The 56,196-nt window shown below is 60.5% G+C and carries 53 protein-coding genes and 1 pseudogene (1 of these 54 only partly in view); 39 read left to right on the forward strand and 15 right to left on the reverse strand.

Going from position 1 to position 56,196, the window contains the following annotated elements; translation table 11 throughout:
* The first annotated feature begins 340 nt into the window (after window positions 1–340).
* The 6 genes from ssuE (at window position 341) to ACWKV5_RS24275 (ending at window position 5,007) form a co-directional block, all read left to right on the forward strand.
* Entirely contained in the window at window positions 341–934 is a 594-nt protein-coding gene (ssuE, locus tag ACWKV5_RS24250) for an NADPH-dependent FMN reductase (RefSeq protein WP_483843322.1), read from the forward strand.
* An 89-nt stretch (window positions 935–1,023) separates the two neighbouring features.
* Entirely contained in the window at window positions 1,024–1,989 is a 966-nt protein-coding gene (locus ACWKV5_RS24255; protein ID WP_483843323.1) for a sulfonate ABC transporter substrate-binding protein, read from the forward strand.
* 26 nt (window positions 1,990–2,015) lie between these two features.
* The gene (gene ssuD / locus ACWKV5_RS24260; RefSeq protein ID WP_483843324.1) at window positions 2,016–3,164 is read left to right on the forward strand and encodes an FMNH2-dependent alkanesulfonate monooxygenase; all 1,149 of its coding nucleotides are present in this window, start codon (window positions 2,016–2,018) and stop codon (window positions 3,162–3,164) included.
* A gap of 8 nt (window positions 3,165–3,172) precedes the next feature.
* The gene (ssuC, locus tag ACWKV5_RS24265; protein WP_140664429.1) at window positions 3,173–3,955 is read left to right on the forward strand and encodes an aliphatic sulfonate ABC transporter permease SsuC; all 783 of its coding nucleotides are present in this window, start codon (window positions 3,173–3,175) and stop codon (window positions 3,953–3,955) included.
* Window positions 3,952–4,758, forward strand: a complete 807-nt coding sequence (gene ssuB / locus ACWKV5_RS24270) for an aliphatic sulfonates ABC transporter ATP-binding protein (RefSeq protein WP_483843325.1) — start codon at window positions 3,952–3,954, stop codon at window positions 4,756–4,758. Before ssuC ends, ssuB begins: the two co-directional genes overlap by 4 nt.
* 33 nt (window positions 4,759–4,791) lie before the next feature.
* A complete protein-coding gene (locus tag ACWKV5_RS24275; protein WP_003229256.1) occupies window positions 4,792–5,007 on the forward strand; it encodes a TOBE domain-containing protein in 216 nt (71 codons plus the stop codon).
* Window positions 5,008–5,134: 127 nt separating this feature from the next.
* Here ACWKV5_RS24275 and ACWKV5_RS24280 read toward each other — a convergent pair whose 3' ends face one another.
* Window positions 5,135–5,773: a TetR/AcrR family transcriptional regulator gene (locus ACWKV5_RS24280; RefSeq protein ID WP_483843326.1), complete on the reverse strand. Its 639-nt coding sequence runs from the start codon at window positions 5,771–5,773 to the stop codon at window positions 5,135–5,137.
* Window positions 5,774–5,997: 224 nt separating this feature from the next.
* Entirely contained in the window at window positions 5,998–7,374 is a 1,377-nt protein-coding gene (locus tag ACWKV5_RS24285; RefSeq protein ID WP_090178366.1) for a glutamine synthetase family protein, read from the reverse strand.
* A 278-nt stretch (window positions 7,375–7,652) separates the two neighbouring features.
* Between ACWKV5_RS24285 and ACWKV5_RS24290 the strand changes: the two are divergent.
* The 8 genes and pseudogenes from ACWKV5_RS24290 to ACWKV5_RS24325 form a co-directional block, all read left to right on the forward strand.
* Window positions 7,653–7,943 (forward strand): annotated as a pseudogene (locus ACWKV5_RS24290) (gamma-glutamyl-gamma-aminobutyrate hydrolase family protein); the annotation flags it as partial.
* 111 nt (window positions 7,944–8,054) lie between these two features.
* Complete coding sequence (locus tag ACWKV5_RS24295) at window positions 8,055–9,413, forward strand: glutamine synthetase family protein (RefSeq protein ID WP_483843327.1); 1,359 nt, start codon at window positions 8,055–8,057, stop codon at window positions 9,411–9,413.
* Between the two features lie 59 nt (window positions 9,414–9,472).
* Entirely contained in the window at window positions 9,473–10,837 is a 1,365-nt protein-coding gene (locus tag ACWKV5_RS24300) for an aspartate aminotransferase family protein (protein ID WP_483843328.1), read from the forward strand.
* Between the two features lie 183 nt (window positions 10,838–11,020).
* Entirely contained in the window at window positions 11,021–12,118 is a 1,098-nt protein-coding gene (locus ACWKV5_RS24305) for a polyamine ABC transporter substrate-binding protein (protein ID WP_123434798.1), read from the forward strand.
* Between the two features lie 187 nt (window positions 12,119–12,305).
* The gene (locus ACWKV5_RS24310) at window positions 12,306–13,403 is read left to right on the forward strand and encodes a polyamine ABC transporter substrate-binding protein (protein ID WP_483843329.1); all 1,098 of its coding nucleotides are present in this window, start codon (window positions 12,306–12,308) and stop codon (window positions 13,401–13,403) included.
* Between the two features lie 73 nt (window positions 13,404–13,476).
* Window positions 13,477–14,619, forward strand: coding sequence for an ABC transporter ATP-binding protein (locus ACWKV5_RS24315; protein WP_027926489.1), 1,143 nt, complete (start codon window positions 13,477–13,479; stop codon window positions 14,617–14,619).
* 35 nt (window positions 14,620–14,654) lie between these two features.
* Window positions 14,655–15,536, forward strand: coding sequence for an ABC transporter permease subunit (locus ACWKV5_RS24320; RefSeq protein WP_483843425.1), 882 nt, complete (start codon window positions 14,655–14,657; stop codon window positions 15,534–15,536).
* Entirely contained in the window at window positions 15,533–16,423 is an 891-nt protein-coding gene (locus tag ACWKV5_RS24325; protein WP_483843330.1) for an ABC transporter permease subunit, read from the forward strand. Before ACWKV5_RS24320 ends, ACWKV5_RS24325 begins: the two co-directional genes overlap by 4 nt.
* Window positions 16,424–16,555: 132 nt before the next feature.
* Here ACWKV5_RS24325 and ACWKV5_RS24330 read toward each other — a convergent pair whose 3' ends face one another.
* Window positions 16,556–17,197: an HD domain-containing protein gene (locus tag ACWKV5_RS24330; RefSeq protein WP_483843331.1), complete on the reverse strand. Its 642-nt coding sequence runs from the start codon at window positions 17,195–17,197 to the stop codon at window positions 16,556–16,558.
* A 255-nt stretch (window positions 17,198–17,452) separates the two neighbouring features.
* On the opposite strand from ACWKV5_RS24330, the gene ACWKV5_RS24335 reads away from it, so the two are divergent.
* Window positions 17,453–18,418 (forward strand): GlxA family transcriptional regulator, encoded by a 966-nt coding sequence (locus tag ACWKV5_RS24335; RefSeq protein WP_483843332.1) that lies wholly within the window; start codon window positions 17,453–17,455, stop codon window positions 18,416–18,418.
* Window positions 18,419–18,511: 93 nt separating this feature from the next.
* Here ACWKV5_RS24335 and ACWKV5_RS24340 read toward each other — a convergent pair whose 3' ends face one another.
* Together ACWKV5_RS24340 and ACWKV5_RS24345 are read right to left on the reverse strand one after the other, a co-directional pair.
* Entirely contained in the window at window positions 18,512–20,923 is a 2,412-nt protein-coding gene (locus tag ACWKV5_RS24340; RefSeq protein ID WP_483843333.1) for a penicillin acylase family protein, read from the reverse strand.
* A gap of 103 nt (window positions 20,924–21,026) precedes the next feature.
* On the reverse strand, window positions 21,027–21,605 hold the full coding sequence (locus ACWKV5_RS24345) for a DUF6436 domain-containing protein (RefSeq protein WP_483843334.1): 579 nt from the start codon (window positions 21,603–21,605) through the stop codon (window positions 21,027–21,029).
* 96 nt (window positions 21,606–21,701) lie between these two features.
* On the opposite strand from ACWKV5_RS24345, the gene bipL reads away from it, so the two are divergent.
* Window positions 21,702–22,649: a phospholipase BipL gene (bipL, locus tag ACWKV5_RS24350; RefSeq protein ID WP_483843335.1), complete on the forward strand. Its 948-nt coding sequence runs from the start codon at window positions 21,702–21,704 to the stop codon at window positions 22,647–22,649.
* A 96-nt stretch (window positions 22,650–22,745) separates the two neighbouring features.
* Here the strand turns inward: bipL and ACWKV5_RS24355 are convergent, their stop codons facing one another.
* Window positions 22,746–23,498, reverse strand: coding sequence for a DUF2059 domain-containing protein (locus tag ACWKV5_RS24355; RefSeq protein ID WP_483843336.1), 753 nt, complete (start codon window positions 23,496–23,498; stop codon window positions 22,746–22,748).
* A 108-nt stretch (window positions 23,499–23,606) separates the two neighbouring features.
* On the opposite strand from ACWKV5_RS24355, the gene ACWKV5_RS24360 reads away from it, so the two are divergent.
* Both ACWKV5_RS24360 and ACWKV5_RS24365 read left to right on the forward strand, forming a co-directional pair.
* Complete coding sequence (locus ACWKV5_RS24360) at window positions 23,607–24,239, forward strand: 2OG-Fe(II) oxygenase (protein ID WP_483843337.1); 633 nt, start codon at window positions 23,607–23,609, stop codon at window positions 24,237–24,239.
* Between the two features lie 2 nt (window positions 24,240–24,241).
* The gene (locus ACWKV5_RS24365; protein WP_483843338.1) at window positions 24,242–24,727 is read left to right on the forward strand and encodes a 2-thiouracil desulfurase family protein; all 486 of its coding nucleotides are present in this window, start codon (window positions 24,242–24,244) and stop codon (window positions 24,725–24,727) included.
* 68 nt (window positions 24,728–24,795) lie between these two features.
* Here ACWKV5_RS24365 and ACWKV5_RS24370 read toward each other — a convergent pair whose 3' ends face one another.
* Complete coding sequence (locus tag ACWKV5_RS24370) at window positions 24,796–25,380, reverse strand: transporter substrate-binding domain-containing protein (RefSeq protein ID WP_483843339.1); 585 nt, start codon at window positions 25,378–25,380, stop codon at window positions 24,796–24,798.
* A 135-nt stretch (window positions 25,381–25,515) separates the two neighbouring features.
* Between ACWKV5_RS24370 and ACWKV5_RS24375 the strand changes: the two genes are divergently transcribed.
* Window positions 25,516–25,941: a DUF4399 domain-containing protein gene (locus ACWKV5_RS24375; RefSeq protein WP_483843340.1), complete on the forward strand. Its 426-nt coding sequence runs from the start codon at window positions 25,516–25,518 to the stop codon at window positions 25,939–25,941.
* Window positions 25,942–26,016: 75 nt separating this feature from the next.
* Here the strand turns inward: ACWKV5_RS24375 and serA are convergent, their stop codons facing one another.
* Window positions 26,017–27,246, reverse strand: coding sequence for a phosphoglycerate dehydrogenase (serA, locus tag ACWKV5_RS24380; protein WP_157714314.1), 1,230 nt, complete (start codon window positions 27,244–27,246; stop codon window positions 26,017–26,019).
* A 204-nt stretch (window positions 27,247–27,450) separates the two neighbouring features.
* On the opposite strand from serA, the gene ACWKV5_RS24385 reads away from it, so the two are divergent.
* From ACWKV5_RS24385 to ACWKV5_RS24400, 4 genes are all read left to right on the forward strand, one after another.
* Entirely contained in the window at window positions 27,451–28,845 is a 1,395-nt protein-coding gene (locus ACWKV5_RS24385; RefSeq protein WP_483843341.1) for an FAD-binding oxidoreductase, read from the forward strand.
* A gap of 36 nt (window positions 28,846–28,881) precedes the next feature.
* Window positions 28,882–29,547 carry a fumarylacetoacetate hydrolase family protein gene (locus ACWKV5_RS24390; protein ID WP_059182000.1) on the forward strand — a complete coding sequence of 222 codons (666 nt, stop codon included), beginning with the start codon at window positions 28,882–28,884 and terminating at the stop codon, window positions 29,545–29,547.
* 194 nt (window positions 29,548–29,741) lie between these two features.
* Window positions 29,742–30,668 (forward strand): SdiA-regulated domain-containing protein, encoded by a 927-nt coding sequence (locus ACWKV5_RS24395; RefSeq protein ID WP_483843342.1) that lies wholly within the window; start codon window positions 29,742–29,744, stop codon window positions 30,666–30,668.
* Window positions 30,669–30,771: 103 nt separating this feature from the next.
* On the forward strand, window positions 30,772–31,689 hold the full coding sequence (locus tag ACWKV5_RS24400; RefSeq protein WP_483843343.1) for an SdiA-regulated domain-containing protein: 918 nt from the start codon (window positions 30,772–30,774) through the stop codon (window positions 31,687–31,689).
* 118 nt (window positions 31,690–31,807) lie between these two features.
* Here ACWKV5_RS24400 and rpiA read toward each other — a convergent pair whose 3' ends face one another.
* On the reverse strand, window positions 31,808–32,482 hold the full coding sequence (gene rpiA / locus ACWKV5_RS24405; protein ID WP_027926507.1) for a ribose-5-phosphate isomerase RpiA: 675 nt from the start codon (window positions 32,480–32,482) through the stop codon (window positions 31,808–31,810).
* Window positions 32,483–32,629: 147 nt separating this feature from the next.
* On the opposite strand from rpiA, the gene ilvA reads away from it, so the two are divergent.
* The gene (gene ilvA, locus ACWKV5_RS24410) at window positions 32,630–34,144 is read left to right on the forward strand and encodes a threonine ammonia-lyase, biosynthetic (RefSeq protein ID WP_483843344.1); all 1,515 of its coding nucleotides are present in this window, start codon (window positions 32,630–32,632) and stop codon (window positions 34,142–34,144) included.
* A 39-nt stretch (window positions 34,145–34,183) separates the two neighbouring features.
* Window positions 34,184–34,609, forward strand: a complete 426-nt coding sequence (locus ACWKV5_RS24415) for a DUF2269 domain-containing protein (RefSeq protein WP_483843345.1) — start codon at window positions 34,184–34,186, stop codon at window positions 34,607–34,609.
* A 93-nt stretch (window positions 34,610–34,702) separates the two neighbouring features.
* On the opposite strand, the gene ACWKV5_RS24420 is transcribed toward ACWKV5_RS24415, so the two are convergent.
* The gene (locus tag ACWKV5_RS24420) at window positions 34,703–35,359 is read right to left on the reverse strand and encodes a histidinol-phosphatase (RefSeq protein WP_483843346.1); all 657 of its coding nucleotides are present in this window, start codon (window positions 35,357–35,359) and stop codon (window positions 34,703–34,705) included.
* A 143-nt stretch (window positions 35,360–35,502) separates the two neighbouring features.
* On the opposite strand from ACWKV5_RS24420, the gene ACWKV5_RS24425 reads away from it, so the two are divergent.
* Both ACWKV5_RS24425 and ptsP read left to right on the forward strand, forming a co-directional pair.
* On the forward strand, window positions 35,503–35,982 hold the full coding sequence (locus ACWKV5_RS24425; RefSeq protein ID WP_007945562.1) for an RNA pyrophosphohydrolase: 480 nt from the start codon (window positions 35,503–35,505) through the stop codon (window positions 35,980–35,982).
* 22 nt (window positions 35,983–36,004) lie between these two features.
* Complete coding sequence (gene ptsP / locus ACWKV5_RS24430) at window positions 36,005–38,284, forward strand: phosphoenolpyruvate--protein phosphotransferase (protein WP_483843347.1); 2,280 nt, start codon at window positions 36,005–36,007, stop codon at window positions 38,282–38,284.
* 114 nt (window positions 38,285–38,398) lie between these two features.
* Here ptsP and ACWKV5_RS24435 read toward each other — a convergent pair whose 3' ends face one another.
* Window positions 38,399–39,145, reverse strand: coding sequence for an NRDE family protein (locus ACWKV5_RS24435; RefSeq protein ID WP_483843348.1), 747 nt, complete (start codon window positions 39,143–39,145; stop codon window positions 38,399–38,401).
* Between the two features lie 124 nt (window positions 39,146–39,269).
* On the opposite strand from ACWKV5_RS24435, the gene ACWKV5_RS24440 reads away from it, so the two are divergent.
* From ACWKV5_RS24440 to ACWKV5_RS24450, 3 genes are all read left to right on the forward strand, one after another.
* Window positions 39,270–40,052, forward strand: coding sequence for a sulfite exporter TauE/SafE family protein (locus tag ACWKV5_RS24440; protein WP_483843349.1), 783 nt, complete (start codon window positions 39,270–39,272; stop codon window positions 40,050–40,052).
* 80 nt (window positions 40,053–40,132) lie between these two features.
* Window positions 40,133–40,945, forward strand: coding sequence for a prolipoprotein diacylglyceryl transferase (lgt, locus tag ACWKV5_RS24445; protein ID WP_310262072.1), 813 nt, complete (start codon window positions 40,133–40,135; stop codon window positions 40,943–40,945).
* Between the two features lie 50 nt (window positions 40,946–40,995).
* A complete protein-coding gene (locus ACWKV5_RS24450; RefSeq protein ID WP_483843350.1) occupies window positions 40,996–41,967 on the forward strand; it encodes a thymidylate synthase in 972 nt (323 codons plus the stop codon).
* Between the two features lie 126 nt (window positions 41,968–42,093).
* On the opposite strand, the gene cadR is transcribed toward ACWKV5_RS24450, so the two are convergent.
* On the reverse strand, window positions 42,094–42,543 hold the full coding sequence (gene cadR, locus ACWKV5_RS24455) for a Cd(II)/Pb(II)-responsive transcriptional regulator (protein WP_027926516.1): 450 nt from the start codon (window positions 42,541–42,543) through the stop codon (window positions 42,094–42,096).
* Window positions 42,544–42,628: 85 nt separating this feature from the next.
* Between cadR and ACWKV5_RS24460 the strand changes: the two genes are divergently transcribed.
* From ACWKV5_RS24460 to ACWKV5_RS24495, 8 genes are all read left to right on the forward strand, one after another.
* Complete coding sequence (locus tag ACWKV5_RS24460; protein WP_483843351.1) at window positions 42,629–44,890, forward strand: heavy metal translocating P-type ATPase; 2,262 nt, start codon at window positions 42,629–42,631, stop codon at window positions 44,888–44,890.
* A 16-nt stretch (window positions 44,891–44,906) separates the two neighbouring features.
* On the forward strand, window positions 44,907–45,770 hold the full coding sequence (locus tag ACWKV5_RS24465) for a LysR family transcriptional regulator (RefSeq protein WP_483843352.1): 864 nt from the start codon (window positions 44,907–44,909) through the stop codon (window positions 45,768–45,770).
* A 209-nt stretch (window positions 45,771–45,979) separates the two neighbouring features.
* Complete coding sequence (locus tag ACWKV5_RS24470; protein ID WP_194940457.1) at window positions 45,980–47,056, forward strand: putative 2-aminoethylphosphonate ABC transporter ATP-binding protein; 1,077 nt, start codon at window positions 45,980–45,982, stop codon at window positions 47,054–47,056.
* Complete coding sequence (locus tag ACWKV5_RS24475; RefSeq protein WP_483843353.1) at window positions 47,056–48,780, forward strand: putative 2-aminoethylphosphonate ABC transporter permease subunit; 1,725 nt, start codon at window positions 47,056–47,058, stop codon at window positions 48,778–48,780. The genes ACWKV5_RS24470 and ACWKV5_RS24475 overlap by 1 nt, the downstream gene beginning before the upstream one ends.
* Window positions 48,781–48,825: 45 nt before the next feature.
* A complete protein-coding gene (locus ACWKV5_RS24480; RefSeq protein ID WP_483843354.1) occupies window positions 48,826–49,851 on the forward strand; it encodes a putative 2-aminoethylphosphonate ABC transporter substrate-binding protein in 1,026 nt (341 codons plus the stop codon).
* A gap of 146 nt (window positions 49,852–49,997) precedes the next feature.
* Window positions 49,998–51,131 (forward strand): TIGR03364 family FAD-dependent oxidoreductase, encoded by a 1,134-nt coding sequence (locus tag ACWKV5_RS24485; protein WP_483843355.1) that lies wholly within the window; start codon window positions 49,998–50,000, stop codon window positions 51,129–51,131.
* Window positions 51,131–51,697: a phosphonate degradation HD-domain oxygenase gene (locus tag ACWKV5_RS24490; protein WP_483843356.1), complete on the forward strand. Its 567-nt coding sequence runs from the start codon at window positions 51,131–51,133 to the stop codon at window positions 51,695–51,697. The genes ACWKV5_RS24485 and ACWKV5_RS24490 overlap by 1 nt, the downstream gene beginning before the upstream one ends.
* An 84-nt stretch (window positions 51,698–51,781) precedes the next feature.
* On the forward strand, window positions 51,782–52,207 hold the full coding sequence (locus tag ACWKV5_RS24495; protein WP_483843357.1) for a hypothetical protein: 426 nt from the start codon (window positions 51,782–51,784) through the stop codon (window positions 52,205–52,207).
* Window positions 52,208–52,329: 122 nt separating this feature from the next.
* On the opposite strand, the gene ACWKV5_RS24500 is transcribed toward ACWKV5_RS24495, so the two are convergent.
* Window positions 52,330–53,706 (reverse strand): GTPase/DUF3482 domain-containing protein, encoded by a 1,377-nt coding sequence (locus ACWKV5_RS24500; protein WP_483843358.1) that lies wholly within the window; start codon window positions 53,704–53,706, stop codon window positions 52,330–52,332.
* Window positions 53,699–55,078, reverse strand: a complete 1,380-nt coding sequence (locus ACWKV5_RS24505; RefSeq protein WP_483843359.1) for a DUF2868 domain-containing protein — start codon at window positions 55,076–55,078, stop codon at window positions 53,699–53,701. Before ACWKV5_RS24505 ends, ACWKV5_RS24500 begins: the two co-directional genes overlap by 8 nt.
* 85 nt (window positions 55,079–55,163) lie before the next feature.
* Between ACWKV5_RS24505 and ACWKV5_RS24510 the strand changes: the two genes are divergently transcribed.
* A complete protein-coding gene (locus tag ACWKV5_RS24510; RefSeq protein WP_483843360.1) occupies window positions 55,164–55,676 on the forward strand; it encodes a dihydrofolate reductase in 513 nt (170 codons plus the stop codon).
* 116 nt (window positions 55,677–55,792) lie between these two features.
* Here ACWKV5_RS24510 and ACWKV5_RS24515 read toward each other — a convergent pair whose 3' ends face one another.
* On the reverse strand, window positions 55,793–56,196 hold the 3' end of the coding sequence (locus tag ACWKV5_RS24515) for an L-cystine transporter (RefSeq protein WP_483843361.1). The gene runs 988 nt beyond the window's last position; only the last 404 of its 1,392 coding nucleotides appear in the window; its start codon lies beyond the right edge, outside the window; the stop codon is at window positions 55,793–55,795.

Raw genomic sequence — 56,196 nt, forward strand, 5'->3', positions numbered from 1 at the left:
CTGCTGAACGGGCAGAGCGAATACCAATCGAAAACCAGTTGAGGGCTTCCCCTCAACCATAGAATCTCCCACATTGGATCGCGATTTACCTGTGGGAGCGAGCCTGCTCGCGAAGACGGTGTGATAAGCGCTACCGAATGCAGATTCATACAGCAGGGGATTTCAGGCCGTTTCGACGGCCTTTTTTTGTGCCTGGAAATCGCTGATTTGCATATCTCCATAACGCATAACCAAATGAATAAATATGATTTATGGATATAAAAAACACCTGTTAAGGTCACTCCCATCACAGCGAGATCGCAAACCGCGAATCGCCAACACCGTTCAAGGAATCCTCTGAATGCTGGTTGTCTCACTCGGTGGCAGTCCCAGCCAACGCTCCCGATCCGGGGTGCTGCTGGAACGCTCCCAGCGCTGGTTGCAGGAGCAAGGGGTGGAAGTGGTGAGTTACCAGATTCGGGATTTCCCGGCGGAAGACTTGCTGCATGCACGCTTTGACAGCCCCAAGGTCATCGACCTGCTGCAACAGATTGAAAACGCCGACGGCTTGCTGATCGCCACGCCGGTTTACAAAGCGTCGTTCTCGGGCGCACTGAAAACCGTGCTGGACCTGCTGCCCGAGCGCGCCCTGGCCCACAAGGTCGTATTGCCGATGGCCACCGGCGGCAGCATCGCCCACATGCTGGCGGTGGATTACGCGCTCAAGCCCGTGCTGTCGGCGCTAAAAGCCCAGGAAATGCTTCACGGAATTTTTGCTGTAGACAGCCAGATCGCTTACGGCGAAGGCAGCGCCCAGGCGCAATTGGCGCCGGAGCTGGAGCAACGATTGAGCGAGTCGCTGGAACTGTTTTTCAGCGCCATGGCGCGGCGGCCCAAGCCGCTCGATCCAAACCTGTTAAATGAACGTTTGTTGAGTGCTCGCTGGAGCATTTGAGCCTCACCCGAAATTGATCCACTCACCTTACTCAGCCGCCAACGGCCAAGCAGGTGCAGCCAAAACCTCACTGCAAAAAGGAGAGCGCTATGCGCACTGTCATTTTGCGTCGTGGTCTGGTCGCTCTGTTTGTTGCGGCTGTGTCCTTCGGCGCCATTACTCAAGCTCAAGCCGAGACGTTGCGAATCGGTTATCAAAAGTACGGCACGCTGGTGCTGCTCAAAGCTAAAGGCACCCTGGAAAAACGCCTCGCCGCCCAAGGCGTGGACGTGCAATGGACTGAATTCCCTGGTGGCCCGCAACTGCTCGAAGGCCTGAACGTCGGCTCCATCGATTTCGGTGTGACCGGTGAAACCCCGCCTGTATTCGCCCAGGCTGCCGGCGCCGATCTGCTCTACGTCGCCTACGAACCACCGGCACCGCACAGCGAAGCGATCCTGGTGCCGAAGGACTCGCCGATTAAATCGGTGAAGGACCTCAAGGGCAAGAAAGTCGTGCTCAACAAAGGCTCCAACGTCCACTACCTGTTGGTGCGTGCGCTGGAAGACGCCGGCCTCAAGTACACCGACATCCAGACCGTGTTCCTGCCACCAGCCGATGCCCGCGCAGCCTTTGAGCGTGGCAGCGTCGACGCCTGGGTCATCTGGGACCCGTACCAGGCCGCCGCCGAAAAACAACTGCAAGCGCACACCCTGCGCGATGGCCAGGGCATCGTCGACAACCATCAGTTCTACCTCGCGACCAAACCCTACGCGCAGAAAAATCCTGAGGTGATCAAGACCCTCGTCGAAGAAGTGCGCGCGGTCGGTGAGTGGTCCAAGGCCAATCCCGAAGACGTGACCCAACAGGTTTCGCCACTGCTCGGTCTGCCGGCAGACATCACCCTGACCTCGGTGAAACGCCAGGGCTATGGCGCGCTGTTCCTCACGCCTGAAGTGGTCGCGGCGCAACAGAAAATCGCCGACAGCTTCTACCAGCTCAAGCTGATTCCGAAGCCGTTGAGCATCAAAGACGTGATCTGGACGCCACCGGCAGCTGTTGCCAAAGCGCAGTAATTCGATTCTTTTAAGGAGACCACTCCATGAGCCTCAATATCTTCTGGTTCCTGCCTACCCACGGCGACGGCCATTACCTTGGCACCGCCGAAGGCGCTCGCGCCGTAGACCACGGTTACTTGCAACAAGTCGCGCAAGCGGCGGATCGACTGGGCTTCGGCGGCGTGCTGATTCCAACCGGGCGCTCCTGTGAAGACTCGTGGCTGGTGGCCGCGTCGCTGATCCCGGTGACCCAGCGTTTGAAATTCCTTGTCGCCCTGCGCCCCGGGATCATTTCCCCGACGGTGGCCGCGCGGCAGGCGGCGACCCTGGATCGTCTGTCCGGCGGTCGTGCGTTGTTCAATCTGGTGACGGGCGGTGATCCGGACGAATTGGCCGGCGACGGTTTGTTCCTCAGTCACGAAGAACGCTATCAAGCCTCGGTGGAGTTCACACGTATCTGGCGTCGTGTACTTGAAGGCGAAACCGTCGATTACGACGGTCAGCACATCAGCGTGAAAGGGGCGAAATTGCTCTATCCGCCGATCCAGCAACCGCGTCCGCCGCTGTACTTCGGTGGCTCGTCGGAAGCGGCGCAAGACCTCGCGGCAGAGCAAGTGGAAATGGTCCTGACCTGGGGAGAACCGCCAGCCGCCGTGGCCGAAAAGATCGAGCAAGTGCGCGCCAAAGCGGCGAAGCTTGGTCGCACGGTGCGCTTCGGTATTCGTCTGCATGTGATCGTTCGCGAAACCAACGCCGAAGCCTGGCAAGCTGCCGATAAATTGATCTCGCATCTGGACGACGAAACCATTTCCCGCGCCCAGGCTTCTCTGGCGCGTTTCGATTCCGTCGGCCAGCAGCGCATGGCCGCACTGCATGGTGGCAGCCGCGACAACCTCGAAGTCAGCCCGAACCTGTGGGCCGGTGTCGGTCTGGTGCGTGGCGGCGCTGGTACGGCATTGGTCGGCGACGGCCCGACCGTGGCCGCCCGCGTGAAGGAGTACGCGGACCTGGGCATCGACACCTTTATCTTCTCCGGTTATCCACACCTTGAAGAGTCTTACCGCGTGGCCGAATTGCTCTTCCCGCATCTGGACATTCAACGTCCGGAGTTGCCGAAGGGCGCCAACTACGTCAGCCCGTTCGGCGAGATGGTCGCCAACGACATCCTTCCCAAAGCCGCGTCCCAGAGCTGAGGCGTGCCATGAAGAAAATCATCCACAACCTCGCACCGTGGGCGTTGCCGGTGTTGCTGCTGGCGGTGTGGCAGTTGTCGGTGTCGGCGGGCTGGTTGTCGACGCGGATCCTGCCTGCACCGATCGCAGTGATCGAAGCCGGCGTCAGCCTGGTGCGCAGCGGTGAAATCTGGACGCACCTGGCGATCAGCGGCTGGCGCGCCGCGCTGGGCTTCACCATCGGCGGCAGCATCGGCCTGGTGCTGGGCTTTATCACCGGCCTGTCGAAATGGGGCGAACGCCTGCTCGACAGTTCGGTGCAGATGATCCGCAACGTGCCGCACCTGGCGCTGATTCCGCTGGTGATTCTGTGGTTTGGCATCGACGAGTCGGCGAAGATTTTTCTGGTGGCGCTGGGCACGTTGTTCCCGATCTACCTCAACACTTATCACGGCATCCGCAACGTCGACCCGGCACTGGTGGAGATGGCGCGCAGTTATGGCTTGTCCGGTTTCAGCCTGTTTCGCCAGGTGATTCTGCCGGGTGCACTGCCTTCGATTCTGGTCGGCGTGAGGTTTGCGTTGGGCTTCATGTGGCTGACGCTGATCGTCGCGGAAACCATTTCCGCCAGCTCCGGCATCGGTTATCTGGCGATGAATGCCCGGGAGTTTTTGCAGACCGACGTGGTGGTGCTGGCGATTCTTTTGTACGCGGTGCTCGGCAAACTGGCTGACCTCGCGGCCCGTGGGCTTGAACGCGTGTGGTTGCGGTGGCACCCGGCCTATCAGGTTGTCAAAGGAGGTGCAGCATGACCGCTCAACAACCTCCACGCCTGCTGCGCGGGATTCCGCTGGTGGTGCGCAAGCTGCAAAAAACCTTTGGCTCGCGGCAGGTATTACGCGAGATCGATCTGCACATTCCGGCGGGCCAATTCGTTGCAGTGGTTGGTCGCAGCGGCTGCGGCAAAAGTACTTTGCTGCGTTTGCTGGCGGGGCTCGACCAGCCTACGGGCGGTGACTTGCTCGCCGGCGCCGCGCCGTTGAGTGATGCGCGGGAAGACACCCGATTGATGTTCCAGGAAGCGCGTTTGCTGCCCTGGAAAAAGGTCATCGACAACGTCGGCCTAGGCCTTAAAGGCGACTGGCGTGCGCAAGCCCTTGAAGCGCTGGAGTCGGTCGGCCTGGCGGATCGCGCCAATGAATGGCCGGCGGCCTTGTCCGGTGGACAGAAACAACGTGTGGCGCTGGCCCGTGCGTTGATCCATCAACCGCGCTTGCTGTTGCTCGACGAACCGCTGGGCGCGCTGGATGCCCTGACCCGAATTGAAATGCAGCAACTGATCGAGCGGCTCTGGCGCAAGCATGGTTTCACCGTGTTGCTGGTGACCCACGACGTCAGCGAAGCGGTGGCGATTGCCGATCGGGTGATCCTGATCGAAGAGGGCGAAGTCGGCCTCGACCTGATGGTGGAACTGCCACGCCCTCGGGTGCGTGGCTCGCATCGGCTGGCGGCGCTGGAAACCGAAGTGCTCAATCGCGTCCTCGCACTGCCCGGCGAACCGCCGGAACCGGAACCCGTTTCACCCTTGCCTACGCAATTGCGTTGGGCTCATTAACTCAAGCCTTATCCAACGACAGGAATCAACATCATGACTATCAAAGCCATCAACGTTCGTAACCAGTTCAAAGGCTCGATCAAGGAAATCGTACTGGGTGACGTACTTTCGGAAATCGACGTGCAAACCGCGTCCGGCATCGTCACGTCGGTGATCACCACTCGCTCGGTGAAAGAGCTGGAGCTGGTGGTCGGCAGCGAAGTGATCGCGTTTGTGAAATCCACTGAAGTGTCGATTGCCAAGTTGTAACTCTGTCAGTGGTATCGGCGGCGCGGCCTTCGCGAGCAGGCTCGCTCCTACATTGAATCTGTGGCATTCACAGACCCCTGTGGGAGCGAGCCTGCTCGCGAAGAGGCCAATGAGGCCACTGCTGGAATTAGGCTGAAATGGTGCGCTTGGGCAGATACGGCGGCAAGTACAACCCCAGATAAGCATCAAACACCCGCATCCCTTCCTCTGCCATGCGCGGCGTGATCTGCCCATGCTGCTGCACCGAGCGCGCATAAACGCGGTCACCCAGTTCCATGGCCAGTGCAAACACATCGACGTCCGTCGGCAGCTTCGGCAATTCGAAATGGTGATCGAAGAGTTTGTGCATCAGGTCGCCCAGTTCGATGTCGTGCTGGCGGTCGGCCTGGGTGACTTCGGTCAGGCCATGCTGGGCGAGGATCAATTGGCGGGCGGCGGCGTCTTCGCTGTAGATCGCGAGCATGCGTTGTTCCACCAGCCGTGACAGGTCACGCCAGCCGCTGAGGGCGCCATGATTGATGGGCGCTTGCAGGCAGGCGCGGAACGCTGCATGAACGTCGGCCGTCAGTGCTTCAAGCAGCGCCGGGACGCTGGCGAAGAAGTGGTAGACGGAGGAGGGCGGGATCTCCGCGCGCTCGGCGACGCTGTAGATCGACAGACTCGCCACGCCCTCGGCGGCCAGCAGCGTGCGGGCGGCATCGAGTATCGAATCGATCCGTGCCTGGCTGCGGGCGCGGGGTTTGCGTGGGGTGGCGAGTCGGGTCATTGAAGTCTCCTGCGGGGGCAGCGGGCATTGTACGAGTCGAGTTGTGTGTTGTCTTCTCGGCCGCCTTCGCGAGCAGGCTCCCACAGTTGATCTCCAGAGAACATACATTCTGCATACGCAGACGGTCCCTGTGGGAGCGAGCCTGCTCGCGAACCGCCGCAGGCGGCCATAAAAAAACGCCGTCGGCCTTATCAGCCAACGGCGTTCTTTTTTACTGCAACCACTTACACGGTATGCAGGTACCAGTTGTACTCAAGGTCGGAGATGGAGTGTTCAAACTCCTCCAGCTCGCTTTCCTTACAGGCCACGAAGATATCGATGTATTTAGGATCGATGTACTTGGCCATGACTTCGCTGTCGTCCAGCTCACGCAATGCATCGCGCAGGTTGTTCGGCAGGCTTTGCTCGTTTTGCTCGTAGGAGTTGCCTTCCACGGGCGCGCCCGGCTCGATCTTGTTGGTCAGGCCGTGATGCACGCCTGCCAGGACCGAAGCCATCAACAGATACGGGTTGGCGTCGGCACCGGCCACACGGTGTTCGATGCGCACGGCATCGGCGGCACCGGTTGGAACGCGGATCGCTACGGTACGGTTGTCCAGGCCCCAGCACGGCGAGTTCGGCACGTAGAACTGTGCGCCGAAACGACGGTAGGAGTTGACGTTCGGGCAGAGGAAAGCCATCTGCGCCGGTAGGGTCTCGAGCACACCGCCGATCGCGTGACGCAGTGCGGCGTTCTGCTCGGGATCCTCGCTGGCAAAAATATTTTTGCCGTCTTTATCAAGAATCGAGATGTGGACATGCAGACCGTTGCCCGCCTGGCCCGGGTAAGGCTTGGCCATGAACGTGGTGTCCATTTCATGGTCGTAGGCGATGTTTTTGATCAGGCGCTTGAGCAGGACCGCGTAGTCGCAGGCCTTGATCGGGTCGGCCACGTGGTGCAGGTTCACTTCGAACTGCGCCGGGGCACTTTCCTTGACGATTGCGTCGGCCGGGATGCCTTGCTCTTTCGCACCTTCCAGAATGTCCTGGAGGCAGTCGACGTATTCGTCGAGGTCGTCGATCAGGTAGACCTGTGTCGAATGCGGTCGTTTGCCAGACACCGGCGAGCGTGGCGGTTGCGGACGACCGTTCACGTTCTCCTGGTCGATCAGGTAGAACTCCAGTTCGAATGCGGCGCAGATGGTCAGGCCCATCTCGTCGAACTTGCGCACCACATTGGCCAGCACTTCCCGCGGGTCGGCAAAGAACGGCTGGCCTTCGAGTTCGTGCATGGTCATCAACAGTTGCGCGGTAGGGCGCTTCTGCCAAGGCTCGTTGCACAGGGTGTCAGGGATTGGATAGCAGATTCGGTCAGCATCACCGATGTCCAGGCCCAGGCCGGTGCTTTCCACCGTCGAGCCATTGATATCCAGAGCAAATAGAGAGGCCGGCAGGTTGATGCCTTTCTCGTAAACCTTGTGGAGGCTGGTGCGTTCAATGCGCTTGCCGCGCACCACACCATTCATATCCGCAATCAGAAGGTCAACGTACAGAACCTCAGGATGTTCCTTAAGGAACGCGTTCGCTTCGTTAAGCTGAACGGCACGCGGGGGTACCGACATGATGCAACACCTTTGTTGTTAAAAATATCAATCATTGATCTCTTCGGATTCCAGTCAACCCGAACGGCCTGCCGAAGTCAAGCGAGGCCTTTTTTGCCCTAAAAAAGCGCCCGTAAGGCTTTTTTGGGGCACTTTGGGGCGTTTTTATGCCTTTGAACGCTTTGGCTGCCGCGGGCTTGAGCGGGGCGTGTTGTATTTTTTACGGGGGTGTTGTGTAAAAAAATGAACAAGGCTAAGCTCGATTCAAACCCATAACACCAATAATACCGGGGTGCTTCATGTCTCGCCTGCCGTTAATCGGCGTCACCAACTGCTCTAGGCAGATTGGTCTGCATGCTTATCACATCAGTGGCGACACCTTCGTCCGCGCCGTGGCCTCAGAGGCTCCGGAACTGCTGGTCATTCTGCCGGCCCTGACGGATCGCCTGTCTCCGTCCGATATTCTGGACGCCGGAGATGGCACCCCCATTACGGTTACTTCATTCAATATAGAACCGATTCACAATAGCGCCCCGGCTATCGCTCAGGGCAGCGCTCGTGATTCTGCACGCCCGGCGTTTGCCGCACCGTGCGGAAAAACACGATAGCCTGACGTAGACACCCGTTTCAACGCGACGCCGATGCGTCAAACATTGCCTGACGCAAGCAAGCGTCAGGAAACTCAAAGCCTAGAGGCATTTATGAGTAACAACCTCGACCAGCTCACCGATTGGTTGAAAGACCACAAGATCACAGAAGTCGAATGCATGATCGCCGACTTGACCGGGATCACCCGGGGCAAGATTTCGCCGACCAACAAGTTCATTGCTGAAAAAGGCATGCGCCTGCCCGAAAGCGTTCTGTTGCAGACCGTGACTGGCGACTATGTCGAAGACGACATCTATTACGAACTGCTCGACCCGGCCGACATCGACATGATCTGCCGCCCCGACCAGAACGCCGTATTCCTCGTGCCGTGGGCTATCGAGCCGACTGCCCAGGTAATCCACGATACCTACGACAAGCAAGGCAACCCGATCGAGCTGTCGCCGCGCAACGTGCTCAAGAAGGTCCTCAAACTCTATACCGACCGCGGCTGGCAGCCCATCGTGGCGCCAGAAATGGAGTTCTACCTGACCAAGCGCAGCGACGACCCCGACTACCCGCTGCAACCGCCGATTGGCCGTTCCGGGCGTCCGGAAATCGGTCGTCAGTCGTTCTCGATCGAAGCGGCGAACGAATTCGACCCGCTGTTCGAAGACGTCTACGACTGGTGCGAATTGCAGCAGCTGGACCTCGATACGCTGATCCACGAAGACGGCACGGCGCAGATGGAGATCAACTTCCGTCACGGCAATGCCTTGTCCCTGGCCGACCAGATCCTGGTGTTCAAGCGCACCATGCGTGAAGCCGCGCTCAAGCATGACGTGGCGGCGACGTTCATGGCCAAGCCCATGACCGGCGAGCCGGGCAGCGCGATGCACTTGCACCAGAGCATCATCGACATCGAAACCGGCAAGAACATCTTCTCCAATGAAGACGGGACCATGAGCCAACTGTTCCTGCACCACATCGGTGGCTTGCAGAAACTGATCCCCGAGTTGTTGCCGCTGTTCGCGCCGAACGTCAACTCGTTCCGCCGCTTCCTGCCGGACACCTCGGCGCCGGTGAACGTGGAGTGGGGCGAAGAAAACCGCACCGTGGGCCTGCGGGTTCCGGATGCCGGGCCGCAAAACCGTCGGGTGGAAAACCGCCTGCCGGGCGCTGACGCCAACCCGTACCTGGCGATTGCTGCGAGCCTGCTCTGCGGCTACATCGGCATGGTCGAGGGCCTCAACCCGAGCGCTCCAGTGGTAGGTCGTGGCTATGAACGCCGCAACCTGCGCCTGCCACTGACCATCGAGGACGCGCTGGAACGCATGGAAAACAGCACGACCATCGAGAAATACCTGGGCAAAAACTTCATCACTGGCTACGTCGCGGTCAAGCGGGCCGAGCATGAAAACTTCAAGCGCGTGATCAGTTCGTGGGAGCGGGAATTCCTGCTCTTCGCCGTCTGATACGCCGGGCGCCGTCGTTGTCGGGCGGCGCTTTCACCTGATTTTTTTTGGAGATTGGTATGACCAGCAACAATCCGCAAACCCGTGAATGGCAAACCCTGAGCAACGATCACCACCTGGCCCCGTTCAGCGATTTCAAGCAGCTGAAAGAAAAAGGCCCGCGGATCATCACGAACGCCAAGGGCGTTTATCTGTGGGACAGCGAAGGCAACAAGATCCTCGACGGCATGGCCGGCCTGTGGTGCGTCGCGATCGGTTACGGGCGTGATGAACTGGCTGATGCGGCCAGCAAGCAAATGCGCGAACTGCCTTACTACAACCTGTTCTTCCAGACCGCTCACCCGCCGGTTCTGGAACTGGCCAAGGCCATCGCCAACATCGCGCCAGAAGGCATGAACCACGTTTTCTTCACCGGTTCCGGCTCCGAAGGCAACGACACCATGCTGCGTATGGTTCGTCACTACTGGGCGATCAAGGGCCAGCCGAAAAAGAAAGTCATCATCAGCCGCAAGAACGGTTATCACGGTTCCACCGTGGCCGGCGCGAGCCTGGGTGGCATGACGTACATGCACGAACAAGGCGACTTGCCGATCCCGGGCATCGTCCACATTGCACAGCCGTACTGGTTCACCGAAGGCGGTGACATGACGCCTGAAGAGTTCGGCGTCTGGGCGGCGAATCAGCTGGAAGAGAAGATTCTGGAAATCGGCGTGGACAACATCGGTGCCTTTATTGCCGAGCCGATCCAGGGCGCTGGCGGCGTGATCATTCCGCCAGAGACCTACTGGCCGCGCATCAAGGAAATCCTCGCCAAGTACGACATCCTGTTCGTGGCGGACGAAGTGATCTGTGGTTTCGGCCGCACCGGTGAGTGGTTCGGTACCGATTACTACGACCTCAAGCCCGACATGATGACCATCGCCAAGGGCCTGACCTCCGGCTACATCCCCATGGGTGGCCTGATCGTGCGTGACGAAGTGGTTGCCGTACTGAACGAAGGCGGCGATTTCAACCACGGTTTCACCTACTCCGGTCACCCGGTGGCGGCTGCGGTGGCGCTGGAAAACATCCGCATCCTGCGCGAAGAAAAAATTATCGAGCGCGTTCATGCAGAAACGGCACCCTATTTGCAAAAGCGTCTGCGGGAACTGAACGATCACCCGCTGGTGGGGGAAGTGCGTGGGGTCGGTCTGCTGGGGGCCATTGAACTGGTTCAGGACAAAGCCACCCGTAAACGTTACGAAGGCAAGGGCGTCGGCATGATCTGCCGCCAGTTCTGCTTCGACAACGGCCTGATCATGCGTGCGGTGGGCGACACCATGATCATTGCTCCGCCACTGGTGATTACACCGGCTGAAATCGACGAGTTGGTGGCCAAGGCACGCAAGTGTCTGGACCTGACCCTGAGTGCGTTGCAGGGCTAAGTGCTAGGCTCTGGGCGGGGTGCGAAGCTGGCACTTCGCTCAGGGCAAATTAAGGATGGGTCTTTCCTTGAAAGCCTGCCTCGGAACTTGCCAGACTACCGGTTGTTCGGATGCCCAGTAACAGGCCGCTGAGCACGTGGTTAAAAAGAAAAAATTGGAGCATTACTGATGAAGGCATTAGGTATGAAGATAGCTGGCAAGACCCTTCTCGCCATGTCCCTGTTGGGCGCGATGGCGGGTGCAGTTCAGGCGGACGACAAGGTGTTGCACGTCTATAACTGGTCCGACTACATCGCTCCGGACACGATCGCGAACTTTGAAAAAGAGTCCGGGATCAAGGTGGTGTACGACGTTTTCGACAGCAACGAAACCCTCGAAGCGAAGTTGCTGGCAGGCAAGTCCGGTTACGACATCGTCGTACCGTCGAACAACTTCCTGGCCAAGCAAATCAAGGCTGGCGTTTACCAGAAGCTGGACAAGTCCAAGCTGCCTAACTGGAAAAACCTGAACCCTGAACTGCTCAAAGCGGTATCGGTGAGCGACCCGGGCAACGAACACGCCTTCCCTTACATGTGGGGTTCGATCGGTATCGGCTTCAACGCCGAGAAGGTCAAGGCTGCATTGGGCGCCGACGCACCGACCAATTCCTGGGACCTGATCTTCAAGCCTGAAAATGCTGCCAAGTTGAAGTCCTGCGGTATCAGCCTGCTGGATTCGCCAACCGAGATGATTCCGGCGGCATTGCACTACCTGGGCCTGCCGACCGACAGCCAGAAGAAAGAAGACATCGACAAGGCTGAAGCCCTGTTGCTCAAAGTCCGTCCTTCGATCGCCTACTTCCACTCCTCCAAGTACATCTCCGACCTGGCCAACGGCAACATCTGCGTTGCCGTGGGTTACTCGGGTGACATCTACCAGGCCAAGTCCCGCGCGGCTGAAGCCGGTGACAAGGTGAAAGTCAGCTACAACATTCCGAAAGAAGGTGCCGGCAGCTTCTACGACATGGTCGCCATCCCTAAAGATGCCGAAAACGTCGAAGGCGCCTACAAGTTCATGACCTACCTGCAGAAGCCGGAAGTCATGGCTGCGATCACCAACGCCGTGCGCTTCCCGAACGGTAACGCGGCGGCCACCCCGTTGGTTGATAAAGACATCACCAGCGACCCGGGCATCTACCCGCCAGCGGACGTGATGGCCAAGCTGTACGCGATTGCCGACTTGCCGGCCGCAACCCAGCGTCTGCTGACTCGCAGCTGGACCAAGATCAAGTCGGGTAAATAAGCCGGTTTGAGGCAACCCCTGTTGTCGTCATCCACGTGATGACGGCAACAGGTGTAAATAAATGACAGAAAGTTTTGCTGGAACGGTTTTTCGAGGGTAAGTTGCGCGCCGGTTTCGTTGCCGGGCAGCCATGGCTGTCATGTAACACGGGGCAACTTGGGCCCAACTAATTTTAGAGGACCTCCACTTGCCTATTTTTTCTCTGTTTCGCAATGCCATGCTGGTTGGCGCCGGTCTGACGCTTGCCGTTAGTGTCCAGGCTGCCGGCACTGTGCATATTTATAACTGGTCGGACTACATCGGTTCGACCACCCTGGCAGACTTCCAGAAAGAGACCGGTATCAAGCCGGTTTACGACGTCTTCGATTCCAACGAAACCCTGGAAGGCAAGTTGCTGGCCGGGCGTACCGGTTACGACGTGGTCGTGCCGTCCAACCACTTCCTCGGCAAGCAGATCAAGGCGGGCGCTTTCCAGAAGCTCGACCGCTCCAAACTGACCAACTATGGCAACCTCGACCCGGTGCTGCTCAAGCGCCTGGAGCAGAACGATCCGGGTAACCAGTACGCCGTGCCGTACCTGTGGGGCACCAACGGCATCGGTTATAACGTCGACAAGATCAAGGCCGTTCTGGGCGTCGACAAGATCGATTCCTGGGGCGTGCTGTTCGAGCCGGAAAACATCAAGAAGCTGCACAGCTGCGGCGTGGCGTTCCTCGACTCGGCTGACGAAATGATGCCCACAGTCCTCAACTACATGGGCCTGAACGCCAACAGCACCAACCCGGAAGATTACAAAAAGGCCGAAGCCAAGTTGCTGGCCGTGCGGCCTTACGTGACGTACTTCCACTCCTCCAAATACATCACCGACCTGGCCAATGGCGATATCTGCATCGCGATCGGGTTCTCCGGCGACATGTTCCAGGCTCGCAACCGTGCGAATGAAGCCAAGAAAGGCGTGAAGATCGCCTACACGATTCCCAAAGAAGGCGGCGCGCTCTGGTTCGACATGCTGGCGATTCCGAAGGACTCGGCCAACGTCAAGGAAGCCCACGCCTTCATCAACTATTTGCTGAAACCTGAGGTGATTGCCCAGGTCAGTGATTACGTCGGCTACGCCAACCCTAACCCCGGGTCGGACAAACTGATGGAACAGTCAATTCGCACCGACGAAGCGGTTTATCCACCGCAAGCAGTCCTCGACAAGACCTACGTGTCGGTCGAGTTACCACCAAACATTCAACGTTTGATGACCCGCAGCTGGACCAAGGTCAAGACGGGTAAATAGCTACAAGGTTCAAACTATCCAAGGTTGGCTCACCTTGAGCGAACTGCACTCTTTTTTTCTGGGAGTTTCGTAAATGGCAGTTGCCTCCGGCGCCTATAAGAAAGCCCTCGAGGGCGACCAGTCACCTAAACAGGTGCTGGTCAAAATCGACCGGGTCACGAAGAAGTTCGACGAGACGATTGCCGTGGACGATGTGTCCCTGGAAATCAAGAAAGGCGAGATCTTCGCCCTGCTCGGCGGTTCGGGATCGGGCAAATCCACCTTGCTGCGCATGCTCGCAGGCTTCGAACGGCCCACGGAGGGGCGCATTTACCTCGACGGCGTCGACATCACCGAGATGCCGCCGTACGAGCGACCGATCAACATGATGTTCCAGTCGTACGCCTTGTTCCCGCACATGACCGTGGCGCAGAACATCGCCTTTGGCCTCAAGCAGGACAAACTGCCGGCCGCTGAAGTCGATGCACGCGTGGCCGACATGCTCAAGCTGGTGCAGATGAGCCAGTACGCCAAGCGCAAGCCGCATCAGTTGTCCGGTGGCCAGCGTCAGCGTGTGGCCCTGGCGCGTTCCCTGGCCAAGCGACCGAAGCTGCTGCTGCTCGACGAGCCAATGGGCGCTCTGGACAAGAAGCTGCGTTCGCAAATGCAGCTGGAGCTGGTCGAGATCATCGAGCGCGTCGGCGTAACCTGCGTCATGGTGACCCACGACCAGGAAGAAGCCATGACCATGGCCGAGCGCATCGCGATCATGCACCTGGGCTGGATCGCCCAGATCGGCAGCCCGATCGACATCTACGAAACCCCGACCAGCCGCCTGGTCTGCGAGTTTATCGGCAACGTCAACATCTTCGACGGTGAAGTGATCGACGACGCCGAAGGTCACGCCACCATCACCTGCAAGGACCTGGACCGCCAGATCTATGTGGGCCACGGCATCAGCACCTCGGTGCAGGACAAATCCGTGACCTACGCGATCCGTCCGGAAAAACTGCTGGTGACGCCGACCATGCCGACCTGCGAATACAACTGGTCCAGCGGCAAGGTGCACGACATCGCCTACCTCGGCGGTCACTCGGTGTTCTACGTCGAACTGCCGAGTGGCAAGATCGTCCAGTCGTTCGTCGCCAACGCCGAGCGTCGCGGCCAGCGCCCAACCTGGGGTGACCAGGTTTACGTGTACTGGGAAGACGACAGCGGCGTGGTACTTCGCTCATGAACATGCGCAAATTCAAACGACGCCTCAATCGAATAATTCCCGGTGGCCGTCAGCTGGTCATCGGGGTTCCGTTCATCTGGCTGTTCATGTTCTTCATGTTGCCGTTCTTCATCGTCTTGAAGATCAGCTTCGCCGAAGCCGATGTGGCCATTCCGCCGTACACCGAGATCTACAATTTCGTCGACCAGAAGCTGCAGGTGCTGCTCAACCTCGGCAACTACGCGATGCTCGGCGACGACGAGTTGTACATCGCCGCTTACCTCGGCTCGTTGAAGATGGCGCTGATCAGCACTGTGCTCTGCCTGCTGATCGGTTACCCGATGGCCTACGCCATCGCCAGTGCCCGTAAAGAGCTGCAAACGGTGCTGGTGCTGCTGATCATGATGCCGACCTGGACCGCGATCCTGATCCGCGTGTATGCGTGGATGGGCATCCTCAGCAACAACGGCCTGCTCAACGGTTTCCTGATGAGCATGGGCTGGATCAACGAACCGCTGCAGATCCTGAATACCAACCTCGCGGTGTACATCGGGGTTGTTTATTCGTACCTGCCGTTCATGATCCTGCCGCTCTACGCCAACCTGGTGAAGCACGATAACAGCCTGCTGGAAGCCGCCTCGGACCTCGGTTCGAGCACGTTCAACAGCTTCTGGAAGATCACGATTCCGCTGTCGAAAAACGGCATTGTCGCCGGCTGCATGCTGGTGTTCATCCCGGTGGTGGGTGAGTTCGTGATCCCGGAACTGCTCGGCGGTCCGGAAACCCTGATGATCGGTAAAGTGCTGTGGCAAGAGTTCTTCAACAACCGTGACTGGCCGGTGGCATCTGCCCTGGCGGTGGTGATGCTGGCGATCCTGATTGTGCCGATCATCCTGTTCAACCGCAGTCAGGCCAAAGAAATGGAGGGCAAAGAATGAAGCGCTTCAATTTCTCGACTTTCATGCTGGTGTTCGGCCTGTTGTTCATCTACGCACCGATGCTGATCCTGGTGATCTACTCGTTCAACGCCTCGAAACTGGTGACGGTATGGGGCGGCTGGTCGATCAAGTGGTACGTCGGCCTGCTCGACAACACCCAACTGATGGGCTCGGTGGTGCGCTCGCTGGAAATCGCCTGCTACACGGCGATTGCAGCGGTGGCGCTGGGTACGCTGGCGGCCTTCGTGTTGACCCGTATCACGCACTTCAAGGGTCGTACGCTGTTCGGCGGCCTGGTGACCGCGCCGCTGGTGATGCCCGAAGTGATCACCGGTCTGTCGTTGTTGCTGCTGTTCGTGGCGATGGCGCAGATGATCGGTTGGCCACAGGAACGCGGGATCATCACCATCTGGATTGCGCACACGACGTTCTGTGCCGCGTATGTGGCGGTGGTGGTGTCGGCGCGCTTGCGTGAGCTGGACCTGTCCATCGAAGAAGCGGCCATGGACCTCGGTGCACGGCCGTGGAAGGTGTTCTTCCTGATCACCATCCCGATGATCGCGCCATCGCTGGCGGCGGGCGGCATGATGTCGTTTGCCCTATCGCTGGATGACCTGGTGCTGGCGAGCTTTGTGTCGGGCCCGGGTTCGACGACCCTGCCCATGGAAGTGTTCTCGGCGGTGCGCCTGGGCGTGAAGCCCGAGATCAATGCCGTGGCCAGCCTGATTCTGCTGGCGGTGTCGATCGTGACCTTCCTGGTCTGGTTCTTCAGCCGCCGTGCCGAAGAAAGCCGCAAGCGCGCGATTCAGCAAGCCATCGAAGAAGGCGCTGCCGACTCCTGGAAACAACCGGACGTGCGCCGCGCCCCGGCGCCGGAAGCGGCTTAAAGGTTGGCCACAATTGTGTGGCCAACCCAGATCCAATGTGGGAGCGAGCCTGCTCGCGAAAGCGTTCTGTCATTCAACCCTTATGCTGAATGACAGGGCCTCTTCGCGAGCAGGCTCGCTCCCACAGTTGTTTTAGGCAACCCAAGGGGATTTGCGGATGATCTCGACGAAGTTCATCGGCTTGAACCCCACCTCGCTATCGACCAGCACATCCGCATTCACCGTGCCGAACGTCGTGTCCGGCTTGTGCTTGAAGCCGTTGGCGAACGCACACAGGATGCACTCCTTGAACCCTTCACCGCGTGGATGCGCATGCACCACAGCTTCGCGCTGCACGGTAGAAAACGCCGCGTAGTCGATGCCCAGCACATCCATTTCAACGCCTGCGGTCACTAGCGCCACATTCGGGCGCAAGTGTTGCGGCACGCCCGGTGTTGTGTGCAACGCAATCGACAGCCAGACCTGCTCGATATCGTCGTCACTCAACCCGTAAGGCTTGAGGAACGCCTTGGCGGCATTGGCGCTGTCGACTTCAAAACGTTCGTCATCGCTGCGATGTCCTTCCACCAGACCCAGGTCATGGAACATCGCGCCGACGTACAACAGCTCCGGGTTGTAGGCCAGTTGCTTGCGTTCGCCGCTCAAGGCACCGAACAGGAACACCCGGCGGGAGTGGTGATACAGCAGGTCGGATTCGACGTCGCGGATGTATTCGGTGGTGGCCTTGGCGAGTGCGCTGTCGGGGATTTTGATACCGGCAATGATGCTGCTCATGGTGCTTTCCTCGTGGGGAACGCCGTGGCGGCGCTGATGGGTAAAGTCTGTGCCGACCCCTGAAACCGGACAATCGATCCATGGCTGCGATCCTTGCCAATGAACCTGCATATCGCGCCAACCTCGCTTGTTGCGCGTGGATTGGCTAAGTTTGACCGCAATGAATGAGCTTTTGTGGCGAGGGAGCTTGCTGTGGCGAGGGGGCAAGCCCCCTCGCCACAGGTCCGTGCCAAATTCGAGAGGGCGTTTGTTTCCATGAGTAAAACCATCGCCATCGTGGTCTTCGCCGGCGTTCAGTCCCTGGACGTCACCGGTCCCATGGATGTGTTTTCTGAAGCCAATCGTTTCCTCGAACCTGCAGACCACTATCGATTGGAGGTGATCGGCGTCGAGCGCGGGGTGATGCCGTGTTCCAACGGTCTGTCGCTCAACGCGCACCGGCATTTCAGCGAAGCGCTTGAGGCGTATGACTTGCTGCTGGTGGCCGGTGGACCGCAGTTGCCGTTCATGGAATTCGGCGCGTCATTCGATACTTGGCTGCGAGGTGCCTGCGCACGGGCGCAACGCTTTGGTTCGATCTGCAATGGAGCCTTCATCCTCGCCCGGGCCGGATTGCTCGAGGGGCGAACCGTGACCACCCACTGGGGCGACGCTGCCGCACTGGCTCAGTTGTGCCCGTCGACCCAGGTCGAGTCGGATCGCTTGTACGTGCAGGACGGCGAGCTCTACACCTCGGCCGGGGTCACGGCGGGGATCGATTTATCGTTGTATCTGCTGGCCATGGACCACGGTCCGGAAGTCGCACTGAACGTGGCCAAGCGTCTGGTGGTGTTCACCCAACGCTCAGGCGGGCAATCGCAGTTCAGCCCGTTCCTCACGCCCCACGCCGAGCCGACCTCTGCCGTGGCGCTGGTTCAGCTCTACGTCCTGGCTAACCTCACCGGCGACCTGACCATCGCGGACCTGGCGAATGCGGCCAACATGAGCACCCGCAATTTCTCCCGGGTGTTCGCCAAGGAAGCCAAAATCACCCCGGCGGAATTCGTCGAGCGGGCGAGGGTGGATGCGGCGCGGGTGCTGCTGGAGAGCACGCATTCGCCGCTCAAGACCGTGGCCTACCAATGTGGCTTTCGCGATGCCCAGCACATGCGCAGCGTGTTCAACCGCCGATTGGGGGTAACGCCACAGCAGTTCAGGCTGAACTTTGCGGCGATGGTTTGAGGGCCTCTTCGCGAGCAGGCTCGCCCCCACATGGGTATGCATTTCAAACTGTGCGAGCCTGCTCGCGAAGGCGTCAGTCCAGACGCCGAAGATCTAAGGCACTGCCCGCGCCGGCAAAAACTTCACCGTACTGCGCGTATTAGCCGAGACTTCTTCATCGTTGAAATGCGCTTCGTAATACACCCCTTCGACATACGCTTCGGCCTGGTCGTCGTAATGACTGTCAAATGGTACGCCGCTCTGGCCGACCGGGTTGATCGTCAGGCTGTGAGCCGGGTCGGCAAAGTCCACCAGACGCCGCGTCGACGGGCCATAAGTCACCGGCCAGGGCGCCGGGCCGATTTTGGCCGAGAGATTGTTCGGCACTTCGTGGGTACCGGGTGCGTCGAACGGCCCGACGTTGAAGACCCGATCCAGCGGCTTCTGCACGCCCAGTGGATGACCATGGGTCAGGGTATGCGCCTTGCCCCACTGCCACTGCGCCGAATCCACGCCGAGGGTGGTCTTGAGGTGGGCGATGCTCGCTTGCCAGGCCACCTTGACCGTGTCGGCGCGGGTTTCCTTGCCGAGGGTATTGCGGTTGTCCCACCACGGTGAATCAGGCGTGGCAGCGAGGCGCGGGAGCGCGGCATCGATCACCCGGGTCGAGAGCAAGGTCTCGAAAAAATCATTGCCCAGTTCATCGTGCATCGTCGCGTCAGCGAGGTTGAACAGGAATTGGTTGAACAGCGTGGCGCTGGTCGAATCCAGCGGGTAATCGCCTTTCCACTGCGCCAGTTGCTCCACCAGTTTCAGTTCGGCTGGATCAGTCACCACTTCACGCAGCACCGGCAGCAACGGCGCCAACAGGCGCGGACCGTAGGCGGTGGTGGTGCCCAGTTGCAGCTTCTGGCTGGCGTCGATGTCCCACTTCACGTTCTTGTCGCTGAGCTGGCGGTTGAGCTGTTGACCGCGATCGGCCAGGTTGTAGTAACCGGGAATCTCCATGCCGGTCGGCGACAGCGGCTGGAAGTTGGCCGAGACGATGTAGCCGCGCGCCGGGTTCTCTTCCTGTGGGTTGGCGCTGAACGGGTAGAAACCGTCCTTGTCCGGCTGATTGGTGCTGCCGTCGAGGATGAAACCGGGTTTCACCCCGGCCGCGCGCTTGGGCAGCAGCGCCGAAGCCCACCAGCCGATGTCGCCCTTGGCGTTGGCGTAGACAATGTTCAACCCCGGTGCCTGAACCTTGGCGGCTGCAGCGCGCGCCTTGGCCAGCGTGTCGGCGCGGTTGAGCTGATAGAAGCCGTCGAGAATCGGGTTCGGCGTTTCAAGGAAGGCCCACCACATCGCCACCGGCGTCTTGCCGGCCGCCGTGCCGAGCGCATCGTTGATGATCGGGCCGTGGGGCGACTGACGCAGCGTCAGCTTGACCGCTTCCTGCCCCTTCACGACGATCTGTTGCTCGGTGGTGACCATGTCCACCCACTTGCCGCGATACCAGACCTGGTTCGGATTGTCCGGGTTGGTCTTCTCGGCGATCAGGTCCAGGTCGTCGTTCTGGAACATGGTCAGGCTCCAGCCGAAGTCCAGGTTGTGGCCCAGGAACGCAAACGGCACCAACGCCTGATGATGGCCGTACAACTCAAACCCCGGCGCCGAGAGTTGCGCCTCGTACCAGACTGCCGGCACGGAAAAACGAATATGCGGATCGCCGGCCAGCAGCGGCTTGCCGCTTTTGGTGCGGTTGCCGGAAATCACCCAGGCGTTACTGCCCTCGAATTGCGGCAGGCCATTGTCGGCCAGTGCCTGTTCGCTCAGGCCGGCGAGGGCGTTCAGGTCTTTCCAGTCGCTGGTGGACAGGATTGGCGCAGGCTTGGAATGCCCTTGGGCCAGGACGCCCTTGGGCTGCCAGTCGAGGTCGAAGATGTTCAGGTAGTCGGCGCCCAATTGATCGCGCACGAACGTCAGCAACGGTTCGGTGCGAAACGCCGCGGCAAAGCTGTACGCCATGTAACCGGCGACGCTGATGCTGTCTTGCGCCGTGAACGGGCGCTTGTGGATGCCCAGCACGTCGAACTCGACAGGCGCTGCGTGCGTGTCCTGATATTGATTGATGCCGTCCAGATAGGCTTCCAGGGCCTTCCACGCCGGTGACTGCCGATCCAGCGCGGCGACGTAGCTGTCGGCCCGTTCGCGGATGCGCAAGCTGCGGAACAGTTTGTCAGTGTCGATCAGTTTCGGGCCGAGGATCTCGGCCAGTTCACCACGGGCCAGGCGGCGCATGGCTTCCATCTGGAATAAACGGTCCTGGGCCTGCACGTAGCCGAGGGTGCGGTAGAGGTCGGTCTCGTTTTCCGCGCGGATATGCGGAACGCCGCGCTCGTCGTAGCGCACACTCACCGAACCTTGCAGGTGCTGCAACTCCACTTGGCCCTGGCGCGACGGCTGCTTGCTGTACACATACCCGCCAACCCCGATGGCGAGTGCGACAATCAGCAAGGCAAGTACGGTCAGGACGCGTTTCATGGAGACTCCTTGTTCTTATTGGATTGCCGCCCGTGTGGGCTGCCAACATGTAGCACAGACCTCCTGTGCCGTGCATCGCGGTCCTGCAAAAGTCAGTAATGCCTTATTTCACTTCAACCGGCCACGGGCAGTAACAACCGATGGCCAGCGTATGCGTTGCATTCACTGCGCGACCTTCGCTCAGGGCTTGCAGGATGGGTTCGATAAAGCTGTTGTTCGAATTGCAGGTCAGGCCTTCGCTGTACGGGCCGAAGTAAGCCAGTTTGCCGGCTCGATCCCAGATCGCCACGGCCGGGCTGGCGGGAATCTGTTCGGAGCCGGGCAGTAGCGTGATGGTTTTCAGGCTGCTCAATGTGGTGGGGAGCTGGCCATGGCTGCCGGGTTTTTGCACGGCATAAAACTCGACGCCTTGCGGTACATAACGCTCAACCAGCTCACTCAGGTGTTGCTGATTGCCGACATTGCACGGGCAGGCCGGGTCCCAGAAGTGCACCAGGCGAATGGCGCCGGGGCCGGCGAGGTCGTCGGGAAGGCGCAGTGGGTCGCCGGAAAAGACCGCGGTGTGTTCGCTGAACGCCCGCAAGTAACGCCCTTGAAACCAGTCATACGCGGCCCACAAAACGCCGGCACACACGAGGGCGAGCAGGCTGGCAAGCAGTGTGGTGCGGTGGGCCGGGCGCATGGGTTTGATCCTCGAAGGCCGGCTAGCTTGCCATGCTTGCTGCGACAGATGAATATCGCAGGCCTATAAAGTCCGTTCAACGCTCTGGAATCTGTCATGTCAGCCACGTTTTCCCCCGATCATTTGCGCGCCAGCCTGCGGCCATTGGCCGAAGGGCAGTCGCTGTCGACCGAGGCCAAGGCGTATCAACATTTTTATGGGCTGGATTTTCCCGGTCGTACGTTGCGTAGGGGGTTGGGGCGTTTCGAGATCGATGGCTATCAATTGGTCAGCCAGTTCTGGTGGCCGGAGCGGGCGAAGGCGACGCTGTTCCTGTTCCACGGTTTCTACGACCACACTGGGCTCTACCGCCATGTGATCGAGTGGGCACTGGATCAGGGTTTTGCCGTGATTGCCTGTGACTTGCCGGGGCATGGGCTGTCCAGTGGCGAGCGGGCGAGCATCAAGGAATTCGCCGAGTATCAGGACACGCTGCAAGGGTTGTTCGCCGAGGCGTTGTCCATTGAACTGCCGCAGCCGTGGCACTTGTGCGGGCAGAGCACGGGCGGGGCGATCGTGATTGATCATGTGCTCAACCACGGCGCGAACAGTCCGGCGCAAGGTCAGGTGATCCTGTTGTCACCGCTGGTCCGGCCGCGTGCCTGGGGGTGGTCAAAGCTCAGCTATTACCTGCTCAAACCGTTCGTCAAAGCCATCGCCCGACGCTTCAGCGAGAACTCCAACGACCCTGATTTCCTGCCGTTCCTGCAGGCTGATCCGTTGCAGCCGCTGCGTTTGCCTACGGCGTGGGTCGGGGCACTGGCGCGCTGGATCAAGCGCATCGAAGCCGCACCGAACAGCCCGCGTCGGCCGCTGATCGTGCAGGGGCAGGCGGACATGACGGTGGATTGGGAGCACAACCTTGGGGTGTTGAAGGCCAAGTTCGATCGGCCTCAGGTGTTGATGTTGCCCCAGGCGCGGCATCATCTGGCGAATGAGACGTTGGTGATGCGGGAGGAGTATTTCGGGTTTTTGAGCAAGCGGATCAAGGGCCGGAATCTGTAGTGGATTCACTGACCCCTTCGCGAGCAGGCTCGCTCCCACATTTGAAATGCGTTTCCCCTGTGGGAGCGAGCCTGCTCGCGAAGAATGCGCCGCAAATTATTGGCTGAGGTTCGAAGTGCTTTGCCCCACCGCCAACCCCGCCCGAATCGCCGCCAGCGCCGCCTGGTAATACGCCTGCCCCTCAGTGGACTCGGCAAACGTGGCGAACTCTTCCAGTTCGTTATCCGACAGGTCGCGATACACATATAGCAGCGTGTTGTTCAGGTCGCTGCCGATCTGGTTCATCAAACGCAGGCGCTGACCGTTCAATATCCCTTGCGACTGTCCACTACCGAGCAACCCGGGAATCATCGAACTCAGGCTGTCAGCCGCGACACCGGCAATCGCCAGGCTGACTTCAGCACCCGCCTCGCGAGCGGGCAGGGCCTGGGCCAGGTGGCCGATGATCAGTTGACGGCTGTCGCTGGCTTGCATCTTCGGCAGGCCCTTGGCGTTTTTCGCCAATTGGTCGCGACGGGTGGCCAGCAACTCGGCGGCCACGACTTTTTTGCCCAGGGGCGATTGGAAGAAGGTCAGTGCCGGTTTTGGATCGGCCAGGCTTTTGCGTAATTGAGCTTCGGCGCGTTGATCGACCGACTGCGGAGCGAATCGCTGATTGCTGTTGTTGACCAGTGCCTGAAACACCGCCGGCGGCAGGCTGCTTTCGTAGCGTTGTTGCGCGGCTGTGAGGGCGTCGTTGAAATGTGCGCGTTGGTCTGGCCAGCCGGCGACTTTATACAACTGGTCGTGGCCGTCTGCCCAAGCGGGCAAAACACAGAGCATCAACAGTGAAAAAAGCAACCGGCGCATAGGGACTCCTGTCAGCAGGCGACTATTCTCCGTGTGGCATCCGTACTTGTCGAGAATTCGTATCAACCCGCTGCGTGGCTCTGTCGGATTTTCAGGCACAGGAATACTATGCGCGGCATGCAAATACCCTCTGATCACCCGCTGCTGTTACGTATCGTTGACGACCTGGCTGCAAACGGCTGGTCGCAACAGAACATTTTCCTGCCTGAGGATCTGACCCGGGCGCTGGCGGCTGAGTGCCGTAAACGTGCAGCCGAGGGTGAACTGGCCCCCGCAGCGGTAGGCCGAGGGCCGTCGTCGGAGGTTCGCGAGGGGATTCGCGGCGACCATATCCAGTGGATCGACCCCGGCCAGGCCGAGGCTTGCGACAGCTATCTGGGATTGATGGACAGCCTGCGTGAAGCGATGAATCGCGGTTTGTTTCTGGGTCTGGAGGATTTCGAAAGCCATTTCGCGCTGTATCCGCCAGGCGCGTTGTACCTTCGGCACGTCGACCGTTTTCGCGATGACGACCGGCGCATGGTCTCGGCGGTGGTGTACCTCAATGACGGTTGGCTGCCCGAGCACGGCGGCCAGTTGCGCATGTATCTGGAGCAAGACCGGGCCTACGATGTGGAACCTGTCGGCGGATGCCTGGTGGTGTTTCTGTCGGGCGAAGTCCCCCACGAAGTCCTGCCCGCGACCCGGGATCGCCTGTCATTGACCGGCTGGTTCCGACGCCGGGGCAACGAGCCGTTCTGATCATGCAAAAGATTCTGGTAAGCCGCTGCCTGCTGGGTCACCGCGTACGTTACGACGGCGGGGCGAGCGGGCCATTCGATCAGCTCCAGCAGTGGCTGGATGAGGGCCGGGTCATTGCGTTGTGCCCCGAGGTGGCTGGCGGCTTGCCGACACCCAGGGCCGCAGCGGAAATTCCCGGCGGGCAGGGCGCGCAAGTGCTGGATGGTCACGCCAGCGTGATCACCACCGAGGGCGAGGATGTCAGTGCGCAGTTTCTGTCGGGGGCTTATCAGGCGCTGGAACTGGTGCAAAAGCACGGCATCCGCATTGCCGTGCTTAAAGCCAATAGCCCGTCCTGCGGGAATTTGCTGACCTATGACGGAAGCTTCAGCGGCGTGAAGGTGGCGGGCGAAGGCGTGACGGCGGCGTTGCTCAAGCGTAATGGTGTGCAGGTTTTCAGTGAGTTGGAGTTAGCCGAGGCGGCGCACTCATTGAGTTCACTCGACTAACGCCCCACACATAACCACTGCATTCGCGAGCAGGCTCGCTCCCACAGGGTTGTTCGTTCAACCTGAAATCAGGGTTTCGGCGCCACGCTCGCATCCGTCCCAAACCACTTCTTCTCCAACGCCGCCATCCGGCCATCATCCTTGATCCGCTGCAACGCATTCTCCAGGCTGGCATGAAACGCCGGGTTACCTTTCTGAAACGGAATCGCCAGACCCACCGGCGGATTGGCCTTGGGCTTCTCTTGCGCAAACGACTGCACCAGCAGCATCGAGCGCGGCTCTTCCTTCTGCGCGATCAATTGCGCATCGGTTTGAAGGTAAGGCTCGCTGAAATCGAAACGATCCTTCAGATCCGGGGTCATTGCTATGTGGTTGATGGCGACGTCGTACTTGCCGCTTTCCACGCCGGTCAACAGATCGCCCGAGTCGGTGACGACGAAATCGGGGCGGACATCGAGTTCGTTGGCCAGCAGTTGGCCCAGCTCGACTTCGAACCCGCTGAGTTTGCCTTCATCCTTGAAATTGAAGGGGGGTGTATTAGCCTCAAGAGCAATGCGCAGTTCGCCACGGTCGTTGATGTCGTCAATCAGTTCGGCATGAGCCAAAGGGCTCAAAAGGGGTAGCAGGCAGATCAGGCCAGGCAAAAGACGCATGGTCACTCCTTTGAATTCATTATCGCGATGCTCTGAGTCAGGCTCGCTTTGCTATGGTTGTCGAGTGCCTTCGACAACGATTGACCATGAAGTTGTCATGGTCACGCGGATTTTACGAAAAAACTGGAGAAGAGAATGAAAACGTTTATGTCTCGTGCGGCTATGGCTGGCCTGCTGATGGGTGTTTCGGTGCTGGCCAGTGCTGCCACGCCGGCGCCTAAAGGTGCCGAAGTGTCCATCGTCTCTCCTGAAGACGGTGGGACTGTCCCGCAAACTTTCAAGGTTAAATTCGCTGTCGAGAACGTCTCCCTGGCCCCGGCCGGTGACGAGACCAAGAACACCGGTCACCACCACCTGCTGATCGATGCCAAGGATGTAGTCCCTGCGGGTTCGGTTATTCCGGCGGACGCCAATCATGTGCATTTCGGCAAGGCGCAGACCGAAACCGAGCTCACCCTGACTCCCGGCAAACACACCTTGCAACTGGAGCTGGGTGACAAAAGCCACATGGCTTTCGATCCGCCAATCGTGTCGAAAAAAATCACCGTCAACGTCAAGTGACCTGCTCGGAATAAAAAACCGCGCCCATGAAAAAGGAGCCCCTGAGGGCTCCTTTTTTTGTCGCTCAAGTCGCTATCAGAACAACACGCGGCAACGAATGGTGCCGTTGATGTGCTGCAGTTTCTCTTGGGCGATTTCCGAGTAGTCGGCATCGACGTCGATCACGACGTAGCCGACTTTCTCGTTGGTCTGCAGGAACTGACCGGAGATGTTGATGCCGTTTTCGGCGAACACCTTGTTGATTTCGCTCATCACACCCGGAATGTTCTCGTGGATGTGCAGCAGACGGTGCTTGCCTGGGTGAGCCGGCAGGGCCACTTCCGGGAAGTTCACCGACGATACGGAGGTACCGTTGTCGCTGTACTTGACCAGTTTTTCTGCCACTTCCAGACCGATGTTGGCTTGCGCTTCAGCGGTGGAACCACCGATGTGCGGGGTCAGGATCACGTTGTCCAGGCCACGCAGCGGGCTTTCGAACTCTTCGTCGTTGGAGCGTGGCTCCACCGGGAACACGTCGATGGCCGCGCCGATCAGGTGCTTGTCCTTGATTGCGTCCGCCAGCGCTTGCAGTTCAACTACAGTGCCGCGAGCCGCGTTGATCAGGATGCCGCCCTTCTTGATGGCGCGGATTTCCTTCTCACCGATCATCCACTGGGTCGCAGCGGTTTCCGGGACGTGCAGGGTGACGATGTCGGACATGCCCAGCAGCTCGTGCAGGTTGCCGACCTGGGTGGCGTTGCCCAGTGGCAGTTTGGTCACGGTGTCGTAGAAGTACACCTGCATGCCCAGGCCTTCAGCCAGGACCGACAGTTGAGTACCGATCGAGCCGTAACCGACGATGCCGAGCTTCTTGCCACGGATCTCGAAGGAGTTCGCCGCGCTCTTGATCCAGCCGCCACGGTGGCAGGAAGCGTTCTTCTCAGGGATGCCGCGCAGCAGCAGGATCGCTTCGGCCAGCACCAGCTCGGCGACGGAGCGGGTGTTGGAGTACGGTGCGTTGAACACCGCAATCCCGCGTTCGCGCGCTGCGTTCAGGTCAACCTGGTTGGTGCCGATGCAGAAACAGCCGACCGCGACCAGCTTCTTCGCGTGATCGAAGATCTCTTCGGTCAGTTGAGTGCGGGAGCGAATGCCGATGAAGTGCGCATCAGCGATCTTTTCCTTCAGCTGGGCTTCCGGCAGAGAACCCGTGAGGTACTCGATGCTGGTGTAGCCCGCCGACTTGAGAACGTCGACAGCCGATTGGTGGACGCCTTCGAGAAGAAGGAACTTGATCTTGCTCTTATCGAGAGAAGTCTTGCTCATCTGCGTAAACCTGTATCCCGGAGAAAAATGGCAGGAAATAGCCAGCAGACGCTGACCCGGACGGCAGGAAAGCCGTCGCCGCAGATTGGCCGTTGGGCACTATGCTGCGGGGTCGGTATGCTAGCATACGCACCCCGCTAAACACTCATTCCTGCGACGTGAAGCGTTCTCAGGATGACCATGAATTGTTCGAGAGTTCTGTCGATGACCAATCCTGCCCTGATTGATGAGCTGAAGACCCTGGTTGAGCCTGGCAAGGTGCTGACCGATGCCGACTCCCTGAATGCTTACGGTAAGGATTGGACCAAGCATTTCGCCCCGGCCCCGACCGCCATCGTGTTTCCCAAGACCACCGAACAGGTGCAGGCCATTGTCCGTTGGGCCAATGAACACAAGGTGGCGCTGGTGCCATCCGGCGGTCGTACCGGGCTTTCCGCCGCGGCCGTGGCGGCCAATGGCGAAGTGGTCGTGTCGTTCGACTACATGAACCAGATTCTCGATGTGAACCTCACCGACCGCACTGCCGTTTGTCAGCCAGGCGTCGTTACCGAGCATTTGCAGAACGTCGCTGAAGAAAAAGGCCTGTACTACCCGGTGGACTTCGCTTCGGCAGGTTCGAGCCAGATTGGCGGCAATATCGGCACCAATGCCGGCGGGATCAAGGTCATTCGCTACGGAATGACCCGTAACTGGGTTGCCGGCATGAAAGTCGTGACCGGCAAGGGCGACCTGCTGGAACTGAACCGCGACCTGATCAAGAACGCCACCGGCTACGACCTGCGTCAGCTGTTTATCGGCGCTGAAGGCACCCTCGGCTTTGTGGTTGAAGCGACCATGCGTCTGGACCGTGCACCGAAAAACCTCACCGCGATGGTCCTTGGTACCAGCGATTTCGACTCGATCATGCCGGTATTGCACGCGTTCCAGAGCAAACTCGACCTGACTGCCTTCGAATTCTTCTCCGACAAGGCCCTGGCGAAAGTCATGGGTCGCGGGGATGTCCCGGCGCCTTTCGAAACCGATTGCCCGTTCTACGCATTGCTGGAATTCGAAGCGACCACCGAAGAAGTGGCCAACCACGCGCTGGAAACCTTCGAGCACTGCGTCGAGCAGGGCTGGGTGCTGGACGGCGTGATGAGCCAGAGCGAAACCCAGCTGCAGAACCTCTGGAAGCTGCGCGAATACATCTCCGAAACCATTTCCCACTGGACGCCGTACAAGAACGACATTTCGGTCACCGTGTCGAAAGTCCCGGCGTTCCTCAAGGAAATTGACGCGATCGTCGGCGAACACTACCCGGACTTCGAAATCGTCTGGTTCGGCCACATCGGCGACGGCAACCTGCACCTGAACATCCTCAAACCGGAAAACCTGAGCAAGGACGAGTTCTTCGCCAAGTGCGCCACCGTCAACAAGTGGGTGTTCGAAACCGTCGAGAAGTACAACGGTTCGATTTCCGCCGAGCACGGCGTGGGCATGACCAAGCGTGATTACTTGACCTACAGCCGTTCGCCAGTTGAGATCGAGTACATGAAAGCGGTGAAAGCGGTGTTCGACCCGAACGGCATCATGAACCCGGGCAAGATCTTCGCTGTTTGATTTTCGATTGTTAAAAGCACGAATCAGGAGTCGGTAATGAGCTATCAGCACCAGTATGTCGACGGTACGCGTATTCATTTCCCGCTGGGAAAAGTGGTGTGTATCGGCCGTAACTACGCCGAACACGCCAAGGAACTGGACAACCCGGTGCCTACCGAGCCGCTGCTGTTCATCAAGCCGGGCAGCTGCGTGGTGCCGCTGGAAGGCGGTTTTGCCATTCCAACCGAGCGCGGCTCGGTGCACTACGAAGCGGAAATTGCGGTGTTGATCGGCAAGCCGTTGTCGACCAAGCCGAGCCGCGAAGAAGTGCTGGACGCCATCTCCGGTTTCGCCCCGGCACTCGACCTGACACTGCGCGACAAGCAGGCCGAGCTGAAATCCAAGGGCCTGCCGTGGGAAATCGCCAAGTCGTTCGACGGCGCGGCGGTGATCGCGCCGTTCGTGTCCGGCAGCACCTTTGCTGACCTGACCGACATCGGCATTCGCCTGACCATCAACGGCGAAGTGCGCCAGGATGGCAACAGCAGCGCGATGCTCAACCCGATCGTGCCGATGATCCAGCACATGGCCGGCTGCTTTTCGCTGCAGGCCGGTGACGTGATCCTGACTGGTACGCCGGTGGGCGTTGGTCCGTTGAATGTCGGTGATGAGATTGTGCTGGAATTGCCTGGCGCCAGTAGCTTCACCAGCAGCGTGCGTTAGTCGCTACACCGCTGAACAAGTGTGGGAGCGAGCAAGCCCGCTCCCACATTGGTTTGTGTGGTTGTCAAAAAGGGCAATCCCGCCATTTCCCGTTTTTTTCACATTTCGTCTGGATAATTCCGGGGCTTGCGGCGTCTGAGCCGGCCCCAATTGTGCTATTACCCCTAGCCTGAATTTCTGGAACGCATCCCTCAATGGCCACCCCACCTCTGTCGACTCTCAAAACAACCCGCCGCTCGCGCTTCGCGCTGCCTTGGTATGCCTGGCTGTTGCTGGTGGCGGTCATCGCATACGGCGTTGCCTTTGCGATGCATTGGGACAATCGCGGCGTGCTCTGGGTAAAAGAACAACTCAAGAGCCCGGCCGAGCGTCAGGCCAGTATCTGGCTTCCTGACTATCGGGCAGTGATCGATGCCAAAGAGTTGCCGGGTATGGAAAAGGACGAAGCCTCGGACCTCGCCTACGATCCCCAGACCAAAACGCTGTTCTCGGTCATGGGCAAGAACCCGTTTCTGGTCGAGCTGAATCTACAGGGCGATGTGCTGCGCAAAATGCCGCTGGTGGGCTGGAGTAACCCGGAAGGCGTCACCGTGCTGGGCAACGGCCTGCTGGCGATTGTCGATGAGCGCGAACACCTGATCACCGTCGTCAAGGTCGATGCCAACACCCGTGAATTGAACATCGCCGACTTTACCAAGTATGACCTCGGGCCTTCGAAAGATCAGAACAAGGCCTTTGAAGGGGTGACCTGGGATTCGCAAAACCAGCAGTTGCTGCTGGGCGAAGAGCGCCCGCCGGCATTATTTTCCTGGAAAGGTGACGGCCGGGTCCTGACCGGTGACAAGCTGAAGCTGGCCAGCCATGCGTTGGACATGCGCAACCTGTCGGCCCTGGCCATCGACCCGCGCACGGGCCACATGCTGGTGCTGTCCGCCGATTCCCACTTGTTGATGGAGCTGGACAAAAAGGGTGAGCAAGTCAGCTTCATCGCCCTGTTGCGCGGCTTCAACGGCCTGAAGAACACCATTCCACGCGCCGAAGGCGTGACCATGGACGAAGCGGGTAACTTGTACATGGTCAGTGAGCCAAACCTGTTCTACCGCTTCGAAAAGCAGAAATAGTCGCCGCAAACCCGCGGTTGTGGTCGCAAGCCACTGGCCATTAAGCTTGAATTCATACGGGCGTGATATTTCATCCGCCCGTTTTGTTTTCGAGCTCGCCTGAATGCGCCGACTTGCCCGTCCCAAACCCCTCGTTTTGATCCTGTCAGCGATTGCGCTGATCGCGCTGGTTGCGGTCGGCCAATACATGCGCCTGTTCGAGCGTGCGTGGTTCAACCTGCATACGCTTTGGCAGCCGCAGAGCAGCATCTCCATCGGTCTGGATCAATACCGGGTGGACATCGAAGCACGGGTGATCGACGGGCTGAACGATAACGTCTCGGCGCTGACGTTCGATCCGGTGCGCAAAAGCCTGTTCACGGTCACCAATAAAGATTCCGAGCTGATCGAGTTGTCGCTTGAGGGCAAGATCCTGCGGCGTGTGGCGTTGATTGGTTTTGGCGACCCGGAGGCGGTGGAGTTCATCAGTGCCGACACTTACGTCATCACTGATGAGAGCGAGCAGCGACTGATCAAGATTCACCTGGAGCCGGACACAACCTTCATCGACGGGGCGGACGCCGAGCAGATGGTCCTTGGTGTGCACATGGGCAGCAACAAGGGGTTTGAAGGGCTGGCTTACGATTCGGTGGGCAAACGGTTGTTCGTCGCCAAGGAACGCGACCCGATGCTTATCTACGAAGTGCAGGGCTTCCCGCATTACAACCCGGAGAAATCCTACGCCGTGCACGTGGTGAACAACCCCAAGCGCGATGCCGGGATGTTTGTGCGAGACCTGTCTAGCCTGCAATACGACGAACGCAGCGGCCACTTGCTGGCGCTGTCCGACGAGTCGCGGCTGATTATTGAGCTGGACGTGGACGGTCGACCGTTGAGTACGATGTCACTGAACAAGGGACGGCAAGGCCTGCAAAAGACCGTGCCGCAAGCGGAAGGCATCGCCATGGACGACGACGGCACGATGTACCTCGTCAGCGAGCCGAACCTGTTCTATGTCTTCAAAAAACCGGCACAACCTTAAAAACACCCAAAAACCACTGTGGGAGCGAGCCTGCTCGCGAAAGCGGTGCATCATTCAACATCACTGTCGACGGATACACCGAATTCGCGAGCAGGCTCGCTCCCACACGTTTTGAGGATTACTCGGCGCGCAGGGTTTTCACGCCTTCGCTGGTGCCGAGCAACAGCAAATCCGCCGGACGTGCCGCGAACAAGCCATTGGTGACCACGCCAACAATCGCGTTGATCTGGCGTTCCAGTTCAACCGGGTTGGTGATCTGCATGTTGAACACATCGAGGATGATGTTGCCGTTGTCGGTCAGCACGCCTTCGCGGTAAACCGGGTCGCCGCCCAGTTTCACCAGCTCGCGGGCCACGTGGCTGCGGGCCATCGGGATCACTTCGACCGGCAGTGGGAACTCACCGAGCACCGGCACCAGTTTGCTGGCGTCGGCGATGCAGATGAAGGTCTTGGCCACGGCCGCGACAATCTTCTCGCGGGTCAGGGCTGCGCCGCCGCCCTTGATCAGGTTCAGGTGCGCGTCGCTTTCATCGGCGCCGTCGACGTAGAACTCCAGATCGCTGACGGTGTTCAGTTCGTACACCGGAATGCCGTGGCCCTTGAGGCGGGCGGCGGTGGCTTCGGAGCTGGCGACCGCGCCGTCGAACGCGCCTTTGTGCTTGGCCAGGGCGTCGATGAAGCAGTTGGCGGTGGAGCCGGTGCCGACCCCGACGATGCTCTTGTCGTCGAGTTTCGGGAGGATGAAGTCGACGGCGGCCTGAGCCACTGCCTGTTTGAGTTGATCCTGGGTCATGCGGGCTCCGAAAGCGGGCAAGGGGAAACGGAAAGGCCGGCATTATAGCCCCATGCGGGGCTAAAACCTCTTGATTCGTGTGGTCGCCCGCCCGAAAGCCGGGTTAGACTCCTTGGCCCTGCCCAACCCGCTCAGTGATGCTTTCCGATGCTCGAACAGTACGTCAAAAAGATCCTCACCTCGCGCGTTTATGACGTTGCCGTAGAAACCCCATTGCAGACTGCCCGCCAGCTCTCCGAGCGGCTGGGCAACAATATCTGGCTCAAGCGCGAAGACTTGCAGCCCGTGTTCTCGTTCAAGATTCGTGGCGCTTACAACAAGCTGACCCAGTTGAGCGATGAAGAACGTGCTCGCGGCGTGGTCACGGCCTCGGCGGGCAACCACGCGCAAGGCCTGGCCCTGGCGGCGAAAGTGTTGGGCGTCAAAGCCACCATCGTCATGCCCAAGACCACCCCGGAAATCAAAGTCGAAGGCGTGCGTTCGCGCGGCGGCAAAGTGGTGCTGCACGGGGATTCGTTCCCGGAAGCCCTGGCCTACTCGCTGAAACTGGTCGACGAAAAAGGCTACGTCTACATCCACCCTTACGATGATCCCCACACCATTGCCGGGCAGGGCACCGTGGCGATGGAGATTCTGCGCCAGCACCCTGGCCGTCTCGACGCGATTTTCGTGCCGGTCGGTGGCGGCGGCCTGATCGCCGGCATCGCGGCGTACGTGAAATACCTGCGCCCGGAAATCAAGATCATCGGTGTCGAGCCTGACGACTCCAATTGCCTGCAAGTCGCGATGGCGGCTGGCGAGCGCGTGGTATTGCCGACCGTGGGCATCTTCGCCGACGGTGTGGCGGTGGCGCAGATCGGCCAGCACACGTTCGATATCTGCAAAGACTATGTCGATGACGTGATCACGGTCAGCACCGACGAGATCTGCGCGGCGATCAAGGATATCTACGACGATACCCGCTCGATCACTGAGCCTGCGGGCGCACTGGGCGTGGCCGGGATCAAGAAATACGTCGAGCAGAACGGTGTCACCGGCCACACCTTTGTGGCCATCGACTCCGGCGCCAACGTCAACTTCGACCGTTTGCGCCACGTCGCCGAACGCGCCGAACTGGGCGAGGGCCGTGAAGCGATCATCGCCGTGACCATCCCCGAGAAACCGGGCAGCTTCAAGGCGTTCTGCGAAGCCATCGGCAAGCGCCAGATCACCGAATTCAACTACCGCTACAACACCGGCAGCGAAGCACACATCTTCGTGGGCGTGCAGACGCACCCGGAAACCGATCCGCGCAGTGCGCTGCTGGCGAGCCTGACCGAACAGGGCTTCCCGGTGCTGGACCTGACCGACAACGAACTGGCCAAGCTGCACATCCGCCACATGGTCGGCGGTCGTGCGGCCCACGTGGTCGATGAAGTGATCCTGCGCTTCGAATTCCCGGAACGTCCGGGGGCGCTGTTCAACTTCCTCAACAAATTGGGCGGGCGCTGGAACATCTCGATGTTCCACTACCGCAACCATGGCGCGGCGGACGGTCGAGTGGTCGCGGGCCTGCAAGTGCCGCACGACGAACGTCATCTGGTCCCGGCGGCGCTGGAAGAAATCGGTTACCCGTACTGGGACGAAAGCGACAATCCGGCCTATAAGCTGTTTCTGGGCTGAGCGGCTACGCTGATGGGCAGGTCATAAGGAAATCGGACAATGGAAACGTTAACTGCCCTGAAAGTGGCGCACATGGTTGCAACGGTGGTGTTGCTGATCAGTGCGCTGGGTCTGGGGATCTGGGTTTTTCTCGCGCGACGCAAAGGTGATGCGACGGCGGGAAGCCGTACCCTGCAACGGCCGCGGGTGTTCATCTGGCTGCTGATGGGGCTGGCGCTGCTGAGCATGCCGTTCACCGGCTGGGGGATGGTGCATCTGGTGGGCTGGCCGTTGGGGCAGACGTGGTTGTTGGTGTCGAGCGTGCTTTACACCGTGGCGGCGTTGGCGTGGTTTTGGCTGTTGGTGCGGCTTAACAGATTGCGCAAGGTGCCGGGTGGGGTGGGGAGATTTACCTTTTCCTTGGCGTTGTTCAGTTTTGTCTGCTTTATCGCTATTGCGGGGTTGATGGGTGCCAAGCCTGTTTAAGGCTTGAGACCGGGGTGACCCCTTCGCGAGCAGGCTCGCTCCCACAGGGGGCCGCGTTCTTCTGTAGGAGTGAGCCTGCTCGCGATAGCGGTTTCAATCGCGCAACGATATCACCGGCCAGCCACGCTTCTCGGCTTCAGCACGCAAATTCGGATCCGGATCCACCGCCACCGGATTCGCCACCTGCTCCAGCAACGGCAAATCATTCATCGAGTCGCTATAGAAATAGCTGTCTTCCAACGAATGCCCGGTCTCTTCCAGCCAACGATTCAATCGCGTCACCTTGCCTTCGCGAAAGCACGGTACGTCGGTGCTGCGGCCCGTGTAGCGCCCATCGACCATCTCGCACTCGGTGGCGATCAGGGTTTCAACCCCCAGGCGCTGGGCAATCGGCCCGGTCACGAAGCGGTTGGTCGCGGTGATGATCACCAGTTTGTCGCCGGCATCGCGATGCTTTTTCAGCAGATCGAGGGCCTGCGGCAACACGATCGGTTCGATGCAATCGCGCATGTAATCGAGGTGCCATTGATCCAGCGTGGCCATCTCGGTGCGCCCGAGCACTTCCAGGCAGAAGTTCAGGTAAGCGGCGTTATCCAGCTTGCCGGCCAGGTAATCCTGATAGAACTCGTCGTTGCGTGCCTTGTAGGCGACGGCGTCGAGAAAGCCGCGCTCGCACAGGTAATCGCCCCAGGCGTGGTCACTGTCGCCGCCCAGCAGGGTGTTGTCCAAGTCGAATAAAGCCAGACGCATTGCAGTTACTCGCTGAAAAGTCTGTAGAAAGGCGCCCAGAATACGGACTTTTCACAAGAGTGCACATAAGGTCGGTCGGCGCGTTGCTGCTTTCACAACCTTTGTGGAACAATGCGGCGACATGCGTTTGCGAGGTTGTTGCCGTGATCGACCCCGATGGTTTCCGCCCCAATGTCGGGATCATTCTCACGAATGATGCCGGACAGGTGCTATGGGCTCGCCGTATCAATCAAGATGCCTGGCAGTTTCCTCAGGGCGGTATCAACCCCCAGGAGACGCCGGAAGACGCCTTGTACCGCGAGTTGAACGAAGAAGTGGGTCTAGAGCGCGAAGATGTTGAAATTCTCGCCTGCACCCGGGGCTGGTTGCGCTATCGTTTGCCGCAACGTCTGGTTCGTACCCACAGCCAACCGCTGTGCATCGGCCAGAAACAGAAATGGTTTCTCCTGCGCCTGATCTCCAACGAGCAGCGGGTGCGGATGGATTTGACCGGTAAACCGGAATTCGATGGCTGGCGCTGGGTCAGCTATTGGTATCCGTTGGGCCAGGTGGTGACATTCAAGCGCGAGGTGTATCGACGCGCTCTCAAAGAGCTTGCCCCGCGCCTTTTAACGCGCGACTGACGACGGAGTTCGACCCCGAGCCATGCTCAATACGCTGCGCAAGATCGTCCAGGAAGTTAACTCCGCCAAGGATCTCAAGGCGGCGTTGGGCATTATTGTATTGCGCGTCAAAGAGGCCATGGGCAGCCAGGTCTGCTCGGTCTACCTGCTTGACCCCGAGACCAACCGCTTCGTGCTGATGGCCACCGAGGGCTTGAACAAGCGCTCGATCGGCAAAGTCAGCATGGCGCCCAACGAAGGTCTGGTCGGCCTGGTCGGCACGCGTGAAGAACCGCTGAACCTCGAAAACGCCGCGGATCACCCGCGCTACCGCTACTTCGCCGAGACCGGTGAAGAGCGCTACGCCTCCTTCCTCGGGGCGCCGATCATTCACCACCGCCGCGTCGTCGGCGTGTTGGTCATCCAGCAAAAAGAACGCCGCCAGTTCGATGAAGGTGAAGAAGCCTTCCTCGTGACCATGAGCGCGCAGCTTGCCGGCGTAATCGCTCACGCCGAGGCCACCGGTTCGATCCGTGGTTTGGGCCGTCAGGGCAAGGGCATCCAGGAAGCCAAGTTCGTCGGCGTGCCGGGTTCGCCGGGGGCGGCGGTCGGTACGGCGGTGGTCATGCTGCCACCGGCCGATCTGGACGTGGTGCCGGACAAAAACATCGTCGATATCGACGCCGAACTGGCGTTGTTCAAAACTGCCATCGAGGGCGTGCGCGCCGACATGCGCGCGCTGTCGGCCAAATTGGCCTCGCAGCTGCGTCCAGAAGAGCGGGCCTTGTTCGACGTCTATTTGATGATGCTCGACGATGCTGCGCTGGGCAACGAAGTCACCACCGTGATCAAGACTGGCCAGTGGGCCCAGGGTGCGTTGCGCCAAGTGGTCACTGAGCACGTCAACCGTTTCGAATTGATGGACGACGCCTACCTTCGTGAGCGCGCCTCGGACGTCAAGGACCTTGGTCGGCGGTTGCTGGCGTATCTGCAGGAAGAGCGTCAGCAGAATCTGGTTTACCCGGAAAAAACCATTCTGGTCAGCGAAGAACTGACGCCGGCGATGCTCGGCGAGGTGCCGGAAGGCACGCTGGTCGGTCTGGTCTCGGTCCTCGGCTCGGGTAACTCCCACGTCGCGATCCTCGCCCGGGCGATGGGCATCCCGACGGTAATGGGGCTGGTCGACCTGCCGTACGCCAAGGTCGACGGCATCGAATTGATCGTCGATGGCACCCGCGGCGAGGTCTATACCAACCCGAGCGAAGTGTTGCGCAAGCAATTCGCCGAGGTGGTGGAAGAAGAGAAACAACTGGCGCTCGGTCTCGACACCCTGCGCGACTTGCCGTGCGTGACCCTCGATGGCCACCGCATGCCGCTGTGGGTCAACACCGGCCTGCTGGCGGACGTGGCGCGGGCGCAGAAGCGTGGCGCGGAAGGCGTGGGTCTGTACCGCACCGAAGTGCCGTTCATGATCAACCAGAGGTTTCCGAGCGAAAAGGAGCAGCTGGCGATCTACCGCGAGCAGCTCGCCGCGTTCCATCCGCAACCGGTCACCATGCGCAGCCTGGACATCGGCGGCGACAAGGCGTTGTCGTACTTCCCGATCAAGGAAGACAACCCGTTCCTCGGCTGGCGCGGGATTCGCGTCACCCTCGATCACCCGGAAATCTTCCTGGTGCAGACCCGCGCCATGCTCAAGGCCAGCGAAGGCTTGAACAACCTGCGGATCCTGCTGCCGATGATCTCCGGCACCCACGAACTCGAAGAAGCCCTGCACCTGATTCACCGGGCCTGGGGCGAAGTCCGCGACGAAGGCACCGATGTGCCGATGCCGCCGATTGGCGTGATGATCGAGATTCCGGCGGCGGTGTATCAGACCAAGGAACTGGCGCGGCAAGTGGACTTCCTGTCGGTCGGCTCCAACGACCTGACCCAGTACCTGCTGGCCGTGGACCGCAACAACCCACGGGTGGCCGACCTTTACGACTACCTGCACCCGGCGGTGCTTCAGGCGTTGCAGAATGTGGTGCGTGATGCCCATGCCGAAGGCAAGCCTGTGAGCATCTGCGGTGAGATGGCCGGCGACCCGGCTGCGGCGGTGCTGTTGATGGCGATGGGCTTCGACAGCCTGTCGATGAACGCCACCAACTTGCCGAAAGTAAAGTGGATGCTGCGTCAGATCAACCTGAGCAAGGCCAAGGAGTTGCTCGCGGAATTGATGACCATCGACAACCCTCAAGTTATCCACAGCTCGCTGCAACTGGCGCTGAAGAACCTTGGGTTGGCGAAGATGATCAATCCGGCTGCGGTCAAGCCCCTCTAAACCTGTTGCGGACCCTTCGCGAGCAGGCTCGCTCCCACATTGGATTTGTGATCGACACATATCCCCTGTGGGAGCGAGCCTGCTCGCGAAGAGGCCAGCCCCCACAACACAAAACTAAAGCCTGATCTCAACTTCCCCCAAATGCCCCCCATACGGCCCGAAACTCCTTTCGACCATATGCCGCGTCCCATCCGCCTGAACAATCAACGCCGTACTCGCCCGCGTCCCATAACTCTGGCTGGCGATAAACACACTCGACAACAGCGTCTCGGTCGCCAACCCGACCCCGGTATCCGGCAGTTCGGTAAACGGCGCCGTCTGCGCATCGCCCAATAACGCCAGCAACGCCTGCGGTTGCGGGTCCGCCAATACTTCTTCCAGCGCCGTCCGGGCCTTGAGCAATTTCGGCCATGGCGTATCAAGCCCGGCGTTCGACAATCCGTAAACACCCGGGGGCAGCATCACCGCCTCGGACTCCCGTGCATTGAAGTGCCACAGCTCGTTGGTATTGCCGATCAGCAGATTAAACCCGGCATATTCGATGGAGCGTCGGACAACATCGCTCAAATAGTCATCAATCGAGCGGTCACCCAACAGAAACCCCGCCACCAGTTCACCGCGGGACTTACGCGATGGCGGCTGATGCGGATCACGAATATTGGTCAGCGCGGCAAAGCGCCCATTGTTGCCGATACCCAGCCAGGTGCCGCCGGCTTCCAGGTCTCGGCCGGCATAAACGTTGGGCGCTTCGGGCCATTGCGCCAGGGGCAGGCTCGGGCGGGCATAGAATTCGTCGCGGTTGGCCGCCACGATCAGCGGCTGGGCGTGGTCGGGCCGCCAGGCGAAGACAATCAGGCACATAAGGTGGTCCTTGTGTGTTTTTTGCTCACTTTACGCAGTCCTCGCCCGTCGTTCCATCGCCTCGCGCAGTGGAGCGTTGACCCCTCCATCCGTTACCATGCCCCACTTCTTCGGGGATGCATCCATGGAATTTCTGCTTTACCTGGCGCTCGGCGCCTGTGCAGGCGTGCTGGCCGGGCTGTTCGGGGTCGGCGGCGGGATCATCATCGTCCCCGTGTTGGTCTTCAGTTTCACCTTGCAAGGCTTTGACGCATCGATCCTGACCCACTTGGCAGTCGGCACGTCCCTGGCGACGATTATCTTTACCTCGGTCAACGCCGTACGCGAACACCATCGCCGTGGCGCAGTGCGTTGGCCGATTTTCGTCTGGATGACCGTCGGCATTCTGATGGGCGCCGGTTTCGGCGCACTGACCGCCGAAGCGATCTCCGGCCCGAACCTGCAGAAGATCATCGGCGTGTTCGCCCTGGTCATTGCCGCGCAACTGGCGCTGGACGTCAAACCCAAGGCCAGCCGAACGGTGCCCGGCAAAGTCGGTCTGACCCTGGCCGGCAGCGTGATTGGCTGGGCCTCGGCGATTTTCGGGATTGGTGGCGGCTCTTTGACCGTGCCATTCCTGACCTGGCGCAGTGTGCCGATGCAGCAAGCCGTGGCCACGTCGTCGGCCTGTGGTCTGCCGATTGCCTTGGCCAGTGCATTAAGTTTCATGATTCTGGGCTGGCACGATCCGTTGCTGCCGGCCCATAGTCTCGGTTTTATTTATTTGCCGGCGCTGCTGGGGATTGCCCTGACCAGCATGGTTTTCGCCCGTATCGGCGCGCGACTGGCCCACAGGCTGTCGCCGAAGTTGCTGAAAAGACTGTTTGCCGCTTTGCTGTTCTGCGTTGGCCTGAGCTTTCTGCTCTGACACGCGTCGCAATCCTGGCTTAATCCTGAGGTGGCAGCGTCGCCCGGGAATTTTGGTTTCAACTCTAACGAGGAGTCGCAATGCTGCCTTACCCGCAGATCGACCCGGTGGCCCTGGCCATCGGTCCGCTGAAAATCCACTGGTACGGCTTGATGTACCTGATCGGCATTGGCGGCGCCTGGCTGCTGGCGTCTCGCCGGTTGAACCGGTTCGACCCGACCTGGACCAAGGAGAAACTTTCCGACATGGTCTTCTGGATGTCGATGGGCGTCATTGTCGGCGGCCGATTGGGTTATGTGCTGTTTTACGATCTGCACGCCTACCTGGCCAACCCGGCGCTGATTTTCGAAGTGTGGAAGGGCGGCATGTCGTTCCACGGCGGATTCATCGGCGTGATGCTCGCGGCTCTGTGGTTTGGCAAGAAGAACAACAAGTCGTTCTTCCAGCTGATGGACTTCGTCGCGCCAATGGTGCCGATTGGCCTGGGCGCCGGGCGTATCGGTAACTTCATCAACGCCGAGTTGTGGGGCAAGCCGACCGACGTGCCATGGGCAATGATTTTCCCGCCGTTCAGCGATCCGTCGCAGTTGCCGCGCCACCCGTCGCAGCTGTATCAGTTCGCGCTTGAAGGCGTCGCGCTGTTCCTGATTCTGTGGCTGTTCTCGCGCAAGCCGCGGCCGACCATGGCGGTATCGGGGATGTTCGCGCTGTTCTACGGCATCTTCCGTTTCATCGTCGAATTCGTCCGCGTACCGGACGCGCAACTGGGCTATCTGGCCTGGAACTGGCTGACCATGGGCCAGGTGCTCTGCGTGCCGATGATCGTCGGCGGTCTGTTCCTGATCTGGCTGGCGTATCACCGCGCCCCGGCGACTCCAGCGGCAGCCGTATAAATTCGAACCCCGGGGGCGACGGCCTCCGGGTTCAAGGACACAGGTAACTCATGAAGCAATATCTCGAACTGGTCGCCCACGTCATCAAGAACGGCACCAAGCAAGCCAACCGCACGGGCGTGAACACCATCAGTTTTCCGGGCGCGATGCTGCGTTACGACCTGAAGGAAGGGTTCCCGGCGATCACCACGCGCAAGATGGCCTTCAAATCGGCCATCGGCGAGATGTGCGGTTTCCTGCGTGGCGTGAACAACGCCGCCGAATTCCGTGCGCTGGGCTGCAAGGTCTGGGACCAGAACGCCAACGAAAACGCGCAGTGGCTGGCCAACCCGTTCCGCCAGGGCGAAGACGATCTCGGCGAGATCTACGGCGTGCAATGGCGCAAATGGCCGGCGTACAAGCAGATCCCGGTCAGCAACCAGGCCGCGATCGAGCAGACCTTGAGCCAGGGCTACCGCCAGATCGCTGAAGGCGAAGAAGACGGCCAGGCCTACGTGGTGCTGTACAAGGCGATCGACCAGATCCGCCAGTGCGTCGACACCATCATCAAGGACCCGGGCAGCCGCCGCATCCTGTTCCACGGCTGGAACGTTGCCCAGCTCGATGAAATGGCCCTGCCGCCGTGCCATTTGCTGTACCAGTTCCACCCGAATGTCGAGACCAGGGAAATCTCCCTGACCCTCTACATCCGCTCCAACGACCTGGGCCTGGGCACGCCGTTCAACCTCACCGAGGGCGCCGCGCTGCTGAGCCTGATCGGTCGCCTGACCGGGTATACGCCGCGCTGGTTCACCTATTTCATCGGTGATGCGCACGTCTACGAAAACCACCTGGACATGCTGAATGAACAGCTCAAGCGCGAGCCGTTCCCGATGCCGAAACTGGTGATCAGTGATCGTGTGCCGGAGTTTGCCAAGACAGGCGTGTATCAGCCGGAATGGCTGGAGTTGATCGAGCCGGGCGATTTCTCGCTGGAAGGCTACCAACACCACGCGCCAATGACCGCGCCGATGGCGGTCTAAAAAACCACCGCAAACCTAATGTGGGAGCGAGCCTGCTCGCGAAAGCGGTGGGTCAGTCGACATCAACGTTGATTGACTGACCGCATTCGCGAGCAGGCTAGCTCCCACAGTGGTTATGGGGTGTGCTCAGTGGCCGTGACTACGGCCCACATGGGAATGCTCCACCTCCGTCGCCACAACCCCGCCACTCACTTCCAGCCGCTGCAAAATCCCGCACTGATCAATCTCCGGCCCTTCACCACAGCGTTGGCGCAGGTCGAGCAGTTGTGTCTGCAACGCCAATAACCCATCGATCCGCGCCTTGACGTGGTGGATGTGTTCATCGATCAGCGCATTCACGCTTTCACACTGGTCCTGTGGGCTGTCGCGCAAGGCCAGCAGGCTGCGGATCTCTTCGAGCGTCATGTCGAGGGTGCGGCAGTTGCGGATGAAGGTCAGGCGTTCGGCGTGGGCCTGGGTGTAGACGCGGTAGTTGCCGTCGCTGCGGGCCGGTTCAGGCAGGAGGTTTTCGCGCTCGTAGTAGCGGATGGTTTCCACGGCGCAGTCGGTGAGTTTGGCCAGTTCTCCGATCTTCATGACGGCAATCTCCAAATGGGTGCTTGACCCTATAGTGGCTACAGGGTCTTTACTTGGCAACAGGCACCTTCATGGACGCGACCCGATGAGCGATTCCCGACACACCCACACACACGAGGCTGCGCACGATCACAGCCACAAGCTGCAGCCTGTGACGAAGCACGAGCATGGCGGCCACGGCGATTCCTGCTGTTCCGCCAAAGCGGCGGCACCCTCACTGATCAAGTTGAGCGAAACGCCAACGGCCGGTGCGCGGCTGAGCAGTTTCCGCATCGACGCGATGGACTGCCCGACCGAGCAGACGCTGATCCAGAACAAACTCGGCAAGCTCGCGGGTGTGCAGCAGCTGGAATTCAACCTGATCAACCGGGTGTTGGGCGTGACCCATGACCTGCCGGGTACCGCGCCGATCATCGAGGCGATCAAGTCGCTGGGCATGGTTGCCGAACCGCTGGAGCAGGGCGTCGAAGCGCCCGCGCCGGCTGCGGAGAAAAAACCGTGGTGGCCATTGGCGCTGTCCGGTGTCGGCGCGCTCGCCGCCGAAGTGATCCACTTCACCAATGCCGCGCCCAACTGGGTGGTGGCGATCATCGCGCTGGTCTCGATCCTCAGCGGCGGGCTGACCACCTACAAAAAGGGCTGGATCGCCCTGAAGAACCTCAACCTGAACATCAACGCGCTGATGAGCATTGCGGTGACCGGCGCGATCCTGATCGGGCAGTGGCCGGAAGCGGCGATGGTGATGTTCCTGTTCACCGTGGCCGAGTTGATCGAAGCCAAATCCCTGGACCGTGCGCGCAACGCCATCAGCGGCTTGATGCAAATGACCCCGGAACTGGCCACGGTGCAGTTGGCCGACGGCAGTTGGGTCGAGCAGGACGTCAAAACCATCGAGTTGGGTGCGCGGGTGCGGGTACGTCCCGGTGAGCGGGTCGGCCTCGACGGTGAAGTGCTCTCGGGCAGTTCGACCATCGATCAGGCGCCGATCACGGGCGAAAGCCTGCCGGTAGAGAAAACCGTCGGCGACAAAGTGTTCGCCGGCACCATCAATCAGGCGGGGTCTCTGGAATATGCGGTGACCGCAGCGGCCAACAACTCGACTTTGGCGCGCATCATCCACGCGGTCGAACAGGCTCAGGGTGCACGGGCGCCGACCCAGCGTTTCGTCGACCAGTTTTCCAAAATCTACACGCCGGCGGTGTTCATTCTTGCTCTGGCGGTCGCGGTGATTCCGCCGCTGTTCATGGGCGCAGTCTGGTTCGACTGGATCTATCGCGCGCTGGTGTTGCTGGTGGTCGCGTGCCCGTGTGCACTGGTGATTTCTACCCCGGTGACCATCGTCAGCGGCCTCGCGGCGGCGGCGCGCAAAGGGATTCTGGTCAAGGGCGGCGTCTATCTGGAGGGCGGTTACAAGCTCGATTACCTGGCGCTGGACAAGACCGGCACGATCACCCACGGCAAACCGGTGCAGACCGATTACCTGTCGCTCGACTCGACTGCCGACGAAACTGCCCCGGCGATTGCCGCAGCGCTGGCCGGTCGTTCGGATCACCCGGTGTCGCTGGCCATCGCCAACGCGGCTGTGGATAAACAATTCGCGCCGCTGATTGTGGATAACTTCGAAGCGCTGGCCGGTCGCGGTGTTCGCGGCGATATCAACGGTCAGACCTACCACTTGGGCAACCATCGTCTGGTGGAAGAACTGAACCGGTGTTCTCCAGCGCTGGAAGAGAAGCTGTTCGCGCTGGAGAAACAGGGCAAGTCTGTGGTGCTGCTGCTCGACACGTCCGGCCCGTTGGCGTTGTTCGCCGTGGCGGACACGGTGAAGGAGTCCAGCCGCGAAGCGATCCAGCAATTGCACGACCTGGGCATCAAGACCCTGATGCTCACCGGCGACAACGTCCACACGGCTCAGGCGATTGCCGCGCAAGTCGGCATCGACGAGGCCAAGGGCGACCTGTTGCCGACCGACAAGCTGCAAGCCATCGAAGCCCTTTATGCACAGGGCCATAACGTCGGCATGGTCGGCGACGGCATCAACGACGCGCCGGCACTGGCCAGGGCCGAGATCGGTTTTGCCATGGCCGCGGCCGGCACCGACACCGCCATCGAAACCGCCGATGTCGCCCTGATGGACGACGACCTGCGCAAGATTCCAGCGTTCATTCGGCTTTCACGACAGACCTCCAGCATCCTGAAACAGAACATCGCCCTCGCTTTGGTGATCAAGGCGATCTTTCTTGGGGTAACCTTCGCCGGGATCGCTACCATGTGGATGGCGGTGTTCGCCGACATGGGCGTGAGCCTGTTGGTGGTGTTCAATGGTTTGCGCCTGTTGCGCAAATAAGCGATGAGGAGCGGGTGTGCTGAGTGCCGAGCTGAAGGCGTTTTACATGGTGGCCCGGTTGGGCAGCATTACCCTGGCGGCGAAAAAGCTCGGCCTGAGCCAGCCCACGGTGACGACGCAGATCCGCAACCTGGAAAGCCAGTACTCGGTTGAACTGTTCTACCGGGGCGGCCGCCGCCTCAGCGTCAGCGAAGAAGGCGCGCGGCTGCTGCCGATGGTCAAGGCATTGCTGCAGCAGGAAGCCGACATCGAGTTTTTCCTGCGCAACAGCGGCCAGGTCCAGGGCACGTTGCGCATCGCGGCTACGGCGCCGTATTACATCCTCGATCTGGTGAAGACCTTTCGCGAGCGTTTGCCGCAAGTGGAGGTGTCGGTGGAAATCGGCAACTCCCAGCAAGTACTCGAAGCGCTGGAGGATTACCGGGTGGATGTCGCGGCGTCGTCGCAATTGCTCGACGATGCGCGGCTGATTCGGCGCGTGCTCGGCAGCGATCCGCTGGTGTTGGCGGTGCATCGCAATCATCCGCTGGCGGTTCATGACCATGTGCCGCTGAGCGCTTTGGCCGGGCATACATTGTTGATGCGCGAATCGGGTTCGACCACCCGGCGTCTGACTGAAGAGTTGCTGGCCAGCGCCGGGGTGAGTTTCGGGCCGTTGCTGGAGATTGGCAGCCGTGAATCGATCCGGGAGGCGGTGCTGCGTAACATCGGCATCAGCATCATTGCCCGACAGGAAGTGCCGCATGATCCGCAACTGCGGGTGCTGACCATCGAAAATGCGCCGCAGATCCCCGAGTACCTGTATTGCCTCAAGGAACGCAAAGGCGCGCGACTGCCGGCGGCGTTTTTCGGGTTGGCGCAGGAAATGGCCCCGGCCTGAAATCTCAGGTGTCTATGCCGGCCTCTTCGCGAGCAGGCTCGCTCCCACAGTTGGCCGCATTCCCCTGTGGGAGCGAGCCTGCTCGCGAAGAGGCCAGACCGGGCAACCCAAATCCCTGAATACCACTATCAGCCATTTTTGCCTCACTGCCATATGACGGACGCATTACATCCCTAGGATGGCCTTCATCTGCTTGATGAGGCCTGTCCATGAACCACTCGATCGCAACTGCCCTGACCAACCCCGGCGCCCCGATGAAGGTGCGCGGCGTGCAGAAACGCTTTGGCGCCTTCACCGCGCTGGATAACGTTTCCCTCGACGTGGCGGCCGGTGAACTGGTGTGTCTGTTGGGCCCATCGGGGTGTGGCAAAACCACTCTGTTGCGCTGCATCGCCGGCCTGGAAAAACAGGACAGCGGCGAGTTGTATCTCGGTGATCGCGACGTTTCCCACCTGGCACCCCAGGCGCGGGACTACGGCATTCTGTTCCAGTCCTACGCGCTGTTCCCCAATCTCACCGTCGAAGCGAACATTGCCTACGGCCTCGCCGGCAGTGGTCGCGATGAAGTGCGCAAGCGTGTCGGTCAGATGCTGGAACTGGTTGGCCTGATCGGCAGTGAGAAAAAGTACCCCGGCCAATTGTCCGGCGGCCAACAGCAGCGCGTTGCCCTGGCTCGGGCTCTGGCGCCGGCGCCTTCATTATTGTTGCTGGACGAACCGATGTCGGCGCTCGACGCCCGGGTTCGCGAGCATCTGTGCACCGAACTGCGCCAATTGCAGCGCAACCTCGGCATCACCACCCTGATGGTCACGCACAATCAGGACGAGGCCATGCTGATGGCCGACCGCATCGCCGTGATGAACAACGGCAAGGTCGAGCAGTACGCCACGCCGCAGGAAATCTACGACCGTCCGGCCACGCCGTTTGTGGCGGAGTTCGTCGGCCAGGGCAACTGGCTGCCGTTCCGCCGCAGCAGCGACAGCCACGCCCAGGTCGGCGGGCTGAACATGCGCCTGGCCGATGGCAGCGCGAAAACCGCATCGGGCCGTTTGTTCTGCCGCCCGGAGGCAATCAACGTCAACCCGCTGGTGCATGAAGAAAACCTGTTCCCGGCCAAGGTTCGCGAGATTACGTTCCTCGGCAACCGCTGCCGCATGAGTTTCGAACTCGATCAGCTGCCAGGTCACCCATTGCTGGCCGAACTGGCGCCGGAAGCCATGCCGCGCCTTGGCGCCCAGCAGATCATGGTCGCCTTGCCGCCGCGCAGCCTGCAGGTGTTTGCCTGATGAGCGCGAACATCGCGCTGCCGATACCGCACAAGCAGGTTCGGCAGACCTCCCGTGCCGAAATCGGCGACCGGGTGTTCGTGGTCGGCGGCAAACTCCTGTTGCTGGTATTGCTCGGCGTCGCCGTGTTGATGCCGTTGCTGGCGATCTTCTGGCGCGGCTTCAGCTCCGAAGCCGGGCAGGGCGGTGGCCTGGTGGCTGCACGGGAGTTGGTCACCAGCGAGAATTTCCACTGGCTGTTGGGTAACAGTCTCAAGGTTTCCCTCAGCGTCGCGGCGATTGTCGTACCGCTGGCCTATCTGTTTGCCTACGCCCTGCAACGCACATTGATTCCCGGCAAAGGCATCTGGCGCGCAATTTCGCTGCTGCCATTGATGGCGCCGTCGATGCTGCCGGGGATAGCGCTGGTGTATCTGTTCGGCAATCAGGGCATGTTGCGCGGCCTGCTCTCGGACAATATCTACGGCTTCTGGGGCATTGTGCTCGGCGAGGTGATCTACACCTTTCCACACGCCTTGATGATTCTGCTGTCGGCGCTGTCCCTGGCGGATGCGCGACTGTTCGATGCCGCCTCCAGCATGGGCGCGAGCCCGGCGAAAGCCTTCCGCAGCATTACTTGGCCGGCGACGCGTCAGGCCGTGTTCGCCGCGTTCTGCCTGGTCTTCACGTTGACCATCACCGACTTCGGCGTGCCCGTGGTGGTCGGTGGCGACTACCAGGTTCTGGCGCTGGAAGCTTACAAAGCCGTAGTCGGCCAGCAACAATTCGGCCGCGGCGCGTTGATCGGCATGGTTCTGCTGTTGCCGGCACTGTTCAGCTTCGGCGTCGATGCGTGGTTGCGTCGACGTCACGGCGACTCCATGAGCGGGCGTGCGCAAGTCTTCAAACCTGCACCCTCGACACTGCGCGACGGCTGCTACCTGGGCATCGTGTTGCTGATCAGCGCGGCGTTGCTGCTGGTGTTCGGCATGGCGATCTTCTCTTCGCTGGTCAAATTCTGGCCGTACAACCTGTCGCTCTCGCTCAACCACTACCAGTTCAACGACACGGCGGGCGGCGGCTGGCTGGCCTATGGCAACAGCGTGAAGATGGCGTTGTGCACGGCGTTGATCGGCAGCGTGCTGATTTTTACCGGCGCTTACCTGATGGAAAAAACCAAGGGCCAGCGCGGATTGAACCTGACCTTGCGCATGCTCAGTTTCGTACCGATGGCCGTGCCGGGGCTGGTGCTGGGCCTGGGTTACGTCTTCTTCTTCAACCTCACCGGCAACCCGTTGCATGTGCTCTACGGGACCATGACCCTGCTGGTGGTCTGCACCATTGCTCACTATTTGACCACTGCGCAAATGACCGCCACCACCGCGCTGCGTCAGCTCGACGCCGAGTTCGAAGCCGCCGCGCTGTCGCTCAAGGCACCGTTGTATCGGCATTACCTGCGCGTCACCGTGCCGATCTGCCTGCCGGCGCTGCTGGACATCGTGCGCTACCTGTTCGTCTCGGCCATGACCACCGTCTCGGCGGCGATCTTCCTCTATAGCCCCGACACCATCCTCGCGGCGGTGGCGGTGCTGAACATGGACGACGCCGGCAATGTTGGCGGCGCGGCGGCGATGTCGACCCTGATTCTGTTCACCTCGGCGGGCGTGTCCCTGCTGCTGGCCTGGGCCTCGCGCGGTTTGCTGCGTCGCTCCCAAGCCTGGCGGCAGACCGCGCCTGGCCACTGATTCACACCCTCAACTCAACTGCCGGTAAACAAAAGGTAAAACGACATGTTCAAGCCCCTGGCCCTGGCCGCTGCTGTTCTCTCCGCCTTCAGCCTGAACGCCTTCGCGGCGAAAACCGAGTTGACGGTGTACACCGCCCTCGAAGCCGAACAGCTGACCGCTTACAAGGCCGCTTTCGAAAAGACCAATCCGGACGTCGAGATCAAGTGGGTACGTGATTCCACCGGCATCATCACCGCCAAGTTGCTGGCCGAAAAAGCCCGCCCGCAGGCTGACGCTGTCTGGGGCCTGGCCGCTTCGAGCCTGGCGATCCTCGATCAACAAGGCATGCTGCAAAGCTACGCGCCCAAAGATTTGGGCAAAATCGGCGGTAACTATCGCGACGCCGCCAACCCGCCAGCCTGGGTCGGCATGGACGTCTGGGCCGCGACCATTTGCTTCAACACCGTCGAAGCCGAGAAGCAGGGCCTGACCAAGCCTGTGAGCTGGCAAGACCTGACCAAGCCTGAGTACAAAGGCAAAATCGTGATGCCCAACCCGGCGTCGTCCGGCACCGGTTTCCTTGACGTCAGCGCCTGGCTGCAAACCTTCGGCGAGAAGCAGGGCTGGCAGTACATGGACGACCTGCACCAGAACATCGGCCAGTACGTTCACTCCGGCTCCAAGCCTTGCAAACTGGCGGCTGCCGGCGAATTCCCGATCGGTATTTCCTTTGAGTACCCAGCCGTTCAGCTGAAGCGCCAGGGCGCGCCGCTGGACATCATCCTGCCGAAAGAAGGCCTGGGCTGGGAGATCGAAGCGACCGCCGTGATCAAGGGCACACCGCACGAAGAGGCGGCAAAGAAACTGGCGGACTTCTCGGCAAGCCCGGCGGCGATGGAGCTCTACAAAGAGAACTTCGCTGTGCTGGCTCAGCCTGGTATCGCCAAGCCGCAGACCGAATTGCCTGCCGACTATGAGCAGCGTTTGATCAAGAACGACTTTGCCTGGGCTTCCAAAAATCGCGATGAAATCCTGACCGAATGGCGCAAGCGCTATGACGGCAAGTCCGAGAAAGTGGTTGCCAAGTAAGATCTTCATCGGCTGACAGGGCCTCTTCGCGAGCAGGCTCGCTCCCACAGTAGATCTCCAGTGGATGGAGGTTTGGGGTTATCCCCGATCAAATGTGGGAGCGAGCCTGCTCGCGAAAGCGGTCTCGAATTCAGAGCAAAAACTCAATGACACACCACAACGACCTGCTGATCGTCGGCGCCGGCATCCTCGGCCTGTCCCACGCCTATGCCGCCGCCCGACGCGGTCTGAAAGTCACCGTTTTCGAACGCAGCGAAACGCCTTTGGGCGCCTCGGTGCGCAACTTCGGCCAGGCCCTCGTCACCGGCCAGCCACCGGGCCCGATGCTCGAACTGGCCAAGGCCAGCCGCGAGATCTGGGGCCAATGGGCACAACTCGCCGGCCTGCAACTCAAGCGCAACGGTTCTTACCTGTTCGCCCGCACCGAAGCCGAAGAACAGCTGCTGGAAGCATTCTGCGCCGGTCGCGCCGTGGAACACGGTTACCGCGTCGAACTGCTGCGCGGCGCTGCGTTGCGTGATCTGTACCGTGGCCAGTTCACCCATCACCGCGCCGCGTTGCACGGGATGGACGATCAGCAGCTGTATTCCCGCGAAGCCATTCCGGCGCTGATCGACTACTTGCGCCGCGAACTCGGGGTGACCTTTCACTTTTCCACCCTGGTCCGCGACATCGAACCGGGCCGCTTGCACAGCACCGCCGGCACCTTCAGTGCCGAGCAGATCATCGTCTGTTCCGGCCACGATTATCAGACGTTGCTGGCCGAGCCGATTGCCGCACTTAACCCGCAAATATGTCGCCTGCAAATGCTTCGCGCCCGCCCGCAGATCAACCTCAACCTGCAACACGCGTTGCTCACCGGTTTGAGTTGCGTGCACTACGGCGCCTTTGCCGATCTGCCGGAAGCCGCGGCGGTGCAGGCGCAAATTCTGCGCGACGAGCCGCACCTGCATGACAACGGCATCCATCTGCTGATCAGCCCGACGCCTTACGGCGAATTGATCATCGGCGACTCCCACCACTACGGCAGCGATCCGTCGCCGTTCAACGCCGAGCAAGTGGACGACTGGATGATCGAACTGGCCGAGCAGACGCTGGGCTGCAAGGTGCAAGTGGTCGAACGCTGGCAGGGTGTCTATGGTTCACGGGGGCCGGGGCCCTTTTCGTTCCTGCGACCGGCACCGGGATTGAGCGTGGCGCTGATGCATACCGGCGTCGGTATGAGCGTCGGGCCAGCGATGGCTGAACGTAATGTGGCGACTTTGTTGGGAGAACATTGATGAGTAACCACGAACAGGTGATTGCCGAAGTGTTCGGTCTGTACGAACGCTTTGGCGACAGCGATTACATCGGAGAACCGGTGTCACAGATCGAGCACATGTCCCAGGCCGCGCAACTGGCGATGGCCGAAGGCTTCGATGATGAAGTGGTGTTGGCTGCGTTTTTTCACGACATCGGACACATCTGTGTCGAAAGCGCCGAGAACATGGGCGGCTTCGGCGTGGTCAGCCACGAACGACTGGGTGCCGATTACCTGCGCCGCGCCGGTTTCGGCGAACGCATGGCGCGACTGGTGGAATACCACGTACAGGCCAAGCGTTATCTGACGCTCAAAGAGCCTGGGTACTACGAGCGCTTGAGCGAAGCCAGCCGCCGCACCCTGGAATATCAGGGTGGGGTAATGACACCGGCCGAGGCTGAAGCCTTCGAGCAGGACCCTCTGTGCGAGGTCAGTTTGCGCATGCGCCAGTGGGACGAATTGGCGAAAGAGATGCGGGTTCCGGTGATCGACCTCCACATTTTGAAGGGCAAGGCTGCCGGTCTGTTATCCCGCGCAATGAGTTGACTTGTCCCACGTGCGATAGAGAACGGGCGCATGGTCTGTAGGACCGAACAGGTCCAGGCTGAGCTTTTCGACCGGAGCGCATGGATGCGTTATCTAAAAGTCATCGCACAGGATCAAAGCGCTAACGGCCAGCCCGATACGCTGTACTTTCGCTTTTATGAAGATGAACAGCTGCAGCGCGAAGCCACGCAAGCGGACCTGCATAAGCTGAAGCGTCTGGGCACCACCTATTTGAAATGTGCCTGGTACAACGCCGGCGACGATGAGACGCGGCACCTGCGAATCTTCTCGCAAAACCCCAGCGCCGATGGCACCCCGGAAACGGTGCGGCTGCACTTTCATGACGGGGTGCAGATTGCCTATAAGGCGGCGGTTCACGACCTGGATAACGACGGGGCGTACGAGGTGGTGTTGAGTACTGACGTGGACAATGATGGCCGGGCGGATCGCACGGATCGAAACCGGGTCAGTGCGTTGGTGCGCGAGTTTTTGAGGGTTGGGTGGTGGTGATCAACGCTTCAGACCGAGTCGCTTCCATCGCGAGCAGGCTCGCTCCCACAGGGGAACGCATTCCAATGTGGGAGCGAGCCTGCTCGCGAAGGGGCCGGTCCAAACACCACAAGCATCAAGGCTTAAAGCTGCTGCGCCAACACCTCAACCTGCTCCTGCCTTTCCGCCTGATTCAACTTCGCCTGCGGATTCAGCGACGACCACTGCGGATGCGCCCGAGCCTTGTTCAGTGCCTCGGGCAGCTTGCCTTCGCGCCACGTTTTGTCCTGAGGCGTAGCGACCTGAATGCTGTCCATTGCCGCATGCCCGCGTGCGTTCAGCGCCTGCAACAACTGACGCTGACGCAACGCCAACAACCGCAGCACGCTGTCATCGATGGTCAGTTCTCGCTGGCCTTTGATCTTGCCGATTAACCGGCTGCCATAACTGCGCGCGGTTTGCAGTGCGCCACCGGCAATCGCACCGGCCAATGCTGCCGCACCCAGGGTCAGGCCGCCCACCAGCAAATCGACCCCGGCCCCGGCTGCCGCGCCGGCCGCGATCCCGCTGCCGACCCGTACTCCGAGCTGCTTCAGGGTTTCCGGGTTAAACAAATCATCGCCCCAACGGCCATCGAGCAGCGGCAAGTCACTGGCCGCTGCATCCTGTGGGCGAAACGCGTAAAGCTTGAGCAGCGCTTCAACGCAGCGTTGCTCGCGCTGACGCACGGCTTTGTGCAGTTCGCTGATGGCGTGCCGTTCCTGCTCCGCGTCGCTGGCGACACTGCGTCGGCAGGCCGCGCAATCAATCAGCAATTCGGCAATCAACCGGACCGCACTTTGCTGACGGGCGAGACGCTGGGCCTGTTGATCGGCGATCAAGCGTTCAAGCTGTTCACGGGAATTTTCCAGGAGCAGCGCGAGGCTTTCATACAGACGACGTTCGCCATCCTCAGGCGGCGCGACGCTGTCGAAACGCACCAATGCGTGCAAGCCCAGACGCGCCAATGCTTCGCGCCAATCCGGCTCGCGGTGGTTGGCACTGCTGACGAAATTCAGCACCGGCAACAGCGGCTTTCCGCAACTGGCCAACACTTCCAGTTCGTCACGGTACTTGGCCAGCACCGGTTCGCGGGCGTCGATCACGTAGAGGCCGGCATCGCAGGTGAGCAGTTGGCGCAACACTTTGGCTTCCTGCTCAAAGCGCTGCCGCGCTTCGCTGCCCTCAAGGAATCGCGCCAAGCGGGCCGGGCCGTCGAGGCGTTCGCCGGGACGTTCCAGGCGTTCGAGGTAGTCGAGCAGGGCGATGGCGTCTTCCAGACCGGGGGTGTCGTAGAGATCGAGCAACGGCTCACCGTCCACCGACAACCTCGCGCCTTCGACATGGCGCGTGGTGCTGGGACGATGGGACACTTCGCCGAAGCCGACATCACGGGTCAGGGTGCGCAGCAATGAGGTTTTGCCGACGTTGGTATGGCCGACCACAGCGAGTTTCAACGGGGCCTTCCAGGCGTTACTCATGACCGGTCTCCAGCCAGTTCATCGGCGCGCAATCGGCGAACGGCAACTCCAGTTGCTGCAATGCGATGTGCCAGTCGCCCAAGCGTTCGGCGTCCAGCGCTTCGCCGGGCGGCGCTTGCAGCAGCCAGACGCGGGTGGCGGCGGCATTGCGCGCCAGTTCGGCGATCAGCGCCAGGCTGCCACGGTCCGGCGAGCGCCGTGGGTCGCAGGCGATTAGAAGGCGTGCGGGCGGAAAGCGGCTCAATTGTTCGAGGAGACGGTGGCGCGATTCACGGCTGTCGAGAATCCCGGCATTGCCCACGGTTTTCGGCAGTTGCGGTGGCCACGGGCGTTGGTCATCGAGTTCGATGGCGACCAACAGGGCGCCGTCGCTTTGCTGGTCGGTGACGCCGCTTTCGACGCGATGCAGTTGCGCCGGTGCCGCATCACTGATGCCCAGGCGTTCGCTGGTGGGCATCAAGCGCTCGCGCAATTGGGCATAGCCGGGCAGGTTCAGGTCCAGATGCAGTTTTGCCTGGCCGGTTTTCCAGCGCCACCGGCAAAACAGCATCAGCAGCAAGCGCGGCAACACCCCGTAGATCAACAGGACACCGACCAGCCACGCGGCCCAGGCCTGCCGAGCGCTTTCGATGTTCAGCGCGGCATCGCCGCTGGCGCGGATCATTTCCACGGTGGGCACGCTCAAGCCGAGCAGGGCCGGCAGCGCACCGAGGGCCTGGGTCATGGCGACGAATGTGTCGGCGCTCAGAATGGTGGTTTCCCAAACGAAACCGTAGCGCCGGGTCGCCATCAGCGTCAGCAGAATCACCAGGGCGCTGAGCATCGCCAGCAGCCACAAGCCGTTGACCAGCGTGCCGACCGCCCAGCGATTGAGTTTGTGTCGTTGCAACAGCAGCAACAGGGCCGGGGCCAGTTGCGCAGCTTTGGCATCGCGCGCGAGTTTTTCGCTGAGCCACAACCATAAGCGCCCGAGGGTGGCGCCGTGTTCGCCGGCGAAGACCAGGCCCAGCGCCCAGCTGATCAACAGAATCAGGTTCAGCCCGAGCAGACTGCCCAAGGCCCAGAACACATTCACCGGGGTTTGCCCGTCGCCCATCGCGGCGAAGGCCAGGCCTGCACCGCTGATCACGGCCAGCACCGCCATCACGATCAGCGCCAGTCGCGCACCTTGCAGCCAGTGTTGCAGGGCGTTGGCCAAACCATCGCGTTCGGCCAGCCACACGGCCCGCCGTTGAATCCGTGTCGGCAAGTCACCGCCAGCGCTGCGGGCCAGTCGGTTGGCTTCCATGTCTTCCAGCGGGCCGGCATGTTCTTCACGCAGGCGCACGGTTTCGGTCAGCCAGAGAGTTTGCAGTCCAGTCAGTTCAGTCACGCGCGATCCCATCGCTCCATTGAGCTGTGAGCATAACCGCTGTGGCGCTTATCGGGGTACGGATGGCTCTGGTATCCTCGCGGGCATGACTAAATCACTCCCCCTCAGCCTGATCGCAGCCCTCGGTGAAAACCGCGTGATCGGCGTCGACAACAGCATGCCCTGGCACCTGCCGGGGGACTTCAAATACTTCAAGGCCACCACCTTGGGCAAGCCGATCATCATGGGTCGCAAGACCTGGGATTCCCTCGGTCGGCCGCTGCCGGGCCGGTTGAACATCGTGGTCAGCCGTCAGGCGGATCTGGTGCTGGAAGGCGCCGAGGTTTATCCGTCGCTGGAAGCCGCGGTGGTTCGCGCCGAAGCATGGGCGAAGGAGCAGGGCGTCGATGAGCTGATGCTGATTGGCGGCGCGCAGTTGTATGCGCAGGGGATGGCCCAGGCGGATCGGTTGTATCTGACCCGCGTGGCGCTGAGCCCGGAAGGGGATGCGTGGTTTCCGGAGTTTGATCTGGGCCAGTGGAAACTGGTGTCCAACACCCCGAATCCAGCTGAAGGCGACAAGCCTGCGTACAACTTCGAAGTCTGGGAAAAAGCCTAAGAGCTTCGCGAGCAGGCTCGCTCCCACAGTGGTTTTGAGGTGAGACTCACATGTGTGAACGCCGCCGAACCCTGTGGGAGCGAGCCTGCTCGCGAAAGCGGTCTAACTGGCGCTACCTAAGCGTGAGCCAGCTCAGAATGCTCATCCGCATCCAGCAATTCTTTATCCGTCTGCTGCATGATCTGGCTGGTAATCGCCCCCGCCGTCATCGACCCACTGACGTTCAGCGCTGTGCGCCCCATATCAATCAGCGGCTCGACCGAAATCAACAACGCCACCAGTGACACCGGCAAACCCATCGCCGGCAACACGATCAGCGCGGCAAACGTCGCACCACCGCCCACACCCGCCACACCGGCCGAACTCAGCGTCACAATCGCCACCAACGTCGCGATCCACAGCGGGTCCAGCGGGTTGATGCCCACGGTCGGTGCGACCATCACCGCCAACATCGCCGGGTACAGGCCGGCACAGCCGTTCTGGCCAATGGTCGCGCCAAACGACGCGGCGAAGCTGGCGA

The sequence above is a fragment of the Pseudomonas oplopanacis genome, assembly GCF_057128725.1.

Bases quoted from the DNA above. Each gene is read 5' to 3' on its own strand.
- ssuE (WP_483843322.1), top strand. From the start codon at position 341: ATGCTGGTTGTCTCACTCGGTGGCAGTCCCAGCCAACGCTCCCGATCC.
- ACWKV5_RS24255 (WP_483843323.1), top strand. From the start codon at position 1,024: ATGCGCACTGTCATTTTGCGTCGTGGTCTGGTCGCTCTGTTTGTTGCG.
- ssuD (WP_483843324.1), top strand. From the start codon at position 2,016: ATGAGCCTCAATATCTTCTGGTTCCTGCCTACCCACGGCGACGGCCAT.
- ssuC (WP_140664429.1), top strand. From the start codon at position 3,173: ATGAAGAAAATCATCCACAACCTCGCACCGTGGGCGTTGCCGGTGTTG.
- ssuB (WP_483843325.1), top strand. From the start codon at position 3,952: ATGACCGCTCAACAACCTCCACGCCTGCTGCGCGGGATTCCGCTGGTG.
- ACWKV5_RS24275 (WP_003229256.1), top strand. From the start codon at position 4,792: ATGACTATCAAAGCCATCAACGTTCGTAACCAGTTCAAAGGCTCGATC.
- ACWKV5_RS24280 (WP_483843326.1), bottom strand. From the start codon at position 5,773: ATGACCCGACTCGCCACCCCACGCAAACCCCGCGCCCGCAGCCAGGCA.
- ACWKV5_RS24285 (WP_090178366.1), bottom strand. From the start codon at position 7,374: ATGTCGGTACCCCCGCGTGCCGTTCAGCTTAACGAAGCGAACGCGTTC.
- ACWKV5_RS24295 (WP_483843327.1), top strand. From the start codon at position 8,055: ATGAGTAACAACCTCGACCAGCTCACCGATTGGTTGAAAGACCACAAG.
- ACWKV5_RS24300 (WP_483843328.1), top strand. From the start codon at position 9,473: ATGACCAGCAACAATCCGCAAACCCGTGAATGGCAAACCCTGAGCAAC.
- ACWKV5_RS24305 (WP_123434798.1), top strand. From the start codon at position 11,021: ATGAAGATAGCTGGCAAGACCCTTCTCGCCATGTCCCTGTTGGGCGCG.
- ACWKV5_RS24315 (WP_027926489.1), top strand. From the start codon at position 13,477: ATGGCAGTTGCCTCCGGCGCCTATAAGAAAGCCCTCGAGGGCGACCAG.
- ACWKV5_RS24325 (WP_483843330.1), top strand. From the start codon at position 15,533: ATGAAGCGCTTCAATTTCTCGACTTTCATGCTGGTGTTCGGCCTGTTG.
- ACWKV5_RS24330 (WP_483843331.1), bottom strand. From the start codon at position 17,197: ATGAGCAGCATCATTGCCGGTATCAAAATCCCCGACAGCGCACTCGCC.
- ACWKV5_RS24335 (WP_483843332.1), top strand. From the start codon at position 17,453: ATGAGTAAAACCATCGCCATCGTGGTCTTCGCCGGCGTTCAGTCCCTG.
- ACWKV5_RS24340 (WP_483843333.1), bottom strand. From the start codon at position 20,923: ATGAAACGCGTCCTGACCGTACTTGCCTTGCTGATTGTCGCACTCGCC.
- ACWKV5_RS24345 (WP_483843334.1), bottom strand. From the start codon at position 21,605: ATGCGCCCGGCCCACCGCACCACACTGCTTGCCAGCCTGCTCGCCCTC.
- bipL (WP_483843335.1), top strand. From the start codon at position 21,702: ATGTCAGCCACGTTTTCCCCCGATCATTTGCGCGCCAGCCTGCGGCCA.
- ACWKV5_RS24355 (WP_483843336.1), bottom strand. From the start codon at position 23,498: ATGCGCCGGTTGCTTTTTTCACTGTTGATGCTCTGTGTTTTGCCCGCT.
- ACWKV5_RS24360 (WP_483843337.1), top strand. From the start codon at position 23,607: ATGCGCGGCATGCAAATACCCTCTGATCACCCGCTGCTGTTACGTATC.
- ACWKV5_RS24365 (WP_483843338.1), top strand. From the start codon at position 24,242: ATGCAAAAGATTCTGGTAAGCCGCTGCCTGCTGGGTCACCGCGTACGT.
- ACWKV5_RS24370 (WP_483843339.1), bottom strand. From the start codon at position 25,380: ATGCGTCTTTTGCCTGGCCTGATCTGCCTGCTACCCCTTTTGAGCCCT.
- ACWKV5_RS24375 (WP_483843340.1), top strand. From the start codon at position 25,516: ATGAAAACGTTTATGTCTCGTGCGGCTATGGCTGGCCTGCTGATGGGT.
- serA (WP_157714314.1), bottom strand. From the start codon at position 27,246: ATGAGCAAGACTTCTCTCGATAAGAGCAAGATCAAGTTCCTTCTTCTC.
- ACWKV5_RS24385 (WP_483843341.1), top strand. From the start codon at position 27,451: ATGACCAATCCTGCCCTGATTGATGAGCTGAAGACCCTGGTTGAGCCT.
- ACWKV5_RS24390 (WP_059182000.1), top strand. From the start codon at position 28,882: ATGAGCTATCAGCACCAGTATGTCGACGGTACGCGTATTCATTTCCCG.
- ACWKV5_RS24395 (WP_483843342.1), top strand. From the start codon at position 29,742: ATGGCCACCCCACCTCTGTCGACTCTCAAAACAACCCGCCGCTCGCGC.
- ACWKV5_RS24400 (WP_483843343.1), top strand. From the start codon at position 30,772: ATGCGCCGACTTGCCCGTCCCAAACCCCTCGTTTTGATCCTGTCAGCG.
- rpiA (WP_027926507.1), bottom strand. From the start codon at position 32,482: ATGACCCAGGATCAACTCAAACAGGCAGTGGCTCAGGCCGCCGTCGAC.
- ilvA (WP_483843344.1), top strand. From the start codon at position 32,630: ATGCTCGAACAGTACGTCAAAAAGATCCTCACCTCGCGCGTTTATGAC.
- ACWKV5_RS24415 (WP_483843345.1), top strand. From the start codon at position 34,184: ATGGAAACGTTAACTGCCCTGAAAGTGGCGCACATGGTTGCAACGGTG.
- ACWKV5_RS24420 (WP_483843346.1), bottom strand. From the start codon at position 35,359: ATGCGTCTGGCTTTATTCGACTTGGACAACACCCTGCTGGGCGGCGAC.
- ptsP (WP_483843347.1), top strand. From the start codon at position 36,005: ATGCTCAATACGCTGCGCAAGATCGTCCAGGAAGTTAACTCCGCCAAG.
- ACWKV5_RS24435 (WP_483843348.1), bottom strand. From the start codon at position 39,145: ATGTGCCTGATTGTCTTCGCCTGGCGGCCCGACCACGCCCAGCCGCTG.
- ACWKV5_RS24440 (WP_483843349.1), top strand. From the start codon at position 39,270: ATGGAATTTCTGCTTTACCTGGCGCTCGGCGCCTGTGCAGGCGTGCTG.
- lgt (WP_310262072.1), top strand. From the start codon at position 40,133: ATGCTGCCTTACCCGCAGATCGACCCGGTGGCCCTGGCCATCGGTCCG.
- ACWKV5_RS24450 (WP_483843350.1), top strand. From the start codon at position 40,996: ATGAAGCAATATCTCGAACTGGTCGCCCACGTCATCAAGAACGGCACC.
- cadR (WP_027926516.1), bottom strand. From the start codon at position 42,543: ATGAAGATCGGAGAACTGGCCAAACTCACCGACTGCGCCGTGGAAACC.
- ACWKV5_RS24460 (WP_483843351.1), top strand. From the start codon at position 42,629: ATGAGCGATTCCCGACACACCCACACACACGAGGCTGCGCACGATCAC.
- ACWKV5_RS24470 (WP_194940457.1), top strand. From the start codon at position 45,980: ATGAACCACTCGATCGCAACTGCCCTGACCAACCCCGGCGCCCCGATG.
- ACWKV5_RS24475 (WP_483843353.1), top strand. From the start codon at position 47,056: ATGAGCGCGAACATCGCGCTGCCGATACCGCACAAGCAGGTTCGGCAG.
- ACWKV5_RS24480 (WP_483843354.1), top strand. From the start codon at position 48,826: ATGTTCAAGCCCCTGGCCCTGGCCGCTGCTGTTCTCTCCGCCTTCAGC.
- ACWKV5_RS24485 (WP_483843355.1), top strand. From the start codon at position 49,998: ATGACACACCACAACGACCTGCTGATCGTCGGCGCCGGCATCCTCGGC.
- ACWKV5_RS24490 (WP_483843356.1), top strand. From the start codon at position 51,131: ATGAGTAACCACGAACAGGTGATTGCCGAAGTGTTCGGTCTGTACGAA.
- ACWKV5_RS24495 (WP_483843357.1), top strand. From the start codon at position 51,782: ATGCGTTATCTAAAAGTCATCGCACAGGATCAAAGCGCTAACGGCCAG.
- ACWKV5_RS24500 (WP_483843358.1), bottom strand. From the start codon at position 53,706: ATGAGTAACGCCTGGAAGGCCCCGTTGAAACTCGCTGTGGTCGGCCAT.
- ACWKV5_RS24510 (WP_483843360.1), top strand. From the start codon at position 55,164: ATGACTAAATCACTCCCCCTCAGCCTGATCGCAGCCCTCGGTGAAAAC.